Below are 57,671 nucleotides of genomic sequence, written 5' to 3'. Positions count from 1 at the left end.
CAACATCATCCCCAATTCTTCTTGTCTATCTTCCTGCGCTTGCTCTTGCAAAGTTTTTAATATCTGGCGTTCTACTTTCAGGCGTTGCCGCAATTTCTCATAAATAGCCAGTTCATTTTCATCAACTGCGGCGATTTGCTCATGTAGTTGAGCTAATTGGTTTTGCAGCTCGGCAATCTCATCGTATTCTGGTCTTAAATGCAAGGTGGCCATGTACTGCCCAAAGCTGCGTTCTATCAGTTCCCTGGTTTGCTCTAGGGTGTGTGTTTGCAGCAAGTTGAGTACCATGCCATAACTGGGCGTAAACTGGCTTACAAGGGGGTCTGGCTTGGATGTTCCCAAATACCCCGCTTCTTTGGCTCCTTCAAAAGGAGTTTGGACTGTCACCACATGACCTTGTTTATCCATCCCTCGGCGGCCTGCGCGTCCCGCCATTTGCAAGAATTCGGAAGCGTTCAACAGGCGGTGTCCAGTATCGGTACGCTTGGAAAGGGTAGAAATTACCGTTGTCCGGGCGGGCATATTAATTCCTGCCGCCAGTGTCTCAGTAGCGAATACTACTTTAATCAGCCCCTGCTGAAATAGTTCTTCTACCAGTGCTTTCCAAGCAGGTAAAATTCCGGCGTGGTGGGCAGCAATTCCTCGGTACAAGGGTGCAATTTGTCCAGAACGCCCTGCTTCGGGATTGCGGGCTAAAAAGTCATCAATCTGTTGCCGCAAAATCTGGGACTCTTCATTATTTACCAGCCATAAATCCCCCACTTCCGCCACAGCTTTATCACATCCCCGGCGGCTGAAGATGAAGTAAATCGCTGGTAGCATATCCCGTTGCTCTAACTGGCTCAAAGTATAAATGATTCCAGGAGCTTCAGGTCTACCACTTCTTCCCCTCTCCCTTTCTCCCCCTCTCGCCTTCTTCTTCTGAATAAGGCGGGGGTTAATTTTGGTTTTGCTATCATTCAGCAGGGGAAATAACCCTTTGGGATTGCAAAAGTGAAATTCCAAGGGAACTGGGCGAAAATCGGAGTAAATCAGGTCAGTTGGCCCGTGAACGCGATTTAGCCAATCGGTGAGTTGATCGCTGTTGGCAACCGTTGCTGAGAGGGCTGCCAGTTGCACTTCACGGGGACAATAGATGATTGATTCTTCCCAGACAGTACCGCGCTGGCGATCGTTCATGTAGTGGCACTCATCAAGTATCACCGCTTCAACGTCTACTAATGAGATGCCGATTTGCCCAATGGGTGTGCCATAGAGCATATTTCGGAAAATTTCTGTGGTCATCACCAAAATCGGTGCATCTCTGTTAATGGAGGCATCTCCAGTTAACAGTCCGACTTGATCAAACCCGAATTTTTCTCGAAAGTCACGCAATTTTTGATTCGACAGCGCCTTTAGGGGAGTAGTATAAAATACACGTTTTCCTCGCGCTAGAGCGCGATAAATAGCGTATTCCCCAACTAATGTTTTGCCCGAACCTGTGGGGGCGCATACGACTACGGAGCGTCCGGCGTTTAGGGACGCGATCGCTTCTTTTTGAAACTGATCCAGATCAAAGGGAAATATAGACCCTAAGTCAAGTTCTGGAGACGGCGCAGGATAATTCACTCAATCACATTTGCAACCAGATTGTTTACAAGAAAGACTGGGAAGTTTAAAAGCCCCTAAAGAAGAGGTACGTAGTACCGTATTCTGTCCTTTAGGTAGGGGATGAAAAACGACTCAGGTGGTTTTAAGCAGCGTCAATATTCTATGAACATTTGAGGTTATAGTAGGATTATGCCACAGGTAGAATAACCGCTAGCACAAATGGATAACCAACCCCAAAACGACTGGCTAGGAAATAATAATGGATAGTGGGCGGCGAACACCACAATAAACATAGCCTTAGTAGCCAACGCGCACCATACCAGAAAACAACACTATTTATTGATTAATTATAAAGTACCGTAGGGCATACGGGAACTAGAGAAACGATTCTCTAACGCTTAGGGAGATAAGCCCACTGGGGTTGTTTAAATTAGACTCGGCACTTTGTTCGATTGAACGCGTATCAGGTTTAAATATTGCCGCAAGGATAGACAATTTTAAGGCATGTTATTGAACTAAGAATCCTCGTCTCTTTAGAGCAGGGAGTGTCAATATACTAACGAGTCTTTTGTCAACTTCGTTATTAGTCATTGGTCATTGGTCTTTTGCAAATGACCAATGACTAATGACTCTTTATTATTTTCCCAGCTCTTGCGATCGCTCTGTGGCAGCTTTGACTGCTTCTATTAAAGCTGAACGAAATCCTGCCTGTTCCAGTTTGGCAATCCCCGCAATGGTTGTACCACCGGGACTGGTAACGCGATCTTTAAGTTCTGCTGGGTGCATTTTGGTTTCATGTAACAGTTTCGCTGTTCCTAGTACGGTTTGCAATGCTAGTTGATTGGCAATTGCTCTAGGTAAACCTGCGGATACTCCGCCATCTGCAAGTGCTTCTACTAGTAGTGCCACGTAAGCGGGGCCGCTCCCAGATAGCCCTGTGACTGCATCCATCAGCCCTTCTGAGACTTCCACGACTTCTCCCACAGCAGAAAAAACTTGCTGTGCTATTTGGTGGTGCTTGGCATTGGTGTATGCACCTGAACAAATGGCGGTAATTCCTGCTCCCACTGTTGCTGGGGTGTTGGGCATTGCTCTAATAACTGGCAATTGCACAAATGCAGCTTCTAGCTGACTCAAAGGCACACCCGCTAATATGGAAATGATTAGGGGTGAGTGTTCTTTATTAAGAATATCAATATCTGTTAATTCTTGAGCGATCGCGCTAAACACCTGCGGTTTTACTGCCAAAAAGACAACTTCTTTGACTTGGGCGAAAACCTCGCTATTATCTGTAGTCACAGCAACATTATATTGCTGTTTTAAAAAATCTAGGCGTGAAGATAGCGGCTCGCTAACTATGACTTCTGATGATTGATAAATTCCACGCGCAATAAGGCGGGATAAGAGCGCTTCTCCCATTACCCCACCACCAATTAAGCCAAATTTTATAGTCATCGATCGTTTGTCATCTGTCATTAGTCGGTTGTCCTTTGTCATTTGTCACTATTATCAAAACCCAGGACTAATCACAAAGGACAAAGGACTAACAACTAATTTAACTTTATTGTGCCATCCGGTTCGTTTCGTTGCCCCAGGTTTGAGTTGGAGAACCTGTAGGACGAGAAGGACGTGCTGGCGGTTGCGGTACTTCATGAAGAACGCCACCTTGGGTGCTAACTTGGACACAGCTTGGCGTAAACAAGAAGATGCTTTCACCGATGCGCTCTTGATGTCCATCTAGTGCGTAAGTACCACCTGCAACAAAATCTACTGCTCGTTGAGCTTGATCTGGGTCCATGATTGTCAGATTTAATACCACTGACTTGCGTTCTCGCAGCGCTTGAATTGCCTGGGGCATTTCTTCAAAGGTGCGTGGTTCGAGTACTAAAACTTCCGAAATTCCGTTAATTGCTCCTGGCATACCAATCACATTCCCCATTGGCTTTGAACCTGCTGCGATATCATCTCCCATTGTAGGCACTGGTTCCCGCCAGCGTCGATTTTGAGCGGCTGGGCTTTCCTGTGGTGCTGGTGGTTGGGGATTTTCTTGCTGATACAGATTTTGGTAATTATTATCTCTATCTGGTTCTTCTTCGTAATACTCGTATTCAACTTGCTCATTTAGACCCACAAAGTCTCTGAGTTTGGAAAAGATATTGTTCATTGTCTGTGTACTCTCCTGGTGCGAATAGCCTATATTGACTTGGCTTAGGATTGATTGAGTAGGAGGAATCGCTACATCGGTGGATACTACAGCAAGTATACTGCTACTTGTAACCCATACTACTAGTTTTGGCGATGAACTGACACTTCTTGCAAAGGTCTGTGCATCGCCTAAACATAATAATGAGTCAAGATTATATCCTAAGGTTTGTCCGAAGGAAAGCTCTTTTTACCCCATTTTTCCTTAGCGATTGCTCTTGTCAATACTATATCCTTTGTTTCTAATTGCACCAGTTTGTTACAAAATTCTTGTCATCAAATCCTGATCTCTATTAATACTTAAGAGCAAGGCTGATAATCAAAGGCTAAGAGCGATCGCCAAACAATATTGTTCCTAATCGTACCATCGTTGCACCTGCTTGCACTGCCAGTTCGTAGTCGCCTGACATACCCATAGACAAGTGCTGCATTTTAATGTGTGACCAGTTCTGCTCCTGGATTTTCTTTGCTAGCTCACGATTGAGATTAAATGCATTCAAAATTTCCGGATCATTTAATCCTGAAGGTGGAATTGTCATCAAACCTTGAATTTGTAAATTTTTGTATTGATTGAGTGTGGGTAAATCAGCCAAAAGTTCTGGCACACTCCAACCAGATTTGTTGGGATCGGGGAGAATTTTCACTTGCAGGCAAACCTGGGGACTCACTCCTAGCTGTTGTGCCAATTGATCTAAACGCTGTGCCAGCTTCAAATTATCGACGGAGTGAATCCAAGGGAATTGTTCAATAGCTTTTTTGGCTTTATTGCTTTGCAAATGTCCAATAAAGTGCCAGGTAATATCCGGTAAGTCTTGCAACTCGGCTTGTTTGCTGGCGGCTTCTTGGATACGACTCTCTGCAAAATCACGAATTCCTGCGGCATAGGCAGACCGAATGGCCTGGGCAGGAACTTGCTTGCTAACAGCAATCAATTTGACTGAAGTTGGCAGGGAGGAACGAATGGAAACAATACGTTCGGAAATCGAACTGCTCATTGGAAGGTGCGTTGGAAAACACTCTGAAGCTGATCGTACTCCTGAGATTGTCCACTGCGCCGCAGGGTACGTAAGCGATTTTCCAACATCATTCTCGCCTCAGTACGTCCTAGAGACTGGAATTTAACACCTTTAACGTCATTTGCAACCAAAAAAAACAAGCGCTGGGCATAAAGTGTAGTGAACAAATCCTGGTTTTCATCAACCATACAGATTTTGTAAAGTAAACCCCAAGTTGGATGGTTTATGTAAGTTTCTGCGTTTTCTGGATTCATTTAAGAGTCAAGGTGTAGTCAAGGTGGAGTATGTATATCTTTTCGCAGTGAATTCCAAACATTCAGACGATAATACCAACATTCGTCAGAATATTTCCTTAAAATGCAAAACTGCGGTTGCGAAGACCTTGATCTAGTTTCTAATGGGCAGATGAAGCTAGTACCGCAAGGCGGAAGTCAAAAGTCAAGAGTCAAAAGTCAAAAGGTTTTAATTTTGCGCTTTCCGGTTCTAATTTAATGGTAAGTTGATTTCCGCCGACCTGTACTAGTGGTAGTGAAGCGAAATGGTACAACATGACACGCGAAGCGTAGACTCGAAGAGTAGAGGCTTGTCGATAGATATAACCGTATGCTTTGGTGACTCAAATACACCAACCTGGCGGCACAAGGCATAAAACAGTCCTGACCCTCCTGTTGAAAGTTTAGCGTGGTAAGGGAAAACACCCTTTGAAATTCCCAACGGCAACAGCTAACTTTTCAACTTCTTTCCATACTGCCACAACTATGGCTGAATGGCACAAAATTGGGAGTGGGGAGAAATCAATTAAAAATTAAAAATTAAAAATTAGAGAACTTTCGCCTGCTCTTTCCCTATTCCCTATCTAACATTTTCAGTGCTGCCAGTTGTGCCTGGGCTTTGTGCAGAGATTCATACCATTCTTTCTCAGGATCACTGTCTGCGACAATTCCCGCGCCAACTTGTCCCCAGACAATGTTGAGTGCTGAGTGGTGAGGGATGTGTCTTGAGTGGCGAAATAAAGAAAAATTTACTCCTCCTGCCTCCCCTGCCTCCCCTGCTCCCCCTGCTTCTTGAGACACTGGGGCTAGTAGCAGGGTGCGGATTAAGATATTTAAATCTAAATGACCACGCCAATCTAAATAGCCGCAGGAACCGTAGAACAAGCTGCGCCGCACGGGTTCTAGTTCTTCGATAATTTCCATGCAACGGACTTTGGGACAACCTGTGATTGTGCCACCTGGAAACGTGGCGCGAATCAAATCAATGGGAGTGTATTCGCCTTTTAAAGTACCTTTGATGTTGCTGACAAGATGCATCACATGGCTATATCGCTCAATTGTTAGCAATTCGTCAACTGTAACCGTTCCCCATTCACAAACTCGCCCTAAATCATTGCGTTCCAAGTCCACCAGCATGATGTGTTCTGCACGTTCTTTGGTGTTGCTGAGTAAATCTTGTGCCAGTTGCATATCTTGTTCTGGAGTGACACCACGCGATCGCGTCCCGGCGATCGGTCTGGTTTCGGCTTGCCGATTTTGCAACATTACTAACCGTTCCGGCGAACAACTGATCACTTCTCCCCAAGGCGTTTGCCAATAGCTGGCAAAAGGCGAAGGATTGATTTTTTGCAAGGCTTGGTAAATTTCCCAACCAGAAGCCGATGTAGACGCTTGAAATCGCAATGAAAGATTTGTCTGAAAGATGTCTCCAGCTTGAATATATTTTTTCGCCTGGTTTACAGATGTTTCATAATCTGCTTGCGATGTCAAAAACAGAGGAGGTGAAGAAGACACGGGGACGTGGGGACGGGGAGACACCGAGAATTCTTTCTCTGCATCTTTCTTTACTAACTTCTTTTGTAATTCATCAAGTCCACTTGCATCACTGGCGGCTAGCCAAAGAATTTGTTGCGCGTGATCTAAAACGGCAAAACAGTCTGGTTCATACCAAAAAACTATGGGAAATGGTAGGGGATCAATTTTATGACGTGGTAGCTGTTCAATTTCCCATGCCACATCATAGCCTACCCAACCCAACCAACCGCCTGTGAAGGGGAGATGGGGAGACGGGGAAGCAGGGGGAGCAGGGGAAGAAAATACTACCTCATCCTTCTCATCCACCTCATCTCTCCCTACCCCTTGCTGTAACAACTTTTCTAAGAAGGGAAAAACTTCTCCTACTTTTGGTGTCCACATCTGGGGGATGCCATCAACTAGGCGAGGAGCGCCTGCACAGATAGAATATCGGCTGAGTTGGGGATGATCTATTGGCGTTGGGTAGGGACTTTCCAGTAGGGTAGCAATTCCCGGTGCGGAGGTGGAGTGAAAAAGAGCAGCAAAAACTTTCGAACCTGTGCGCTTTTCTAAGGGTAGCGATCGCCAATACCAAGCCTTGATCATACTGTTTATAAGCGTTGCAAAATTAGACCTGAGTTCCTATAGCTAGCCGTATTCCCCAGAATAAAATTAAAGTTGCGATCGCAAGCCAGTCACGCCCTTTAAATCGTAAGTCATGCCACTGCACTCTATGCTCATTGGGACTGGTAAAACCCCGTACCATCATTGCATTCGCCATTTGATCAGCTCGTAAGAGCAGATTTTCTAACAGTCTCTCTGCGACTGTCATCCAAACTTTGAATCCTCCTTTCAATCCTAGCTTTTTCCAATTAATTGCCCTTGTCATCACGGAGCGAAATAAGTTTTGCACTTCTTCTAAAACCAGGGGAATAAAGCGCAAGGATAAGGTTAAAGTTAAAGCAATTTCGGTAACAGGCAACTTGAAGCGTCTCAAGGGTTGCATTAGACTTTCTATGCCAGATGTGATTTCTTCTGGCGCGGTTGTCAGCAGATAAAGGTTGGTGCTGTAAATTACGGTAAATATAATTGTACTCAAACGTACAGCCAAATCCAAGGAGCGGCGAGTTACTTTGACTGGGCCTTTGTGAAATAGCACATAGCTGTATTTGCTATTACTTGCTGGCTCTTGAACAATATTTTTGGAATTTACTGGCTGGGTTAATATTTGTTCATTAGTTGGAAGGCGTGGCTGATAATCTACACCCATTGCATCAGGACTGATGGCTCCGATCGCTAAGACAAAAAACGATAGCATTAATAGCCAACCCATTTGCTGCTGCCATACTCGGCGAGGAATTCTGGCAATTAAGGTGGCAAGAATCAATATTACTACCAGCAGCACCCGCCAAAAGTTGTTAGCTAAAACATAGCTTGTTAAAAAGCTCATCAACCAGGCGAACTTGACTCGCGGATCGATTTTATGCAGCCAAGTTTGGGGTTGTTCTAAATAAAGTCCAAGTGGCAGCGATCGTAATAAATCCATTTGAAAGTTAGGAGTTAGGAGTTAGGAGTTTTGACTTCTGGGTTAACCTATTATGTTGACATAGGCTTAAAAATAGCAATTTTGGCTTTAACTCATAACTCCTATAAAAAAGACGCGATCAATCGCGTCTCTCTTGTCTCCTAACTTATTTTGACGCGAGTTGCTCTATTAACATTACCAATTTCGGCATCACGGACTTTTTTGCTCCGCCACAGTAAGATAATTGGTGTGCCTTTAAATCCTAGCTGTTGCCGGAATTGGCGTTCAATGTAGCGGCGGTAGTTGTCGTTGAACCGTTTGGAATCATTTACAAATAGAGCGATCGTTGGTGGTTGGCTACTTACTTGTGTACCATAATAAATCTTGCCCTGACGCCCACCACGGGATGCTGGCGGTGAATGCCAGCTAACAGCATCTGTTAAGACTTCGTTAATAACTGATGTACTGACACGGCGTTTGTGTGATTCAGCCGCAGTTTTCACCAATTCGAGAATTTTCTCTACCCGTTGTCCTGACAAGGCACTCACAAAAATTGTTTCTGCCCATTCGGTAAAATGTAACCGTGATTGCAGAGTTTTTTCGTAATCGTAGATTGTGTAAGAGTCTTTTTCGACAGCATCCCACTTATTAACGACGATGATGCAAGCTCGACCTTCTTCGATAATCCGCCCAGCTAATTTTTGGTCTTGCTCAGTGACTCCATCAACGGCGTCTATTACTAATAAAACCACGTCAGCACGGCGAATCGCTTTGAAAGCACGGTTAATACTAAAGAATTCTGTGCCGTATTCGATGTGTTTCTTTTTGCGAATGCCTGCGGTGTCAATCAAACGGTAGGTTTGCCCCTCTCGTTCAATGACGGTATCAATAGCATCGCGGGTTGTGCCAGAAATTGGGCTGACAATTGCCCTTTCTTCCCCGACAAAAGAATTCAGTAAGCTCGATTTGCCTACATTCGGGCGTCCCACAATTGCTACTTTGATTTCATTCGTGTCTGGGATGTCTTCAATAGCAGGTATGTGGTTAACTAACTCGTCGAGTAATTCTCCTGTGCCACTTCCATGAATCGCGGAGATGGGGTAAGGTTCGCCCAATCCCAATTCCCAAAACTCGGCAGCTTGCATTAAGCCTTGGTCTGGAGATTCACATTTATTTACAGCTAGTAGCACAGGTAGGGGTTGTTGGCGCATCCATTCGGCTATTTCTAAATCTGCCGAGGTGGGGCCTGTTTGACCATCTACGACAAAAATAGCGCCACACGCTTCTGCAAGGGCTGTCATTGCCTGTTGGCGAATCAGTGGTAAAAATTCGGTGTCATCGTTAAAAACTAAACCACCAGTGTCTACCACCAAAAATTCACGACCATTCCAGAAAGCTGGTAGATAGGTGCGATCGCGTGTCACTCCCGGTTCATCATGGACAATCGCCGTTTGTTCCCCGGCGAGTCGATTAACCAGGGTGGATTTGCCCACATTTGGGCGTCCGATAATTGCAACAATTGGCAGTGCCATAAAACCAGGGTAAGTGAGAGACGTAGTATATCACGTACTTACATTTTACTCTTTTTAAACTGGAAGTTTTAATAACTTTCTAATCATCTGAAGCGATGTCAAAGAAACCTCTCCCTGGTTTTACTACGTAAAACCGTCCCTCTCCGAGTCCGAGAGGGAAAGACTTGAAGGCAGGGAGAGGTTTATCGAATTCACGTTAATTTAAAAAATAAAAAAGGTAGGAAATCCTACCTTTTACCCAAAAAAAGCATTTTGTAACCAAATACCAAATTAAATATCACACAAGCTTTTGACGAATCTATTGCAAAACTATGACAAGGGTATGACATTTAATCTGTAATTGACTTCGCTAGTGCTGCTAGTTGCAACCCAGGCGAATAACTTCCTTCTTCCTTGATCCGTTTAATTTCAGCATCTGCTACCCGCAAATTTAATTTTTGTCCCAACGCCCTTACAATATCTCCCCGGTCAATTACACCAGCGACAGCACCAGCCGGAGACAACACGGTAATTCGAGGTAACTGCTCATTTTCCAGCTTGTTAATTACCTCAGCTATCGTTGTTGCTTCAGCAACAGTGGGTATTTCTGTCAAGGGATGCACAATGCTATGTAAGGTTTGGGTTTCCCATTCACTCCTTTGGGTTAAACGAAAATCGTCAATGGAAACTAGACCCCGGTAACGTCCATCAGAAGCAGCAAAATAAACCTGTGAGGGATTGGTTTCTAACAGGTATGAATCGGCAAACGATCGCAATGTCTGATCGGCATCAATTACCCGAAAGTCACGAGTCATCGCATCAGCCGCCACGACTTTGAGTAGGCTTTCTTGCAATGTAGTCATGTTGTCATAGCTATTAGCGTTGCGGACAGCAAACCAACCTAACAGCGCAATCCACAAACCAAGTACTAATTCTCTGGTTACAAAATCTACAACAAATCCTAAAGCGATCGCACTGTAACCCAAAATTTGCCCAGCCCTTGCAGCCCAGTGTACGGCTTGAAAACGATTACCTGTTATTTGCCATAGTGCTGCTTTTAATACTTGCCCTCCATCTAGAGGTAAGCCGGGAATCAGGTTAAATAGAGCTACCACCAAGTTTATTCTCGCTAAATCTCCGACCATGACACTGAGTGGACTAGTATCAGGTATCACAATAGTTACTAGCTGGAGCAGTAAAAATAGTCCGATACTCACCAAAGGCCCAGCGATCGCTACTTGAAAAGCTTTGAAAGGAGTTTTAGATTCTTCTTCAATAGCAGCAATCCCGCCAAACAGAAATAAGGTAATTGAATTAACTCTAATGCCTTGCGATCGGGCTACTAAGCTGTGACCCAACTCATGTAGCAACACCGAACCAAATAGCAACAGTGCCATAACTATTCCAGCACTCCAAGCTATAACAGGCCCCCATTCCTGATAAGCTACCCCAAAGTTAAGAGTTGCCAACCCTAAAATCACAAACCATAACGGGTCTAAAAACAGGGGAATTCCAAATAAAGACCCAATTTTCCAATTTGTTTGCATTACATTGTCCTAAAACTAGATATCGCCAGTAGTTCCTATACCGCAATGTTGACGTATATACTTACACATAATTTCTGAGCATTAATTCAGTAGTGCCGAGTTATGAAATGCTCTTATTTCTAGAATAGACAATTAATGCCTGTGAGCAAAACTCTGAAGTGGGGAATTGTGCATTTAAAAGAGGCAGAGGGGAAAACTCTTTTCCCTTGCTCCCTGCCCCTTCTCTTGAGTGTGTTAGATGGAAAACGTAAAATTTAGATAATGCCGAGATTACTCAATCCTAAAACGGTACCAGTGCCGATCAGGTGACCAGCGCTCATTGCGGCGAGGAATGTAGCGGCACTGGGATTATTGAACAGCGACGGAAAGGGCAACGGCATCTTAGGGCCAACGTGAGGATAGCGAATTGTCCGAGGAATAATCAAAAGACATAACAGACAAATGCCAGTAATAATTGCCGCTTCAGTCAAGTTCCATGCGGTGCCAGTTTTGGGTAAAGTAGCTTGGGCTGCTAATAACATTGATGACATCATGGTTCTTTCTCCTGCATGAATTAACTTACATAACCCTTAGAGAGGGGATTAACCCGTTTCTAAAGTTATATAAATCCTCCGTTGATTAAGTAGCTGGAATCGTCCCTCAAGGGGAAGGTTAATACCTACCCCCTCAGTTAGAGTGACCACACGGAGGCTGACTGGCTAATGCTTATAAGTTATTTTGCTGGAGAAAGAACCAAAATCGTTTTTAGGAGTTTTGTATTGATCGCGGCGTTGCTTATAACGCCGCGATCATCGCAAAACTACAGACGACCGATGTTAGTCAGTCCTAAAACGATGCCAACGCCAACAATATGACCAAAAGCCATCGCTGCAACGAATGTTGGAATACTAATCGGCAGGATAGGGAACTTGGGGCCAACTAAGGGTCTTTCAATCCTAGTACTTAGTAAAACAATTACTAAGCAAGTGATGCTGATGATGATGCCTACTGTAGGATTCCACGCAGGTGTTGTGGGAACAGTTGGCTGGGCTGCTAGTAAAATAGATGAAATCAAGCTTTTGTCTCCTAAAATGTAGACCTACAAAATTATAAAATTACCAAGGTACAAAAGTTTTTCGGATAGTTTTGACTTTCTTGACGATTATTGTAAATTTATTAAATATTCATGCGCGTTAAAATTTGCGGCATCACTCAACCACAGCAGTCTATAGCGATCGCCTCTCTGGGCGCAACGGCACTAGGATTTATTTGTGTGCCAACCTCACCTCGCTACGTGACTACATCCCAAATTCGGGCAGCAGTAGCAGAACTCCCGGCTAATATTGACACAATTGGTGTTTTTGCCAACGCTAGTATCCCCGAAATCAGTCAGATAGTTGTTGATTCTGGTTTGACTGGTGTCCAGTTACACGGTGATGAATTACCAGATTTTTGCTACCAATTACGTCAAGCTTTACCCAATGTTGAAATTCTTAAAGCACTTAGAGTTAGGAGCCTTGAGCATCTTGACACAGTAGCTAATTACATAGATTATGTAGATACTTTGCTACTTGATGCTTACCATCCCGAACAACTTGGTGGTACAGGCAAAACCTTAGATTGGACAATGCTAGAGCAATTTAGCCCCAATTGCCCTTGGTTTTTAGCCGGGGGACTAACAGCAGATAATATTGTGGAAGCCCTAAGTCAGGTTAATCCCAGTGGCGTTGATTTATCTAGTGGTGTAGAACGCGCACCTGGAGATAAAGATTTAGATAAAGTAGCCGAGTTGTTTGGGAAATTGGGGAGTAGGGAGTAGGGAGTGGGGGATGAGGGAGCAGGGGGAGCAGGGGAAGCAGGGGAAGAATAAAAATTAATTATGTATTTCCCCTCTGCTCAATGCCCCACTTCCCACTTCCCATTCCTTAAAAGAATGCTGGTTGATGGCGAATTAAGCTAAAAAATTCTTCGCGGGTTTTGTGTTCCTCTTGGAAAACACCAACCATTGCGCTAGTGACAGTCCAAGAGCCTGGTTTTTGAACACCCCGCATCACCATACACATGTGGCTAGCTTCCATCACAACGGCTACCCCTTGAGGTTCCAGAATGGTCTGGATTGCTTCGGCAATTTGGCGGGTTAGTCTCTCTTGTACTTGTAAGCGACGGGAATACATCTCAACAATGCGGGCCAGCTTACTCAGTCCTACAACTTTTTGGTTGGGGATATAAGCAACGTGTGCTCTACCCATAAATGGCAGCATGTGGTGTTCGCACAGACTAAAAAAACTAATATCTCTAACTAGTACCATCTCGTTATGCCCTTCATCAAAGATGGCATCGTTAACGAGTTCTTCAAGGGATTGGGTGTAGCCACTGGTAAGAAATCGCATTGCCTCGGCCACTCGCTTGGGTGTTTTGAGGAGTCCTTCGCGTTCGGGATCTTCGCCAACTCCCAATATTATTGTTCGCACGGCGTCCTTCATTTCCTCCAGATGTTCCTCTTTTGGCGGGGACACATCCGCTTGCCGCCCATTGTGGGTGTTGCGATCGGGTCTAGGAGTTATGGCTTCTGACAAATCGGGAATCAGAGGCGATTGAGAGGAATTAGAACCGTTGGAACTAGCAATAGTCATGATTAAGTTTTGGTTATGGTTTGAATTTAGTTATGAGTTATGAGTTATGAGTTATGAGTTATGAGTTATGAGTTAAAAATTTTAATTCCTAACTCCTAACTTCTAACTCCTAACTTTGCAATTAGAGTGCGCCAGCGCTGGGCATCAGGGTCAATTCATCAATAACTGCCTCTTGTGGTAAGAGAACTGTGTAGAGAATTGATTGAGCCACAATTTCTGGGGTTAACATTTTGGAACGGTCTAAGTTGACATGGACTGTTTCTGTATCCCACAGTTCGGTATTGACTGCGCCGGGACAGATAGCAGTGACACGAATGCCGTGGGTGCGTTCTTCTTGTGCCAGGGTTTGAGAGAGGGCTATCAAACCAGCTTTGCTGACGCTGTATACTCCCCAACCGGGAAACGGCTGCTTGGCGGCAATTGAGGCGACGTTGATAATTGTGCCTGTGCCCCGATCGCGCATCGAAGGCAAAATTCCCACAATGCACTGAAACACGCTGGTAAGATTTAAGTCAATTACTTGCTGCCAGCCCTCTAGGGGGGTTTCGCTCAAAGTAGCTGTATAGGCAAGACCCGCATTGTTTACCAAAATGTCTATATCACCAAAGTCAAGAGCGATCGCTTGGATCTTTTCTTTTACTTCGGAGAGTCGCGCTAGATCTACAGGGTAAGCTTTCGCTTCCACCCCAGTATGCTCGACTGCTTCTCTTACCGCCTCCAACTTATCCGAAGAACGGCTGACTAAGGCGACATCTATTCCCGCTTTTGCAAAAGCTAAAGCCGTTGCTTTCCCAATTCCACTACTTGCCCCAGTAATCAAGGCGCGTCGTTTTTGCTCAACACTCATTCATGGTGTCTCCCAATTTTTTGGTAGTTCCCAAACTCTATTACCACCCAATTATTCACACTTCTCGGTTTAGATAGATTAAAGGAATCTAAAAATCTGATTATTTCCATTAAGTAACTGCTATGATCCAGTGGAATACTAAGTATATTGTGGGTTTTACCAGTAAAGACAACAAATTGTCGCCTGGAAAACCACGCCGTATACTCAAATTAGATTACTTAATAATACAAAAGCTACTCAATCTGATTGAGTAGATTTAGTTAACATGCAAATGCCTATGGCTAGATTGTTAAAAATCTTTAAGCACATAGGCAATTATAGCATTGCTGCTTTGCTAATCAATCATTATGCAGCCCTGTTAGTGGGCAACTTCTGTAAAAACGCCAATTTTACGGAATTTTTCATAGCGCAGTTGACGGCGTTCTGGAGCGGTTAAACGATTGAGTTCGTCCAAATTTTCCAACAGCACTTGCTTGAGAATGGTAGCGGCTTTTAAAGGATCGGAATGAGCGCCACCAGTGGGTTCAGGCAGTATTTGGTCGATAATTCCTAACTTTTTCAGATCGTGGGAAATAATTTTTAGAGCAACAGCTGCTTGCGGAGCCTTAGCAGCATCTTTCCAGAGAATGGCGGCGCAGGCTTCGGGAGTGGCGACTGTATAAACTGAGTGTTCAAACATGAGTAAGCGATCGCCTACACCAATTCCGAGTGCGCCACCGGAACCGCCTTCACCAATAACTGTGCAGATAATTGGTACATCTAAGCAAAACATTTCTCGCAAGTTGTAGGCGATCGCTTCGCCTTGACCTTGGTGTTCTGCTTCTACTCCAGACCAAGCTCCTGGTGTGTCGATAAAAGTTAGTATTGGCATACTAAACTTGTTGGCGTGTTCCATTAACCGCATTGCTTTGCGGTAGCCGCCAGGGTAAGGCATTCCAAAGTTACGGGCAATATTGTCTTTGGTATCACGACCTTTTTGATGACCTAACATCACCACAGGTTGCCCGCTCAGACGACCGACACCACCAACTAAAGCCGGATCGTCACCACCACAGCGATCGCCATGCAATTCCATCCATTCATCACTAATAGCCTGAATGTAATCGAGAGTACTGGGGCGACGCGGATGACGAGCGACTTGCAGTCGCTGAGACGGAGATAGACTACTGAAAATTTCCTCACGCAGCTGCATGGCGCGTGCTTCTAGTTGACGAATTTGACCAGAAACATCGACGCCATTTTCCTCTGCAAGTTGCCGAATTTGATCGATTCGGGTTGCTAGTTCTGCTAGGGGCTTTTCAAAATCTAACAGTAGCGGTTTACGCTCGGTAGTTGCCATCGTAGGGGTTATCAATTACGAGTTATAAGTTATCTATCCTTTGTCTTTTATCTTTTGTCCTTTGTCCTTTGTCCTTTGTCCTTTGCAAATAACAAATGACTAATGACCAAGGACAAATGACTAATGACTAAACCAGCAGTGGTCTAAATCCATGTTTTACTGATACCCGACCAATCTGCTCCATTTTATCTACGGTAATCTGATTCCGTCCCCACGAAAAGTTCGTGTATAACTTCTCAAATTCCAGCAGCATTGATTCGGCAAAACAAGCAAACAACTGGCGGGCTGGCACGTCCATATTGACGATTTTCATAATTTTCCAGTCAATATCCAGGGAATGCTCTACAATTCCACCATTTAACACATGTACACCAGGATACTGAACTTTCGTCGCTAAGTTTTTAGGATAACCACCATCAATCAACAAACAGGGTTGTTTCAAAGTGGTAGGGTCAATTTCCACGCCTCTGGGCATACTAGCAACCCAAACTACAACATCAGCTAGGGGCAGTGCTTCTGTCAAACCCATAATTTTTCCCCGCCCTAGTTCGCCTTGCAAATCTTTGAGACGTTCTTGATCGCGGGCTATCAGCAGAAGTTCTTGAACATCTGTTTTCGCATCTAGCCAGCGTGTAACTGCACTACCAATATCCCCAGTTGCTCCACATATAGCAACAGTTGCTTTTGATAAATCAATTCCCAGTTGTTTGGACGCTTCTTCCACCTGCTTACAAATAATGTAGGCAGTATGAGTGTTTCCTGTGGTGAACCGTTCAAACTCTAGTTTAATGTTGCGGACTTGGCTAAATTGCTCTAACTTAAAGTTTTCAAAAATAATTGAGGAAAATCCGCCTAAAGCTGTGATATTAATGCCGTGCTTCTGTGCATGGGCCATAGCGTTAAGGATTTTGCGCGTTGCGGCTTTGATGCGGCGACTAGCTAGCATCTCTGGCAAAAAGCAAGATTCTACATACCGTCCTTCAATTTGTTGCCCAGTTATACTGGTGACAATAATGCTATCAACAATTTGCGGTGGGGCGCTACACCAAAAGTCTAGCCCTTGATCGGCATATTCTGGGTATCCCAATTCTTGGGCTACCGATTGAGCGTGTTCCAAACTAGTCAGATGTCCAATTAGACCAAACATGTAGTGATTATTAGGCTTATGCTGTCTCGAAAGGGTGGAATTTAGTAGAGTTGGGAGTTGGGAGTTGGGGGTTAGGAGTACAACTCATATCTCAGTGATCATTTCTCACCGGAGGCAAAGCGTCTCCGGCTTTGCTCCTAACTTTTTTTAAGCAGCTATGAGTCCGTAGGCTGACAAGCGCATAATATCGCGAGTTGTAAAACCTATGTTACTTAATGCTTCACCGTACTGAATCATAAAGTCTTCTACTAAAGCATCTTTTTCCATTGCCATTGTGTGGGCATCACCCTCTACTTGGTTGAGCATTTTCCAAACTATGGGTAGGTTTTGGCGATTTGCAAGTTCAAGTTCAGCTTTGGCTTCTGTAAAATGTTCTTTCAACCAAACTTCTCCAAAGTTAAGGTGGCTATATTCTTCTTTTACTACTCCCTCAGTGATTTTGCGGGCGAAATCATCGGCAACGGGGATGTAAATGTTATATGCTGCGATCGCAAAACATTCAATAATCAAAGACTGAATCAACAAGCAAGTAACAACCTTTCCTTCTGCGGCTGCTGTTTGGAAATTTTGGTGTAGTCCAGAGAAAAATTCCTTGGCAAATTGCAAATCTGGGGTTACTTGTAAATTGCGCCCACAAGCTTCAAATCCTTTCTTGTGCCGACTTTCCATCTTGGATAGGCGAACCAATTCATCATGAGATTCTGGCAGCAGTTGAGCTAGTGTGATGTAATTCTCATGGGCTTCTTGTTCCCCTTCAATCACGATCGCATTAATCCGGCTATAAGCATCTTTGTATGTTTCGCTCTTGAAATCTAATTCTTTAGATTGGTCTGTAAGCTGCTGCATGGTATCTTTACTCCTGTAAACCTGATTATTTGACACCAGGATTCAATTTACCCCATGAACTGAGGGTAATAATCACTGTGGTTTAATTTAACTTAACAAGTAGACTATCTTTATAGATTAACTGTTGCCGGGGGAGATGTAGTACTAGCGAAACAAATGCTTTGCAGCTCAAGTTATGTTTAAACCAAACCCGAATCTGAAATCTGGCGATTTTTTGAGCCTAGTAGTGTTACTGCTAGGGGCATTTATCGTTCTACTACCTCTGTTTGTGGTCTTTCTCACCTCCTTTGCAACGACGGCCACCAGCCCGGAAAATTTGTCTAAAAATAGCTGGTCTTTAGCTAATTACCGCGTTGCATGGCAACAGGGAAAATTTTTACTGGCGTTTGCTAATTCTACCTTGGTAGCGATCGCTGTGACGGCGTTTCAGATTGTCACTTCCGCTTTAGCGGGTTACGCCCTAGCAAGGCTGAAGTTTCGGGGACGCCAAGCACTGCTTTTGGTAGTTTTAGCAACTTTAGTGATTCCCTTTCAGTTATTGGTGATTCCCATCTTTTTGGTTTTGAAGTGGGGACACCTAATAAATACTTATGGGGCGCTGATTTTACCCACTGCGGTCAACGGGTTTGGGATTTTTTTGTTACGTCAGTATTTCCAGACAATTCCGGTGGAGTTAGAGGAAGCCGCAGCCATAGATGGGGCGAACCGACTGCAAATTTTGTGGCGGGTGATGTTACCTTTAGCGCGTCCGGCGTTGGTGACGCTGTTTTTGTTCACCTTCATCGGTGAATGGAATGATTTGTTTAAGCCTTTGGTGTTTACGACACGACCAGAATTAAGGACGGTGCAACTGGCGTTGGCTGAGTTTCAAGAGCAATTTACGAATAATTGGCCGTTGATGATGGCGGCGGTGACTATAGCGACAGTTCCAGTGATGGTATTATTTCTCATCGGTCAGCGTCAGTTTATTCAAGGTATTGCTGCGACGGGAATTAAGAATTGAGTGGGGGAGGCTGTCCGGCGAGTGGAAGCCTGTCTTTTATAGCGATTCTCATTTGAATGGGTACTGGCGCTCTAGGGACACTGCATTGCCGTGTCCCTACGAGTATCTTCATCTATGGTTAATTATTTTTTCTGTACCTTATCCATGCGGGAACCCCTATACACCGTTTCACTTTCAAACTGATACATATTCGCAAGCAGAGGAGCCGGAGGAGAGAAAAGGCTTAACTTAAGCGTATTACCACCTGATGCATCGACCTGCATTGTTGAAGTTGTCGGTGCATTGGCCTAACTTACCGTACCTTTTATCTTAAGCAAGCAGCATATAGCGCAATACGCTTGGGTTAAGGCTAAAAGTCTTCGTGAAAGTCAATTTTTTAACGTAGACGCATTCGCGAGTGCGTCTGGTAGAGTTGCGGCAAGCCGCAGGCTAGCGCAGAGGCGCAGAGAAGCCAGTGCGTTGGGCGGGCAATGCCCGACTTGTTCGCTCTTAGCGTTCCCGCAGGGTAGCAACTGGCGCAACACAGAGAGAAGGAAGAAATGCTTAACTGAACTGTATTGTCTTATAGTTCATCAATGCTTAAAGTAAATCCAGCAGCAAGACATAAAGTTTTGTGACGCTAGCCGTAATTATTACTAGTAAAGCTGAAATTATACACATCCTGTAACAAACGGTAACAGTTATGAACCCTGAAACATTACAGCAGTTAAAAGACGAGATTCAACAGAAACTGCTTGAAAGCGTTAATAATGCTGGCTTATATAGCGTGCTTGAAAAGTACGGGGTATTAGATGATAGAGCTTTAATAGTTCAGTGGCAGTGCAATCTTGACCCAAATAAAATAAAATCTGGTAATGCAGTTGATGAACAGGAAATTGTGGTAATGCAAAACTCATGGTGTATTCCTTGCCCGTCAACTGGCGACCCTTTCGGCTGTAACTGCTAAATAATTTAGTTTTTGTACTCTAAAGAGTTTATTCTAGTGAGTATAAAAATACTGAACTTTGCATTTACTAATTAGGCTACAGAGATAATCTCAACTATCACCATACCTAATTAGCAAAGAGCAGTATTTCAATATACTCTTAATTTTTTGGGTGCAAGTTTGTAATGTTTCGATACCGAAGCAGTTGGTGCTGGAAGATAGGGATAGTGAGTACTTTCGCAATTGCTGGAGTGTTCACTTTCTTTCAAAGTTTTGCCATAGCCCAAATACAAAAGGATGGCACACTTGGATCTGAAAGTTCAATCATTACACCAAATCTTATCAATGGTCAGCCTATAGACCAAATTGATGGTGGGGCAGTTCGTGGTACAAACTTGTTCCACAGCTTTGAACAGTTTTCTGTCTCTGCGGGAAGGACAGCCTACTTTAACAATCCAATAGATATTCAAAATATCATCAGTCGGGTGAGTGGCAATTCGATTTCTAATATAGATGGCATTCTGAAAGCTAACGGCACAGCCAACCTGTTTCTGATTAATCCTAACGGCATTGTTTTTGGGCCCAATGCTTCTTTAAATATCGGCGGTTCATTTGTGGCAAGTACGGCGAGTAGCTTGAACTTTGCTGATGGTACAAAGTTTAGTGCTACATCTCCTCAAACTACACCTTTACTAACATTAAGTGTTCCCATTGGTTTACAATTTGGAGCAACTGCGGCTCCCATCCGCAATCAATCTCAAGCAAAACCAGATGGCGCAGTTAATATCTGGAGACAAGGCGTTGGTCTACAGGTGCGGCAAGGCAAAACCTTGGCACTTATAGGCGGTGATATAACCCTAGAGGGGGGAAATATCACCGCAAAGGATGGAAGAGTTGAGTTAGGAAGCGTTGCTAATAATAGTTTGGTTAGTTTAAGCCCAACGAACCAAGGTTGGGCGTTGGGATATGAAAATGTTCAAAATTTCCAGAACATCGAACTAATCCAGTTAAATAAAATTCGATCTATTGTAGACGCTCATGGAGAGGGCGGCAATATCCACGTGCAAGGCAGGCTGGTACGGGTAGCTGGCAGTTTGCTAACTGTAGTTGATCCCTCTGGAGGAGAATCAGGAGGAGATTTAACAGTGAACGCCTCAGAGTCTGTAGTAGTTGAACAAAATGCCCAACTGTTGACTCAGAGTTTCTCCAACGGAAACTCTGGAAACATAAATGTTACTACTAAAAACTTGGTGGTCAGAGATGGAGCACAATTGCACGGGCAATTGACCATAAACGCCTCAGATTCTGTAGAACTAATCGGCGGCACCTCCATTCCTCTCTTCCGAGATGGTAGTGATTTAATATCCAGTGGATTATTTAGTGCAACTTATAGCGATAAAAACGCTGGCAGCATCACAATTAATACTGGAAAGTTGCGTATCCAAGGAGGGGCAAGAATATCAACAAGCTCTGAAGGCATATATAGGTATATTTCTAACGAACTTACACCAGCAAATACAGGAAAAGCAGGAAACTTGACAGTGAACGCCTCTGAGTCGGTAGAACTAATAGGAACCTCACCAAATGGTTCTAGGCTCAGTGGCTTGTTTTCTGGAACTGAAGGGCCTGGAGATGGCGGAAACTTGACCCTAACTACAGGGCGATTGATTATCAAGGATGGGGCTGTAATAACTGTGAGCAGCCAAGCTCGAAAAAATGTAATCTATATCGGAGATCCCACTAATTTAGGGAAAGCTGGCGATTTAAATATAACCGCTCGCTCCATACTTCTGGACAACAAGGGGAAACTGACATCCAATAGTGAGTCAGGTCGAGGCGGGAATATTACGCTACAGGTGCAGAACTTATTATTGATGCGCCGCGAAAGTAAAATAACCACTAACGCAGGTACGACAGGGCTTGGTGGAGATGGCGGTAATATCACCATCAAAGCACCCAATGGCTTCATTGTCGCGCCTCCCTTTGAAAATAGCGATATCACTGCCAATGCCTTCTCTGGCTCAGGTGGTAAAATCACAATCACCGCTAAGAACATCTTTGGTTTTGTGCCCCGCACCCATGCAGACGTAGAAAAACTTGACCCAGAAGAAATAAACCCGGATAACTTGCAAACAAATGACATCACGGCCTTTTCTCAGCATAACCCTTCGTTAAGTGGCACAGTCCAAATCAACTCACCAGATGCTGACTCCAGTAAAGGATTAGTAGAACTGCCCGTAAATTTGGTTGATGCTTCCCAGCAAATTACTGCTGGTTGTAATTCTGGTGTAAAAATAGCCAAAAGTTCATTTATTACTACTGGACGTGGAGGGCTAGCCCCCGATCCCACGGAGCTATTGATGGCTGATGCAGTGCTGGCAGATTGGATCACACTCTCTCCCGATAGTCAGAATCGTGCTGGCGTTATTCAGAAAAGAGCGGTTGTTCAGGCGCAGCGAAACACAGGAGAGAAATCACAGAAAGTTAATTCTGTCAATGAACCTACTCAAATTGTGGAAGCCCAAGGGTGGGTAAGGGATGCCAATGGTAATGTGGTTCTGGTTGCTCAAGTACCCACTGCGTCGCCCCATAATTCCTTGCTCACCGCTACATCTTGCGCTGCTCATTAGAATTTGAGATATGGCGAGATTCTCTTTGCGAATCAGCTCTTAGAAAAAATTAAGTTTTGTAAGTAGAGGTTATTGCAAGTAGAGTAGCCTCATATCAAGGCATGAATTTAGAATTTGAGTGGGATAACCAAAAAGCTAGTTTGAATCTCAACAAGCACTGCATCAGCTTTGAAGCGGCTAAGACAGTCTTCAACGACTCTCTAGCTTACATATTCAACGATGAATGGCACTCTCTTGGTGAACGTCGGGAAATCATCATCGGACATGACCAAGACAATCGCCTGTTATTGGTCTGTTTTACACAAAGAGCAAACGTTATCCGTATCATTAGCGCACGTCTAGCAACCAAGAAAGAACGAAGAGATTATGAAGAATTCACAGGCTTCTGAATTCCACAACAACGCAGACGATGACTTGCTTCCAGAGTATAACTTTGATTATCGCAAAGCCTTGCCCAACCGTTTCGCCAGTCAGCAAGAAAAAGCTCCTTTGACAGTTACCCTAGATGCTGATGTCGCTGAGATATTCAAAACATCAGAAGCTGTTAACAACGCTCTCCGTGCCTTACTCTCAGCAATTCCAAAGGCTGAAAGATAAATTGCTCCGGCGTAGCCAGTCTTCTCTACGTTCCCTGCGGGACGCTGACGCGAACGAGCAGCGTGTCGCAGACAGACGCTTTGCAAACGGCATCGCTATTGCCTATTCTTTAACTCGTCTCTTGAATTTGCAGACGTATAGTGTGTTCAGTCGCACCACTAAGTTGCAATTCCATGATTTCACCACCTAGAGGTTCCAAGCAAGTGAGGAGCGATCGCAAGTTGGGTGTACTTGCACCTGTATCTACATATAATCGATCTGCTAAATTACCGATCCGTTTCCAAGTCATGTACAATTTAGCGATCGTTTGTTCAATTTGCGATGCTTGATTGACCAAATCAGCAGCAATGCTCAAACAGCCGACTCTTTGCGCTTCTTCTAAGGCTGTTTCAATATCAACATCTTCCTTCGTCAGTGCCTGAACTTGAGCCGCCCCTTTCAGATATTTGGCTAAGTTACGCGCTTCTGTAGTTACCTGTTTGAGGGTATCCACATCAGGATTAGCAGCAATTTCCTTTTGGATAAACTTTTGGTGCGCTTCTGGCAGTTTTTCCATTTCCTTCACCAGTGGGGCAATGTAGCGTGGGGGAAGGGTATTATCTGCTGCTTTTTCTTTAACTGCTTCGGGTAATAAATCTGAGGACATGGCTGTCCATTCATCGCTGAGTTGACGCACTTCCCGCCTGGTGATGCGATCGCCTTTTTGGGCAGCTTCACTCACCATCTGTTGCACTTCTGGGACTGCTTTGGAGGTTTCAACAAATGCCCTTTTGCTGAAGTTGTTTACAGTTCCGGGATCAAGTTTACCGTCTTCGATGAGAGTATCGGCACTATTCGCCAGTTGAATCCAGGAATATGCTTGACTTTTGCTGATTTCCCGCTCTTTTAGCCAGCGCAGAAAGCCAGTACCGCGTCCGTCACCACCAACTTTCTCTCTGTCGCGGATAGCGCGTAAAATTCGCCCCCGCCAGATTTCAGTTTGCAAATCAAAGCGATCGCATACCTGCCACGCTACTTCTAGCTGCTGTTGAAAATCTGATTCTAGAATCTGTTCATCTTCTGGATCGGGCAGTTCAAAGCTGATATCTGCTGGCTGTAGTAGAGCAGCAGCAAGGTCGTTGATGGAGTCGGTGTCTTGCACGATTGATGACTAACTAGTGGATGCGATCGGCTTATTATGCCACAATCTGTGGACTCTCACTTAAGGGGAAGTATGGTATCTTGAGTTACAACAAATATAGTACGAAGGCGTAAACCAACTTTGTAAAGTCTTTAATTAATCAGAGACAATAAAAATAAAACGATGAATCAGGTAGACTACCTCCGGATAAGCTTAATCGATCGCTGCAATTTTCGTTGTCAATACTGTATGCCAGAGGGAGTAGAACTGGATTATATTCTCAAGCAACAGATGTTGACTGATGAAGAACTACTCACCTTAATTGAAGAGGTATTTATTCCAGTAGGCTTTAAGCAGTTTCGGTTGACTGGGGGTGAACCCTTGTTGCGTCCGCGCGTGGTAGATTTAGTAAGGGCGATCGCAAGTCTCCCCGAAACTCAAGACCTCTCAATGACCACCAACGGTTTTTTGCTGGCTCCGATGGCACAAAACCTCTACAACGCAGGTCTGCGACGAATTAATATTAGTCTGGACTCGCTTGATCCCGACATTTTTGATCAAATTATTGGTAATCACGGGCGTTCTCGTTGGCAACAAGTTTGGCAGGGCATTCAAGCTGCCCATCAGGTCGGATTCGACCCCCTGAAGCTGAATGTGGTGGTGATTCCTGGTGTTAATGACCACGAAGTTCTAGATTTAGCCGCCCTGACAATTGATAAACAGTGGCACGTTCGTTTTATTGAATTTATGCCCATTGGTAATGTGCATTTGTTTGGCGATCGCGGTTGGGTATCTTCAGCCGATTTACGAGAACGTATTCGCGATCGCTGGGGCTTGACAGAATCACAAGTTCGTGGTGCTGGGCCTGCTGATGTATTTCAAATTCCCGGCGCGAAGGGGACACTGGGATTTATTAGTCAAATGTCGGAATGTTTTTGCGATCGTTGTAACCGGATGCGCCTGAGTGCTGATGGCTGGCTGCGTCCTTGTTTATTAAATGAAACTGGTCAAATAGATTTAAAAACTGCTCTGCGTTTTGGCACTAGCACCGCTCAATTACAAGAGCAGGTGAGGCATTTACTTGGAATCAAGCCAGAAATTAACTTTAAAGGGCGCGATTCTGGCATTTCAGGTACATATACCCGCACCATGTCGCAAATTGGTGGATGAAAATAGTTAGGAGTTAAAAGTGAGGAGTTAGGAATTATCGTCTTGCAACTCCTAACTCATAACTCCTAACTCTTAACTGTTTAAGCTTGTCGTGAGTAGTATTCCACCACAAGTAGTTCGTTAACTTGTAGTGCCACCCATTCGCGTTCAATAACGCTGTTGACTCTACCAACCAACTTATTTTTGTCAAACTCCAAATGACTGGGGAGGTTTGCCAAACCGGGATATTGTAAGTTAGCTTCCACCAACTTCCGTGATTGTGCCCGATCCCTGACCGCAATTACTTCACCAGGACGGCATTGATAGCTGGCAATATTAACCACACGACCGTTAACAGTTACGTGTCCGTGATTTACTAGTTGACGAGCTGCTGGGATAGTCGGGGCTATACCCAAACGGAAAACGGTATTATCCAAGCGCATTTCTAGCAATTGTAGCAACACTTGTCCGGTAGAACCAGTAACACGTCTGGCTTTCCGCACATAGCGCAGCAATTGCTTTTCAGTCAAACCGTAGTTGAAGCGGAGCTTTTGCTTTTCTTCTAGACGGATAGCATACTCAGAGCGCTTCTTGCGGTTCTGACCATGCATACCAGGCGGGTAAGCGCGTCTGGCGCTTTTACGAGTTAATCCTGGTAAATCGCCCAAGCGGCGTACAATTCTGAGGCGTGGCCCTCTATATCGGGACATGAGTTTCCTTAATCTAATCCTGTTTAAACTTTACCCAAACATTCTATGTTGACATACCACTGATTAAAAATCAGGGGATTCTTGGTTTTTTGAGGGTGCTTGCCTTGGTATGACGTATCCTACCAAAGTAGAGGCATCAACTTTTACGCTAGTTGCTTTAAGTCGGTACCGACACACTAGCTTCCAAGCCTGAATTCCGACCTGTCACGCCGGACTCCTGCCAATAACTTTTTTGTGTTTATTTAGTTTCGTAGACTACTCAATCATCAGATTGGTTTACGCAGTATTCTTACTCTGAAATACTTTTTACGTTGTCTACTTATCTTTCAAACAGTTATATTAACATAATTTCCGACATAATTAATTATGTCTATACCTTGCTAATGCTGAAATTCTTTAATTGCAGAGGATTTTTAAGATATTTGAGTTAGCATAACCTTGGGTGTTTGGAGAATGGCAACGTCAATGAGCAATAAAGCGGTTAATAGAGGTAAGAACAAACAAGCCAGTTCCACCTCCAGGATTTTAACAGTACCAGTTTTGGCTATAGCTGGATGCTTGGCAACGATCTTACCCAATACAGCGATCGCTGCTTCCTACAACAATGATTATAGTGTCTGTGCAGGTCGCCTTTTGAGCGTGGGTGTAACGGCAGAAGCGGCATCACAAGGTTGTGCAGCAGCACTGCGTCCAAAAGATTTGGCTGCTTGCGTGGTTAAAATTGAGAAGCAAACCCAAATTGCCGCGACAGATGCGCTTTCTACTTGTGGGAGGGCCCGGCGTCCTGAGGAGTTAGCTACCTGTGTAGTTGGCGTCAGCTTAAGTACCAAGGAAGAAGCTAATCTGGCAGTTCTAGATTACTGTGGACGTAGTTTGTTACCCGTGCGCTTTGGACAGTGTGTGGTTGGCTTGCGTAGTCAAATCGACTTTCCTGCTACACAGGCGTTAGATAGTTGTATCAGTGCTGATGATAGTGTTATCGGTGCTTCATCTTCCTCTCCACCGTCAACTATAATACCTGCGGGTTCAAATCCAAGTTTAGAGACTGTCCCATTTCCAACACAACCGAGTGTTCCAACGCAACCAAGTGTTCCAACACAACCGGTTATTCCAACGCAACCGATTGTGCCAACGCAACCCGGCACGACGAATTAATTACAATCCTTTGTAATTGACTTTAATTAGTAGGGTGGATATTCTAATATCCACCCTACTAGTTTGTCACGTTTAAATTGATAGGTAATGTTCCACATTTAAATTGCATATACTGGGCCAACAGGACTTCGGCGTATAATTGTCCTCTGCTTGCAAATTATGCAAACTAAACACTTACAACACAAAAGTCACAAAATCGCTTGTGACTTTTGTACTACTACTAGTACAGTGTTACAATGTAAATAGACCAACCATATCCCTACTATTAAGCAACGGACAAAATCAGTGGAAAGCTTATAAAGTAAGCTTTTTAAATTTTGTGTAGCTCTACTAGTAGAGTCCGGCAAAAATAAATTACCATTTCATTACAGCCAGAAAGCCCACAATTAAAGCCTTTTGACTTTTGACTTCCGCCCTGCGGTGCTAGTTTTCTCTTTCGCCAAAAACTGTCTGTAAAATTACTGGAATACCCCCGTCTTGGTGATATTTATCTGCCCAGGCACGGATAACTTCATCTAATTCTTCCATAGCCTGCTCCATTTTTTCTGGGAGGATATCAAGTTCTTCCAGTAAGCGCATGGCATTTCGTTGCCGTTCTGCCCAATTTTTCATCATGCGGAAATACCGAGCGGTATCTTCTACCATGATGTAAGTGCGTTCTTGATCGTCTGCGGGGGCATAAAAAGGACGGGTAAGAGCATAGAAGGGCATTCCCCAAGGAGAATCAATGCGTGTTACCGTTCCTGAGTAGAGCAGACGGCGCTTGATATGCTCACCCAACGCTTCACTCAAAGGCATTTGGTGTTCAGGTGGCAAGTCTTCTTGCGATCGCCTGTGCAAAAACTCAATCAAATCGAGAAACTCAAAAGAGCTAACTAACTGAGCGTCAGGTAGATTACTGGGCAGTTTTTGCTCAATTTGTCTTTTTTCTTCACTTGTCAGACTAGTGCCAGGAACGCGCGATCGCCCCGGTTGCCAAGGATACTTTTCTAGCCAGACATAAGGCAATTGAATTAAATAGCGCGGTTCCTGAGAACCCAGCATCTTTAATAGTTTGCCTTCTGTTAGAGCCTGTCTGACTTCTTCTACAATAATTTTTACCCGTTTCGGCTCCAGGTGGTGCAAATGCCCTGTCATCCGCAGGTTTTGTCCCTGCTCCAGATAGGTCATGTAAATTGCACATTTTGCTGCTGTTGCGGCTGCGTCTAAAAATGCCCCATGCCTGTGCCCACTCGTCCGCATGGCACTAAAAGCCAGATAAAGCATGATCTGATCCATCGCACTGGGGTCAAGACGTTTGATCAGATCTATGTCGTTACTCATATTACAGACAATTGAATAGCACGTTTACAGAATTTTTAATGGATTGAAAATAGGTAGTATACACCTGGCTGAAGGCAATGTTTTGACTTCAGACTATATTAGTATGCGATAACTATGAAATCGGTGGTAGCCCAAACTACCATTTTCGTATATTTTCTGGTATTAAGGCAGATTTAGTTGTGGTTACTATAACTGTCTTTGCATCTGACCAGAAAATTACAGACATCAGCAAGTTCAGTTTGATGACCGTTTCCGTCCCAAAAGTCAACTGTGTTGCAAGTAATCTATAAAGCCTTTAAGTTCTCTGAGTTTTTTATCTTTCTAGAGCAACAACGTCAAGCTATTTACACCTTAATTATGGGACTATGCCGACTCGGAGTAAAAACTAGTTTGCGCGGTTTATCTGGGATATCTGTTACTCAAAAAAGATGGTTTTTATTCAGCTTTAGCGAATTATTTTTAGCACACAAATGACTAGAGATAATTGGAAATGGTCTAGAAAGAAATCGCTTCCCAAATGTAGAAACATTCAGAGGTTGAGCCACATGGCTCATTGCGAACTATCATCTTGTTCACAACCTCCAATGATGTCTCACCCGTATAAGCTGTTGGCTTGAGGAAAGATAGTAGACATCAAGTAGAGCAATTAATTCCAATTTCCAAAATACCTGTCGTTTTTTCAATTCTCGTTCTTCATTATATCATTGTTTTTTCCTTTGGGAACAAATTTATGTATTTTAAACTTTATAAATAATGTCTATTTAAATAATTTATATTTTTGCTAAATCAAGGTTTGATGATATTGTTTTCTTCCTATTAAATGCGATTCGTAATTATCTTTTTGTGTTGATAATTTTACACAGAAAGCCTTGATTTACTCTGAATTAATTGCATAGTTATTACACTTTGTTGATTATGCTAAATAGCCGAATAATTAGTTATTAGTTAAATCCAAATAAATAAAACATAATGGATTTTATGATTATTTAGATATTTTTTTCATGAAAGAATTTTAAATTTTCATGCTTTAACTAATTCATTGGCTACTTTTAAGTATCTTTTTACCTCGCTGTTTTATATATTTGAGAAGGTTGAATTGCGTAAATCAAAAGAAGAGAATCCGCAGCAAGCTACGATATAAGCTTCTTTCTCTCAACGTCTAGGCGATACCTGCGGCGGGCTACGCCTACGCAGACCAAATTGACTAGTGCAGACCGACGTAAATAAATATACCATCTCACCAAACCCAATAAGTAAGTGGGCATGAATAATCAAAGGTTTGTAGTAAGCGGCTCTAATCCTATTTTAAGCCCTGAAGGTCTAATAAAAGCCAATTTAATTAAATTTACATTGTTTAACATAGTTCATTTTATTCTTACCCGCTTACTGAGTCTGCCATGCTTAAAAACCGGGTTACTCTAAGATACTTCTGCTACTTCTTCATCTCCTAGTTCCAAAACGTGCTGTAATGGTCTTAACTCCTTGCCAATCTTCTTTGTGAGCAAGTACTCGTGCTAAATTGCTTGAGTTAGTACTACTCGTACTGCTTACATATACGTGTTTACCTATCTGTATCAGGCTAAATCCCTAAAAATATATTACAAGTCAAGTTATTCTAATTACTGTTGACTCATCTATTAAGTGCTATCTCCACCTATAAGTAGGATGGCGTAAATAATGTGGTGTTTGTGTAGCGTGTTGTAGTGAGCGGCTCCAGCCGCTCACTACAAACTAATTTCAATATTGGCGTTGCTGATTCCATGTATGAAAATGATTTTGCATAATACCAAAATCCTTGTAGAGACGTAGCACTGCTACGTCTCTACATCCAGATTCATACTTCAATTCAGCAACGCCTCAATATTTTTTACATTACATCAGTTAATGTAGTTTGAGTTATTCTCACCCACTTACTTACAGCAGTCGTAAATTATTCGTAAAAATTGAGATCCCCGGCTTCTCACAGAAGCCGGGGATGTTGTTTGTTCAGATGAGTTAGAGAAGTTGCAACTAGGCGTATTCGCGTCAAGATTGGTGCCCAGAGTGATGGGAGCTATACCTCCCACCACACCTAAACGGATTGAACTCGTCATTTAATTGGTGGGATTAGAGGGTTTAACCTGATTTCGCATTGTTTCAAAGCTGAAAGCAGCCGCGCCAAAGGTTACTAACAACACTCCCAGAATTTGCACGATATCCAAATTTTCTTGAATGATTAGCCCAGCGAAAATCACGGTTAAAACTGGGATCGTACCACCAATGAGCGCCGATCGCGAGCCACCTAGTCTACTAATACCAACATTATTCAGCAAATAGCCGGCAAGAGTCAACACACCCAAAATAAATGCACTTAAAACCAGTTCCAGCATCTTAGAGGTATCAACTACCAAGTTCCAACTGCTTGGTAAAGGTAGCATCAAGCAGATAAAGCTCAACAGCAACATGGTGGCGAAGTTAATCAAAGTAAAAGTCACGGGATGCAGTTTGCTAGCACAAACCCGCGTCAGAATTATGTAGGCTGCAAAAGCCACACCGGAAAGAATGGCGGCGCTGCTTCCCATTGAAGTATTACCCATACCTGGGTTGGGAGAACCTCCTAAAACCAACAATTCACCGCAGCAAATTGCGGCGATCGCACTGATGCGAAATATGGTAGGGCGATCGCGAAACAGAAACCACGACAATAAACCACTAACCATCGGATAGATAAAGAACAGTGCGATCGCCATTCCAGTTGTGACTTGAGCGATCGCAATATATATGAGAAGCTGAGATAAAAACAAAAAACAGCCACTCACAACTGACAACAGCAAAATCTGCTTGGTAGCTGTATTAGCAGCTGTGGAATTTCCTCTAACTGAGTTAGCCAAGTTTTCTAAGTCTTGCCACAGTGTTGGATGCAGTATCGGCGACAACAACACCATTAGTGGTACTACTACCATAAATCGTAGGGTCAAAATTAATAGAGTATTGCCCAAAGTCGGCGGCAGCAAGCGCTCTACCTCTAATACTCCAAAAATCTGTGAACCTTCGTGGAAAATCACTCTAATGGCTACGTTATAAAGCGACGATAGGACTGCCGATAAGACAATCAATAATAAACCGATTTGGATCGACGATAAACCAGAGGAATTGCGCGATCGCGATTGTGGCGGTTTTGCTGGCGGCGGCGGCTCTAGCGGAGCGATCGGTGAGGATTGAGCTTTGCTCTGCGATACGTTCTTGCGGAGGAGAGAAATTGATTCAGCAGCGTTTCTCCTTCGTGAAGGTTGTATTGCTTCCGGCTGTGGCACAGATACAGTAGGAGGCTCTGATGTCGTTTCGTTTTCTGGCAAGTCCTTATTAAGGACAGAAATTGGTTCAGCAGCGTTTTCTTTTGGTGGCGGAACTACAACAGCATTCGACTCTGATTTAGTTTCCCTTTGGGACAAGTCTTGGCTGGGGACAGAAATTGAGTTTGCGGCATTTTCTCTAACAACAATCGGCTCTGATGTTGTTTCCTTTTGGGACAAGTCTTTGTTGGGGACAGAAATTAGGTTAGCGACGTTTTCTCTAAGAACCGGTGGCTGTGATGTTGTTTCCCTTTGGGATAAGTCTTTGCTGGGGACAGAAATTAGGTTAGCGACGTTTTCTCTAAGAACCGGCGGCTGTGATGTTGTTTCCCTTTGGGATAAGTCTTTGTTGGGGGCAGAAATTGGGTTTGCGCCGTTTTCTCTAATAACGGTTGGCTCTGATGTCGTTTCCCTTGGTGAAAATTTATTAGCGATCGGGGAAATTGGCTCAGAGGAATTTCTTACTACTTCGCCAACCTGTGGCGAGGATGTCTCAAAAGAACTGTTTTTTTCTGGCTCGGTAAACTGCAAAACAGTAGGTATACCTGCTGTTGCTGGCTTGCGTGAAGCTTCTTCTATAGTTTTGTCTAGTTCTCCATGCAGGCGATTAACAAACTCCGCCAAAATCGTTTCCCCTTGCTGCTGCTGGCTGTACATCCGTGACAACTGTTGGGAAAGATTACTTTGATAGTTCTTCAACTCCTGTTGCAGCGAGTTAAAGGTAATAGTAACGGTGTCATCCAAGCTGTCAAACATGTGTTCGACTTTTTCATTAATTTCACCTACTACATTGCTGCTTACTTCAGCCGACTTAAGCGCAGCTTGATCGTAAGAGTTGCCCTCTATGGTTTGGTTAGCTAAAGTTGCCAGAGAGGATTGCAGTTGTGAAGATATATGCTTTGCCAGAACTTCTGCCAGTTGCCGAATTAGCACTTGCTGCTCAGTAATTTGGCGCACTTGTTGTAAATGCTCTTTTTCCTCTACTAAGCTTTGAATATCATCAGATAATCGGTTTTTTTCTGACTGAAGTCGCTTTACGTCTTCCTGCAATCCTCTGAGGACATTTTGCTGAAGATTTTCTAAATCTTCAACTACAGCCCAAAGAGCATTTTCTGCTGCTCTGGATAGCTCGCCTCTGACTCTCGGGTTTTCTGGTTGCTTCTCGAATCGCCCCATTAGCTTCTAACCTCTAACACCTTGACGATAAAGCTGCTTCCGGTACACTTTATTGGCGCTCATACTAATTCCTGTATTTTGTCAGATAAATTAAAAATTTTAACAGCACTTCCGCATTTCAACGTAATTCTGTCATACTGAACACAAGTTGGCAAAGCATCAAATTTACCTTACTGCTTAATACACAGTGTTTTCTTCAGGATTGACAAGTATTTTGTCATTCGATTTTGGACTTTGGATTATCCGTATGGCTGTAAATCGCTTCAACTCAAACCTTTTTTGTTTTGGTCAATTTAATTTACATCAACTATTTGCTAATGAGATTTTTACTTTTAAATAAATCTCACTCCAAATAAACATTTATTGTTTTGCTACCAATAGTAATTGTCAAAGACTTGCAGATGGGTGCATTATTGCCACAAAATTGTCTGACTGAAGAGGCAGGGGGGCAGGGGGCAGGGGGCAGGGGAGAAAAATACTGGAATTCCCCTGCAAAAAGGGTTTCAGAGCAAGTAAATTTATTTATGCTTTTGGGCATAAATAAATTTACTTCGATAGTCAGACGCTCCTACGTCGCTAACGCAACGCTTACGAGCGTCGCTGAGAGTGCAACAAGAAATAATACGTCCAAACTTTAGCAGCCCTAAATTTATGTATGGGGATTTACCCTCCTGCTCCCTGCCCCTTTTCCTCTTCTTGACTTGCGAAATTAACTGTAAATTCGTGTGGAATGTAACTTGTGTGACAGTTTATATCTCTTAATGGAGATTAAAGTATCTTTCTGTGGAAATTCAAAGTTACGCTATCCCCTGCACAACATTCTAATGAATCAGCAGCAGTTCTGCAAAAACACGCTTTTTTGGCGTTGTTGCAGTTTAGCTTCTACTTTGAGTAGATACAGTAGATGAAAAACTTAGGAAAATATTAATAATTCTTAGAAGAACAAAATCCGGGCAATGCTAAAGATGGCAGCACTAAGGACAGCACTCACGGGGATTGTAATTAGCCATGCGGCGGCAATGCCTTTTAGTGTTTGAAACTTAATCGACTTGATATTTTGCACTAGTCCAATACCAACTACACCGCCGACGAGAGCGTGGGAAGTGGAGACTGGTAAACCTAGGCGGGAGGCGATGAGGATGGTGGTAGCAGTAGCAAGTTCGGCACAAAATCCACTACTAGGTTGTAAGGCAATAATGTTTTCGCCAATAGTGGCGATGACTTTTTTACCCCAGACAGCTAAACCACCAACAATACCAGCACCACCAAGGATTAAAATCCAAATGGGGATGGTGATACCATCTGTTGGTACGCTACCAGTGCGATTGATGTAGACGATCGCAGCTAAAGGAGCGATCGCATTTCCCACATCATTAGAACCATGAGCAAAGGCGACAAAGCAAGCACTTAGTAGTTGAAATTGACCGAATAATCTTTCTACGGGATTAGGAATTGGGGATTGGATAGACTCTTCTGTTTTCCCTAAATCTCCCAATTGTCGCCAACTAATGATTGTCAGTCCAACTGCTGCTACTGCACCGGTTAACAGTGGGATATCGTAAGGTGGGATGTTGAAACCAAGCTCAATTACAAAATTGGTTAGCGGTTGAGTTAGTGATGGTAATACAATTACTCCGAATACACTTAGCAGCACAGTACTCAACCAGGGAATCCATTCTTGTAACTGGACTACTTGATTGGGTTGATCTAAAATCCAGTGCTTTATTTGACTGTAAAATAAAGCAGCGATCGCACCACTAATTAATGGCGTTAAAATCCAGGCAATGGTGATCGAGCCAATTGATGACCAATCAATTGCACCTACTCCTAAAGCTACCCAACTAAATCCAGCGATCGCACCTACAACCGCATGAGAAGAGGATACAGGTAAACCGCGTGATGTGGCAATTTGCAACCACACACCACAGGATATTAGTACCGTTACCATCCCAGTAAGGAATATTTGGGGTGTACCTGCGAATAAAGCAGGATTCGCAATTTTCGTTGCGAGAGTTTCCGTTACTTCATGTCCAAACAACACAGCACCCGTAAATTCTAATATCCCAGCAATTATTATTGCTTGTTTGAGGGTAACAGCTTTGGAACCTACAGAGGTTCCCATCGCGTTAGCAACATCATTTGCTCCGAGATTCCAGGCGACGTAGAAAGCTAGTAGAGCAACTGCAACTAGGGTAATAAGCATTTTTTTGAGGCTAGCAGGGGGAGCAGGGGGAGAAAAATTGCTTCCTCATCCCCCTCATCTGTCTTTTACGGATAAATTAAGATTTTATAAGTATCCGGTGTAGGTGCGATCGCTTGCTCAACAGCTGCTGATAAATCTTTTAATGGATAGCGATCGCTAATCAACGCTTTTACATCAATTCGCTGATTAAATACAATATCAGCTGATAAACTCTGAAGCCGATAAGATGAGCTATAACTTCCTATCAAGTCAATTTCTCGACGGTAGAGAATATTGGGATTAATTGGAATTTCCACCTCATCAGGGAATTCGGCGAAAAATAATATTTTGCCACCTTTGCGAGTACTATCAAGTGCTTGAAAGAAAGCTTTTTCGCTAGGAACAGCCAGCAGAGTAATATCAACACCCAGTCCACCAGTTAGCGCATGGATTTTTGCTGTTAAATCGGGATCGCGAGCATCAAAAGCCGCCTCTGCACCGACACTCAAGGCTTTTTCAATTCTAGAGGGTAGTAAATCGGTAGCGATCGCTTTTGCTCCAAAATACTTCACCAACATAATGAACATTAACCCAATAGGCCCAGCACCAGTAACTAATACAGTTTGTCCTGGAGCAATTTGAGCTTTTCTCACAGCTTTCAAGCAGCAGTTAGTTGGTTCTACAAAACTTGCTTCTTCAAAACTGATATTATCAGGGATGGGAATTAGCCCACCATTTTCCACAATATGTCCAGGAACCTTGACATAATCAGCAAAACCGCCGCCACTAGCGTTAAAGCCTGCGGTTGTGGAGATGTTTTTGTAGACATCACACATAGAGAAATTATCATTTAGGCAGTAGGCGCAACGCATACAGGGGATGTGGTGCATCACTGCTACCCGTTGTCCAACTTGCCAACCTTTAACATTATTGCCTATTGCTGCGATCGTGCCGGCAGTTTCATGTCCAAAAATGCGCGGCGGTTCATACAATGGATAACGAATTTTTTTTATATCTGACTGACACAACCCCACAACCCGCACCTGTACCAGCACTTCATCTGGTTCTAGGGTTGGAACTGGGATATCTTCGTAAGACAGCTGATTGACGCCTCTAAATACCTGTGCTTTCACGTTGGTTTTCCCGCTCAAGGATACTAGATGTAACATTAGCAGTCAACGTTAAGTTATCAGATGTTAGTTGTCGGTAAAAGAACTCGAGGAACGGCAAATCCTGTCCAAGCGGTGTGACGGGGAGCCAAAACTATTTTGGTGAGATAGTGTTACGGCTTCCGTAAGGCTGTATTATTTTTGAATATTTTCTCAAGATTTTTTCCGAGACGGTAGCAATGACTATTCGCCATGCGACTGAAACTGACTTGCCTGCAATTGTGGCAATTTATAATGCTGCAATTCCTAGCCGCATGGCAACTGCTGATTTAGAGCCAGTATCTGTGGAAAGTCGCCTTTCTTGGTTTAAGGCGCGATCGCCTTCACAACGACCACTTTGGGTAATCGAAGTAGAGGAAGTCATTGTTGGATGGCTGAGTTTCCAATCTTTTTATGGACGACCCGCCTATAGTAAGACTGCCGAAATTAGTATTTACATAGCTCCTGGCTTCCATCGATGTGGTTTAGGACGACAACTATTAGCACAAGCAATTAGTGAAAGTCCTAGTTTGGGTTTAAAGACTCTACTATGCTTTATTTTTGCCCACAATCAACCCAGTTTAAAACTTTTTGAAACATTTGGTTTTCAACCTTGGGGAAATTTACCCAAAGTTGCCGAAATTGACAGCCTTGAACGGGATTTAATAATCATGGGACTCCGAATTACTAAACCTGTTGTTTAATTGGATGGTAATAATATTAACAACGCTGCAACTGCGTTAACAACACAACAATTTCATCAATTGCCTGCCGCACTACTGTTGCAGGTTGTTCTGATTGATTCACGATAATACTAAAAACCAACGGCTCATATTTAGGTGCATTCAGATATCCAGATAGAGAAATTGCACCCGTTAAGGTACCTGTTTTTGCTTGCACAATGCCCTCAGCAGGCGTATCTTGAAAGCGTCCCTTCAAGGTTCCACTTTTACCCGCCACGGGTAAAGATGCGCGATATATATATGCTGTTGGTGTTCTTGCGATTCCTCGCAAAGTTTGTACAAAAGCTTCTGGTGTCACTAAGTTACGACGTGATAAACCCGAACCATCTACTAAAATATAATTTGCTGGATCAACTCCCAATTGAGTTAAACTTGCTTTGACAACTTCCAAGCCTACATCAGCACTAGTTTGATTTTTCAGTTTGGGTTTTTTTACAGCTAATGCTCTTAGAAGTGCTTCAGCATAAAGATTATTACTATTTAGATTTGTCTCTGCTAATAATTCAGATAAAGGTGGCGACTCTACAAATGCTATTTCCTCTTGATTAACACCACGATTTGCTACTAATATTTGTCCCAAGGAGATTTTTTCTGTTGCCAAAGCAGTACGGAAGCGCCGTAAGAAGTAATAATTAGGGTCAACTACAGGCAAATCTATTAAAGACGGTTCAGAATTCGTTGTCAGTTGTCCTTGAATTCGTAATACTGTTCCTGATAATTCGCGGGTAACGTTAACGTAGCTTGGTTGATTTTGGGCAACGGTTACTGACTGATTAATTGTCCGCCATTGTGTCGCTTCGCCAGGATCAATCCACACGACTTGTAAAGATTTACCTACAGCTTGCGGTACAAGTTTTAAGCTAAAAATATTTTGATTTAAAATAAAGCTGCTGACTGGTGCGCCATAGTCTGACTGCACATCTTCCCATTGCCAGGTGGAGTTAACAATATCACCTTGAATATAACTATCATCAGCTATCAATCGCTGAATTTGAGTAATACCTTTCTGTTTTAGCTGCTGTGCTAATGTTTGCAGTTGAGTATCACTTAAGCTCGGATCTCCCCTACCGACAATCCGTAAAACACCATTGCCATTCTGATAAATAGAGGTGCGAATCCGAAAATTAGCACCCAATTGCTGCAATGCAGCTGCTGTTGTTAGCAATTTGAGGTTAGACGCGGGAGTAAAATACTTCTGAGCATCCCGACTGTAAAGAATTGGCCCTGTTGACAAGGGTTGCACTAAAATTCCCCAGCGCACCCGACTAAATAAGGGACGATTGATTACAGCATCTATAGCTGTTCCCAGTTTGGTAGAGCAAATTGATTTTGTAGTGGTTGTTGGCGCGACTTGGGTTTGTGCTTTCGCAATAGAACTAAATCCTATTTGGCTAGCCAAAAATATTAACAAAACACCCAGTGGTTGATTGAAAGCCTTAAGTCTTACCAATTTTCCTTATCCTAAAGAGAGATATTTTTACTTTGCCAAAAACTTCTTTCCGGAGGAGAAGGATTGGCTCAGTAAAGTTACTTAACTAGTATAAGGAAGATGTTCACATGTTTCATAGGTGGGCGATGTCTACGACGGGTTGCGCCTACGCACAAACATAATTTATGGGACTACAAAATAGAAACATAAGTCAACCTGCATATACAGAAATACGAAATCGAGGCAATGGTGTGAGTACATTTTTATCTGGTGTAGCTGTATTACTCTCTACTTTGGCTTTGGGATGTAGCGGCTATGTAGCTTATGAAGTTTTCACGTTGCGGCAGACACTAAACGCTACTAATACAGCCAGCAACACTATTCCCACTCAAGTGCCAAGTCCTACAACTTCTCCACAAACAACGAACTCACCATCCCCAGCCACTGCTACAACTTCAGCAATTAATCCAGGTCAATTTGTGCAGCCTGCTTTTGGCAAAAAGGCAGAGGTTGAGTTACTTTCAGCAAAACGAATTAAAGATCCAGAAACTGGAAACCGTGATGTGGTAAATCTGCAAATGCGTATTCGTCGCCTTGCCACAGACGGAGTTGTTGGTGGTAATATTATATCGGTTGCTAGTACAACAGCCCGCAATCCTGAGACTAGCGTAACCTACAAAGGAGTTGCTCTTAATCGTTCAACAGGAAGCGTTTCTTTGTTCCAAGTACGTCCACAAGCTTCCGCAGATGCTTATATCTGGCTAAGAGTTCCCGATGGTGTTAATAACTTGGACATTTTTGTGCCAGATACAGCCGCATTTAAAAATGTACCAATTTCTAATTAGTGGTCTATGGAATTAATTTTGATAACGTGCAAGATTCCCAACTTCTTTATGAAGTCAGGAATCTGAACAACTCAACTTAAACAAAATTATTTCTTACTTTAAATTAGCAACCCCAAATTAACGATGCTAGATGGTTGAGGCTGTAATTGAAAAAAGATTACTCCTCTTCCTCTCCGTCTTCTTCCTCTTCGTCTTCTTCCTCTCCGAATACTCCGTCAATAAGTTCTTGTGCGCGTTCGTCTGAAATTTTTAAGGCTTCTTGAAGCTCAGAGATATAATCTTGTTCGTGTTCGGGTACTTCTTCGTCAATCCCCACGACTAAGATAGCTGTGATGTATGCAGCTTCGCGATAACCTCTATTAGGTAAGGATTCGATGGACTGGGCAATTAAATCTTCTGGTTCTTCTTCTTCAATCAAGCTGACGACTTTTTCGGTCAATTCTTCAAAGTCTTCTTCAGAGTAATCTTCAAATAAGTCAACCCGACCGAGAAATTCACTTAAAGCATATTCTTCTGTTGAAGAAATACCTTCACCATCAGCCGCAGCTGAAAATAGTCCAAGGATGGCGATCGCAACTTCTGGTTCTAAAGCAACTGAACTAACACTACAGCCTTTGGGCAACTTGCGTTTAGACATAATTATCCTTTAAAAGTTACGTGATATTTCAGGAAGTAATACCTTATGGTGTATAATCCTTCCTCGATTTATGATTCCCAAAAGAATGCAGAAATATACATTGGGATGAATCTTTTTTTCATAAAAAATACGCAGGGAATATATTACTCTGCGTATAAAAACGGTTAATTTGCCTTGAGCGAGCGAGGTTTTTAATAGGGGCGCAAGGACTTGCGCCCCTACAAATCTAGAAATAATTTGGGATAATTTATTTTTTGCAAGTTCCTAAAGGGATAGCTATAATCCCGTCTTTACAAGAGTTCTATCATTTCTCTACTTATTTCTTATCTCTAGGATGATATTGGCGCTGAGTTATCAGCCAACCTATGCCAATAAAAAAGAGTGTAGCGAAGACACTCAACAACAAAGATGCGTAAAAGGGATGGGGTGGGTTGTTGGGAGATATTACGGTTAGGGGTTGGTTGATTTTGTCGATGTGTTGGACGATTATACCAGAGGCGATCGCACCACCACCAAAGCCTATACCTAGTACTTGGATTGTGTTTTCTAGGGAGCGATCGCGCTCACTTTGTTCTGTTTCTACTATACCTCGTATAGTATCAACCAATTGTCCAAACAATTCTTGACCTGGAGTCAAATAGTTAATATCTGTTTGGATTTGTTCTCGCCATTTTTTACATTCTTTGTTGAAAAAATCTTGCCAGAATTTGGGTCTATTTCCGTTACCAATAGTTTTAATTTGATCTAAGCAAATTTTATAGTTAATAATATTAGTTGTAATTGATGTGTGGTGTGTTTGTAAATCTTGCAAAGATCTGGTGTAATCAAAGCTTTTTTTGGGGATTTCTCCCATTAGGCTTTTTAAGCTAGATAATTGTGTTTGATTTTCAGATATCAGGCTGTTAAATTCTTGAATTTTATTTTCTAAATTACTATAAATTGTTCTCGCATCTCGGTAGCGTTGACGCGCTAGTTGATAAATGTAAAGTATTTTATGGTAGCTACATAGTAAATTTAGCAACCAGTCATAAGCTTCTGCTGCAAGTCTTGCTGTTGGTGCTTGACTATTATTAATGACTATTAAAATATGGCATTGTTTGGCAGGGTTATCTGGTTCATTTGGGTCAAGTGCTTGGTATTCAAATAAAAGACTACCAAACAGTTCTCCCTTTTGTGTTCTTACAGGATTTAAATTTGTGCCAGCTACTAAGGCTATGGCTAATTTTTTAGCTAGTGTACCACAATCTTCAGTTGGATCTACTTCTCCATAAATCGATAATGTTTGTCCTAAAGATGCTTGAATATGAGATGGTAGTAGGGAACTTGGTTTAAAATGTTGCAGTTGTGGTATGTCTATGGAAATGTTTGATGGCTCTGGAACTAGAGTTAAATCAAATGCGTAGGTATCATTAAGCAAGAAAGGCTGAAGATTAGCATTAATTTTAAAGCCTTCTGTTGTGGGGAGACTGCCCAAATCTAAATCTTGAGCATCAATTAACCGTTCTGGTATTCTTCCTATTTCCCGCTTGGGTTCGTATTTACTATTTTGATAACAAATTAACTTTGAGCGTAAATCTTTCAACCCAACAAAAGTTAGCGAACCTTCACCCACTTTCACCAGATTTTCCCACAAGAGATTAGCATCTGTCACAACTTCACCGGGAAGTTCAGTTAGGGTGTGGCGGAGATGAAAAGCATAGAGGCTAAGGCTGAAATTCTTCACTATTTTTTGTCGGCTTTTGTGTTTTCAGACAAAGGAGAGTTGTTTTTTATGGCGTTATCTACAAGTTCCTTTGATGATTCACTAGGTTGATTGAGAGAGAGTGACTAAGCGACAGTTTTCTAGTTTGAAGTAAGTAATGATATCTGCTAAAGTCAAGTTTACATCAGCTAACTGTAAACCAGAATCTTGAGGAGAAGCAAAGTTAAAGTATCCATGACAGAAGAAAAAAGCACAGTTAGCTTTCAGCAATTTTTCATGTAGTGTGACATTGTGAATATTTTCATTAATGCCGAGCAGGATTGCTGACCTTTTGGCTTGTTTTTGCTTGAAAATATTAGCATCAGTAAACTGTTTTTTGATGGCTGCAACTGCTCCTAAATCTTTGTCGTAGCCTTGATATAAATCTACTGTGGGATTTTGGATAGCACAGAAAGATTGAAAATCAGGACGTTGACGCAGTTGGACTTGTTGCAGAAGTTGACAACTGGGTACATAGCCTACGCCGTTGGGGAATAAATCAATTAGGTATGATTCATTGACAGGTAAAGCATGGAGAGGAAACAGGTGTAAGTAGCAATGAGGAATAAGGATTAATCTGTCGCATTGTTTGGGTACTAGGTCTAGGATTTGCTCAATATGCAAAATTTCTGCTAACTTTTTCAGGCGTTCTTTTAGCTGATTCTGCCATTGGGTTTTATTTTGGTCTTGCGAGTTGTAGTATTCAATCAAATATTCCTTTGTCCAATCTAGTAAGGCATCTAAATCTTGTTGACTAGAATGCCAGATGGCTGGCTTGTTGTCGCGGGTGATAATGAAAGCGCGAAAACAATCACTAAAAAGATACCATTCGATGATTGCAGTTTTGTTATCTAAGAGCTTTTGAATTTCTCCAAACTGGATGCTGCTACCAACTAAAGGCAAATTTTCTGGACTTGTTAATGTTGCTTTGGTTAACAGTTCTACTAAAATGCGGGTTTTACTACGCTCAATATATTCTATTGCCTCGGCATCTCTTGCCAATGCTAGGCAAACTTCCACCATACATCTATAAAGTTGATTCCATTCTTCTGCTTGTTTACGCTTGGCTTCTTCGGTAGAATCAATTTTAACCCGCAAAGCTTCCACTGTCTCTATTGCTTTAACAAAGGTATTGTAAGCTGAGTCAAATTGTTTTTCCTCTTGGTATAACCTACCGAGATTTGACAAAGTTTCTGCATTTTTTTGGGGAAAGGCGCTGCGGGTTCTAACGGACAGTGCAGCAGAATAAGCAGCGATCGCACTTTCAATATTCTCGGCTCGTTCTCCTACTATTCTGTTACGGTAAGCAGTTCCCAAATTATTTTGCGTCGTTGCCCAATTTTCAGGAAAGGCATTGCGGGTTCTAACTTCGAGAGCAGCAGAAAAAGCAGCAATTGCCATTTCAATATTCTCGGCTCCTTCTCCGAATATTCTCTCACCGTAAGCATTCCCCAAATTATTTTGCGTCGTTGCCCAATTTTCAGGAAAGGCATTGCGGGTTCTAACTTCGAGAGCAGCAATTGCCATTTCAATATTCTCGGCTCCTTCTCCGAATATTCTCTCACCGTAAGCATTCCCCAAATTATTTTGCGTCGTTGCCCAATCAACAGGAAAGGCGTTGCGAGTATAAACAGTGAGGGCGATTTCGTAGCCAGTGATCGCAATTTCCATGTCGTTGGCTTTGCTACCCAAGGGGAACTGCTGAATCAGATTACTAAAATTACCAATTACTGCGGCGATGGATGTTGCTGTATCTGTTTCCGCTTCTGCTAAGATATTTGTTGCCCAACGGCGTAATAATTCCGCAAAAATATCATTGAGTTTATCGGTATTAGCTGCCAGTAAGGGGTAAATTACTTGAGGATCGCCGTTGCTGTCTGCTGTTGTTCGTACTATTTCTATTAAAAATTGCCCGTAAGTGTCTATATCTTCTTGAGTGATGGGGGTAGTTTCTGGGGTAGTGAGATATGTTGCTAAGTTTCTCAACCACTCGGCAGTATTTTCCTCTCCCTGCTGGGCAAAATGCTCTGCTGTTGCTACAACAACCTGCACAAAGTCAGCATCTAGCAATTCTGTATTCGCTGCTAATATCTCTGGTTCTTCTCCGCTAGGGCAACTTAGCAGGGTTTGAATTAGCTGATTATAAGCGTGTAAACGCTGTTTGTTCATGAGCAGGTGTGAGTTAGACGCATCTTGATGAAGCTTCAACAATATTATGCTCAATTTAGGAAAAATGAGGGGTAAAAGTTTTAGATTGTCCTTAAAAAGGTTACGGTGTACACGCAAGTTATTGAATTACCCCACCCTAACCCTCCCCTTTACAAGGGGAGGGAACTAGATAGATTTTCCAATTTCCCCCCTTTACAAGGGGGGATTAAGGGGGGTAGTCCTGGGAATAATAAGCGCAGTCCAGGAATATGAAAACGCTGATGACAAAGCTGTATAACCAAACCTCAGAAAAGCAAAAACGGCAAGCTCTCAGAAACAATATGCCCCCATCTGAAAAAATAGTTTGGGCAAAACTTAGAAATCAACAAATTGAAAGCTGTAAATTTCGCAGACAATACAGTATTGACAGATTTGTAGTGGATTTTTATTCTTCGGAATTGAGACTTGCCATAGAAATTGATGGTGATAGTCACTATCAAGATGGAGTTCCAGAATATGACCGCGATCGCCAAGCATTTTTGGAATCAAAAGGTACGAGGTTTTTGAGATTTACGAATCAAGAAGTTTATCAAGATATTGATGGTGTGGTAGATAAGATTAGGGAAGTTATTTGTAGGTTGAGGGAAGTTACCCCACCCTAACCCTCCCCTTATAAAGGGGAGGGAACTAGATAGATTCTCTTGTTTCCCTTATGCAAGAATCTGTGATTTACCAAGACATTCTGCAAAAAGGATTGCAACAAGGACAAGAACGAGGAAAGAAACAGGAGGCGTTACAACTGATTATGCGTCTTTTAACACGTCGGTTTGCTGCAATTGAGCCAGAGATAGAACAGCACATTGGCACATTACCCATTACTCAACTAGAAGACTTAGCTGAGGCGCTGTTAGATTTCTCCAGTCAAAGCGATTTAGTAAATTACTTAGGAAATATCTTTTTACCTCAACCTAATCAGGAAGATTAAGTGACATCTACGCAAGAGTAAAGGGAGCAGAAGTAGGGGAATTCCTGTATGTTTCTCCCCTTCTCCTTGCTCCCCTACCTCCCTAGTCTGAATTATCAAAAAGCGTTACAGCTTCGTCCCACACTCAGCACAAAAGTTATGGTTAGGAGCATTTTTTGCATTGCAGTTGCTACAATACAATGCCTCTGCTGCCGCTTTTGGCGGTTGCTTTTGCAAGCCGACCATTTGAGCGTTGCTCTTACCAGGAGCTACCATTGGATAGCAGTTTTCCTCTCTGGTGACGTGGACATTCACAATCACCGGGCCTTTGTGTGCTAGCATTTCGGCGATCGCATCTTTTAATTGACTGCGATCACTAATTACCATACCCTTTATGCCATAAGCTTTTGCCAATAACTCTACGTCTGGCATCCCTACTTCCATATCTGAGGATGAGTAACGCTCACCATAGAAGGCTTGCTGCCACTGGCGCACCATCCCTAGCCAGCCGTTATTAATAATTAGTGTTTTGACATTTATCCCATACTGTGCAAGCGTACCAAGTTCCTGCAAACACATTTGGAAACTAGCATCACCGCTAATACAGATGACTTCTTCATTAGGAAACGCGACTTTCGCGCCCATTGCCGCAGGTAAGCCAAAACCCATCGTTCCCAAACCAGCGCTAGAAATCCAGCGCCTTGGGCCATTCTTCAGGAATTGTGCTGCCCACATTTGATGTTGTCCGACATCTGTAGTGTAGAAAGCTTGGGGCGCTTGGCGACTGACTTCTACAATCACTTCTTGGGGTGAAATGCTGTCGGGATGGTGCGGCACTATTAGAGGATACTCATCGCGCCAACGGTTAACTAAATTTAACCACTCTTGGTTTTGATTAGGGGTAGCCTTAACACCTGTTTCTTTGCATCGACGCAACAAGTCTACTAACACATTCCGCACATCGCCGACGATGGGCACTTCAGGAATGCGGTTTTTGCCGACTTCTGCGGGATCGATGTCGATGTGAATTACTTTGGCGCGGGAGGCGAATTCGTCTAATTTGCCTGTAACGCGATCGTCAAATCTAGCGCCAACGCAAATCAGCAAGTCACAATCACTAACGGCAAAGTTAGCGTAAGCAGTGCCGTGCATCCCCAACATTCCCAAAGCTAAGGGATGATGTTCGTCAAATGCACCGATCCCCATTAAGGTTGTGGTGACAGGGATATTGAATAATTCAGCTAGTTCTTTGATTTCTTCATGGGCACTAGCTGCGATCGCACCACCACCCACATACAGGAGAGGACGGCGACTTTCAGTAATCAACTGGATCGCGGCATTAATTTGTCGGGGATTTCCCTTCACCGTGGGACGATAACCGCGTAACTTCACTGAACCTGGTTTTACAGGCACATAGTCAAATTCTTCTAAAGCTACATCTTTGGGGACATCAATCAAAACTGGCCCCGGACGCCCACTGCTAGCGATGTGGAAGGCTTCGGCGACAATTCGCGCCATATCTTTAGGGTCACGCACTACATAGGAGTGCTTGACAATCGGTAGCGTAATCCCGTAAATATCGGTTTCCTGAAACGCATCTGTACCAATCGACGGACGTGCTACCTGTCCTGTAACCACAACCATCGGAATTGAATCCATGTAGGCGGTGGCGATCCCTGTCACCAAGTTAGTTGCTCCTGGGCCAGAAGTACCAAAGCATACTCCTACTTTACCCGTGGCACGCGCGTAACCATCGGCGGCGTGGGCTGCGCCTTGTTCGTGTCTCACGAGAATGTGCTTCATAGCACCAGTTGCTTCCACCTTATACAGGTCGTCGTAAATTGGTAGAATTGCCCCACCAGGATAACCAAAAATATAATCAACGCCGTGGCGATGAAGGCTGTCAAGCAGAGCAAAACCACCAGATGCACGTTTGGGCACGACTGGGGGGCTAGAAACACGAGACTGTTTGTGATTCTCGGTTTGTGGGAGACTGATTTGGGAAAGCGATTCTCCTGCGGAGACACTTTGTAAACGCACGGTCAAACCTCAGACTATACCTAAAAGTTAATGCTGGATTCTGTATTTAAGATTTCATTTTAATTGAAAACTTCAATCAAAATTTTATTAATTTTTATATGAAATATAAACCTAGACTATTAGCGTACATTAATTAAATGACGTTTTGCAAGACTTTGCGGGTATTTTTCCAAGCCCAAACACCTACAACTACGACAATTATACTCATTGCTACCAGTACAGTTCGCAAGCCCAGAGCATCAGTTAATGGCCCAGTAATGGCCAAAGGTAACGCCAGAGCAATATTAACGGCATGATTTTGAAAGCCAAATACTTTACCGAGCATGGTAGATGGTGTTTGCTGTTGAATTAAAGTTTGCATGGGTACGCCAATTAGGGAAGCACCTACACCCAAAAATCCACAGAGTGTTAGCGCCAATAATAAGTTGTGCGTAAAAGTGAACACCCCTAAAACTAGTGCAATTATCAAAAATCCAATTAAAGGTAGGGGTTTGTGATGCAATTTATCACCCCAGTGGCCTAAAATCGCCGCACCAAATACCATACCCACGCCTGCTGCTGCCAAGAAAAAGCCAAACTGTTTTTCTTTTAAACCAAATTCCTCGGCTAATTGAATTGTCAGCACCGTTAAGGCTGCAAACACACAATATAAAGTTGTAAGTTGCAGCATGGCGTTCAAGATCAAAGGGTTTTTCTTGAGATAGCGCAGGCTTTCGGTGAATTCAGCCCAAAGGTGATTTGATGCCTGATGCTCTTTTGAGAGTTTGGGTTCTTTAAACTTAATTGGCTGCATGATCGCAGCCGATAATATGTATAATCCACCAACTACAATCTCTTGACCGTATTGTTCTCCCATCAAGCTTTTCGCCAAACTCAAAATCGGCTCTCCTATAGCAAAGCCAACAATTAAAGCTCCCATCATTGTGCTGCTAAACAGCGCATTGGCTGCCAACAAATTTTCTCGCTTCACCAATAAGGGAATGGCTGCTTGTTCAGCTGGTGCAAAAAACTGCGTCACTGTGGAAATGGCAAAAGTAAGAATTAACAAAATCAGGAATTCTCGTGGCAAAAGGGGAAGACACAGTGTTAACAGTCCACGCACAATGTCTGAGCCGATCATAATCAGCTTTTTTGGGAAGCGGTCAACAAAGAGGCCACCGACAGAGCCGAACAAAATTGCTGGTATTGTAAACGACAACATCAAGGTTGAATACATCGAGTTTTGTGCCAACCCAGGAAGCGGTGAGTAGTTCTCCAGCAGAGCAATCATTAAAACGAAGAAGACCTTATCTGCTAACTGGGACACTAATTGCCCAATCCACAGGAGCATAAAAGCACGGTTCTTTAGCAGTGCGCTAAACCCGTTATTAACAGCAGCTGGTTCAGTTGGAAACATTAGATACTTTCTTTAGGTAGATAGGGAGTGGGGAGTCGGGGAACTAATGACCAATGATCAATGACTAATGACTAATGACTAACTCCTGTTTACTTACTCCATTGTCCGGATTAATTTGCTTCATAGTGCTTTAACAGCATAAGCAAAAATTCCGTTGCTGTCAGACGACCTTTGGGTGGAGAAATTTCAATGGATGAATTTACCCAGCAGCCTTGTACAATTTGGGGCGATCGCCAGATGGACAAATGATCAACTGCTGGCTCTGCATAAAAGTTATTTTGCCCACAACCTAGCAAACAAGAACTCCAATGGGTGAAATAATCATGACTCATCCGATGAATAGGGAAATTACCCTGTAGTGGTACTCCCCATCCATCTATAGCAATAAACGCTCTGACACGACCACCCATGAGTTGCCACAAATGCGCTGCCCCTATTGCCCCAACTACGCCAGCACTAAAGCTAATAAATATAATTGGTGATTTTAAAGATCCGGTCAAGTGATACCTGCGGTGAGCTACGCTAACGCGCAAAAACTCCAAAATATGCAATGCTGATAAAACTACAAAATCTTTACCCGGATAAACCAGTATATTTGGGGGATTGTGTGCGATCGCGCTATTACGAACTACATCTAACAATCTTACTCTAAAGCTTTCAGTTAACTCTGGTTCATGGATTCCAGGGCAAATAATAATTATACTCATGTTTAACACTACCTTTGATTTTTTGACTCTTCCGATATACAGAGCTTTTTCCAAAATCAAGTATTTTTTTATATATTACCTTGTTTTTACTGAGTAAATTCTAGCCTCTTCATATATTTTTCCGAAAGAATACTATTCTTAAAAAAGATTAATTTGGCTTATAAATAATATTAAATTAATATCGTAAATAAAATGTTTGTTTTTATAATCACCTTGTTAATTATATTATTAATTAACTTTATATTTTTATACAATAGTTTGATTCAGAAAAAGAATCAAGTTAATAATGCATTTTCTACTATTGATGTGATTCTACAAAAAAGAAGTTATTTGATACCTAGACTTGTTACCTTAGCTCAAATATATACAGCATCTACGGCTGTTATGAGGTACAGTAGCAGCAACTAGCAAACCAGTTTCTTAAATGTTGAGGATTTATTAATTCGAGTGCATTGTATGCACGGGTGTTGCTTTTAGACGCATACCTCTATAATGGTCACTTTGATAAAGCACTTAACTTATGCCAAGAGTTAAGCAACAGTAAACATCAAACGACTCAGATATTAGCACACTACTATCTTGCCGAAATATTTCCAGAAGCTAATTCTACAGAACAAAAATCATCACTAAATTCAACTAAAAGTTCACTCACTCCTGCACAAGCGACTGAACTTATAAACACTGGATATGAAGCTATTACTAAAAAACGCTATAAAAAAGCAATCCAAGCACTAAATGTTTTTTGCAAAGCTGCTTCTCCAGCTACGAAACACTATTTTTTAGCACATAAATGGCTGATAAAAGCATATCAAGAGAATGGCTCCTGTTTGACTTTTGACTTCCCCAAAGGGGCTGGGGCTGACCGCTTTTGGTATCCAGCAACACAACAGATGGGGCATTGGTTAAATTTTTCATACCCAATGCCCCACGTAAGTTTTGTATGTCTTTTGATGTATTATTTTGATTTTCCTAGCTTTCCTATCCCCCTGGATGGGATAATAAGTTACTAGTAGGGAAAATGTGTAAACTATTCTCTAACTCCAAATCTCTCTGCACTTTGGTTATATTGAGGAACTCATTGTGGTTGCCACGCCGGAAAAAGTACAACACACCCACGAGCATCTATCAGGTAAAGAACGTGTAGCCGTACTGCTTATGGGCTACGGCGAAGTCGAAAGCTATGAAGATTTCGCCAACTATAACGAACAGGCTTTAAATCTACTGACAGCAAAATTTGCACCAGTACCAACCTGGATTTATCCTCCTCTGGCAAAGCTTTTGGCGCTATTTGACCGCCACGAGTGGGGACACACACACCACGATTTTATCTCCCCACACAATGCCATCTTTGAACAGCAGCGTGTTGGGATTGAGAAGAATTTACAAGAAAAATGGGGTGATAAGGTTCAAGTTTTCAAAGCTTTTAACTTCTGCGCCCCTTTTCTACCTAATCAAGTTTTAGCAGAAATCAAAAACCAAGGCTTTGAGAAGCTGCTGATTTACCCACTGCTGGTTGTTGATTCTATTTTTACCAGTGGGATTGCGATCGAGCAAGTTAACAATGCTCTCGTTGAGTTGGCTGATGGTGAAGAACACTGGGTTAAAGCACAGCGCTACATTCCTTCTTTCTTCAACGAACCAGCTTACATCGATTTAATGGCTCATCTGGTTGAGGAGAAAATTGCTGAGTTAGGCGCAGCTTATCTACCTTCTCAAATCGGTATTGTGTTAATGAATCACGGCTGTCCCCACAAAGCTAAAGGCTTTACTTCTGGGATTGCCGAAAGTGAAGCAATGTACGATTTGGTTAGGGATAAGTTGATTAATCGTTATCCTTTAATCTCGGTGGGTTGGCTCAACCATGATACGCCCTTAATTGATTGGACACAGCCAAATGCAGAGCAAGCGGCAAATAACCTGATTCAACTGGGTGCAAAAGTGGTAATTTTTATGCCTATTGGCTTTGCCACAGAAAACCACGAAACTTTATTGGATGTACACCATATCATCCATGCTTTGGAAAAACAGCATCCTGGTACGAACTACGTGCAAATGGCTTGCGTTAACGATCATCCAGAATTTTTGGCAATGGTGGCCCAATGGGCTGATGCTCATATTGCAGAGTTGTTGTCAGAGCAAACTTTGGCAGTTAATCCCCAACTAGCTGGGGATCATCACCACCATCACCACCATCATTAAGTTGAGTAGGGTGGGCAAACCTTTGCTCAATAATTAATTACTAATTCGTAATTAAGAGGGCTAGAGCAAGCACTGATTACAACTACGAATTATCTTGAAAATCCCACGCCTTGAAGCGTGGGATTTTTTATAGATAGTGTGTAAAAGCCCAACTCAAGAATGGTGGGGATGTAATACCAATTCTGTATGAACATGCGCTAAATCATATTTAATCAAAAGTTAAAATTAAGAACCCCGTAAATTTAGGTTTGCTGTATCCCTTTTTTGAATGCATGAATGTGTGATTCGAGCGATCGCGCAGCGTCTCGTACACAAGCGATACTCCGCATGTTTACGGAAACAAAGAATGCTAAGAGAGAAGGTCGGCTTTATAAAGCTGATTATTCTAAGGTGAACTACCCACACTGACTTGGAGTACCAAATTCAGTGGGAGACTTACGGCGTAATAGTTAAAAACCATGGAAAATGGGAATTTTCCTAAACAAGAAAAGTATATCTATTCGCCTTTAGCATTATTTGCAGTACCACCATCTAGTAGCCCATCTCGGTCTTTAGTACAGGATAATGCCTTACAAGTTCTTGCTACCTTCCCAAATTCCACAAAGTATCAATATCTAGTAAGCTGTTACGCATTTAAGTTGCACATCAACTGGTGAGGTTATGCTTTGTCAATTGTCCTTTGTCCCTAGTAAACACTTCTGGACTAATGACTAATGACTAATGACGGTCTACACGAAAAATAGTGCAATATGTAAACGCGTTAGCTTAGTATGTCAAGCTCGTTTTGAGGGTTTGTAGTGAGTTAGCGCGGTCTTCTCCCAAGGGGAGACGCCAAGGGCGATGAGGGTTTCCCCCATAAGCGACTACCGATAGCGCAGCGTTAGCGAGGTACGAGCGTCACCCGAAGGGTAAGCACTTTAGTGATTAGAAAACGAAAATAAGGACTAAAGTCCTTACTACGAACTTACGTACTCTAGAATTAATCTACACCCCGCAGCTTGCGAGTGTTATCAACTAAACTCTGAGCAAATTGATCAAATCTTTGAGATAGTTTTTCATCTAGCAACTTGCCTTCAGGACTGAATGCACCCCAAGCTTGTCCGATCGCAATTTGTTCTGGAATCACCCAACCATGCACCCATCGGACAATTAGCCGTAGGTCATTTAAAGCATTACTATTAGACTGACCCCCCAATACGCTGATTAGTCCTGTCACTTTATCAGACAGTTGCTCAAAGCTCATCAAATCTAGGGCATTTTTCAGGACACCACTAACGCTACCATGATACTCAGGTGTCGCTAAAATTAATCCATCGGCGCGGCTGACTATATCTTGCAAGCGCTGAACATCTGGGTACTCTGGATACTCCTTTGCGCCAGTGCAAAACGGTAACTGCAACTGTCTTAAATCAATAATTTCTACCTCTGCTCCAAGGGCTTCTACCCTTTGCACTGCTAAAAGTAAAGCAACCTGGGTATAGGAGTTGGGTCTTAAACTACCACCAATGCCAACAATTCTCACCATAATTAATTAACTCACAAACTATTAACTAGCTACTATTACCAGATTTATGAAAAAACGGAATCGTTATGACTATGCTTATTTTAGCGATTTGTGTCAGAATGTGTCAAATTAATATCTACTGGGAACTGGGGAACATGAGGAGCAGGGGGAGCAGGGGGAGCAGGGGGAGATAAGGGAGTGAGGGACAAGAATTAATAAGCAATGCCCAATGCCCAATGCCCAATGCCCAGTCTGAACAGCTACATAAATCTAGATAATCATCTTGGTTGCTCAACTTCATGTAATAACCGGAAGAAACTTGGGAATGGTTTTGTGTGGAAGTTAGACTAGATAAGAAAAGTGTAATTTCCAGTTATTACAATTTTTGGTAGAAGAATAGGCATAAAACCATAGCTCAACTTGTGCCAGCAGACAAAGGGTAATTATTATGACAAATTTGGGAAAAAAACCATTGATAAAAAGACAGCCGCCAAAGCGTGGTGCTTGGGTTGGTGCGATTGCAGCTAGTTTGATTATGTTACCAGGAATTTTAGGGAGTACTCCCGTCTTGGCACAAAAGACAGAAAGCACCTCTTTAAATTATGGCGACTTGATCAAGAAAGCGAAGGCAGGAGAAATCCAAAAAGTAGAGCTTGACGAAACTGAACAGCTAGCAAAGGTTTATCTCAAAGGGCAAAAGGCTGATACACCACCGCAACAGGTGAGACTTCTGGCACAAAACACAGAGTTAATTAACATCCTCAAAGATAAGAATGTTGATTTTGGCGAAGTTTCTTCAGCTAATAGTCGAGCTGCTGTTGGACTGTTGATCAATCTCATGTGGATTTTGCCACTGGTAGCTCTAATGCTATTGTTCCTGCGTCGCTCTACTAATGCTTCTAGCCAAGCGATGAATTTCGGGAAATCCAAAGCTCGCTTCCAAATGGAAGCAAAAACTGGAGTAAAATTTGAAGATGTAGCCGGGGTTGAAGAAGCTAAAGAAGACCTCGAAGAAGTTGTTACTTTCCTGAAACAGCCTGAAAGATTTACTGCAGTAGGCGCACGTATTCCCAAAGGAGTGTTGTTAATTGGCCCTCCGGGTACTGGTAAAACTTTACTAGCAAAAGCGATCGCAGGTGAAGCAGGTGTACCATTTTTCAGCATTTCCGGTTCAGAATTCGTGGAAATGTTTGTTGGTGTGGGTGCATCTCGCGTGCGCGACCTCTTCAAGAAAGCCAAAGAGAATGCCCCTTGTCTAATATTTATCGATGAAATTGACGCAGTAGGTAGACAACGGGGTGCTGGTATCGGTGGCGGTAACGACGAGCGCGAACAAACCCTCAATCAACTGCTCACTGAAATGGATGGTTTTGAAGGTAACACAGGCATTATTATTATTGCTGCTACTAACCGTCCAGATGTTCTAGATGCAGCGCTGCTCAGACCAGGACGCTTTGACAGACAAGTGATGGTGGATGCACCGGATCTCAAAGGGCGACTGGAAATTTTGAAAGTCCACGCGCGGAATAAGAAAATTGATCCTAGCGTATCATTAGAAGCGATCGCTCGTCGCACTCCTGGTTTTACTGGCGCAGACTTAGCCAACTTACTCAACGAAGCTGCCATTCTCACTGCTAGGAGGCGCAAAGAAGCTGTCACCCTTTTAGAAATTGATTCTGCTGTGGATAGAGTCGTTGCAGGTATGGAAGGTACCGCCTTAGTAGACAGCAAGAGCAAGCGGTTGATTGCCTATCATGAAGTTGGACATGCTTTAGTTGGCACATTCCTCGAAGGGCATGATCCTGTACAAAAAGTTACGCTGATTCCACGGGGACAAGCACTGGGATTAACTTGGTTTACTCCCAACGAAGAACAGGGGTTAATTTCCCGTTCCCAACTCAAAGCCAGGATTACTGCTACTTTGGGTGGTCGCGCCGCCGAGGAAATTGTTTTTGGGAAGCCAGAAGTGACCACAGGTGCAGGCAATGACCTGCAACAAGTTACAGGAATGGCGCGGCAAATGGTGACACGCTTCGGGATGTCAGAATTAGGCCCATTGTCACTAGAAAATCAGAGTGGAGAGGTATTTTTGGGACGTGACTGGATGAATAAATCAGAATATTCTGAGGAAATTGCCGCCAAAATTGATTCACAGGTGCGCGAAATCGTCAACAAGTCCTACATCAGAGCAATAGAACTGTTGCAAGAAAATCGCATAGTTTTGGAGCGTTTAGTAGATTTGTTAATAGAACAGGAAACAATTGAGGGCGATTTATTCCGCAAAATTGTTGCTGACAATACCCAGGTAGCCGATGCACAAGTAGCTGTACCTCATTAGCGTATTGCGCTGTTGTACCGTCCAGAAATAAATTAACAATTATTACTTAAAAACCCGGTTTTGATAAAGAAGCCGGGTTTTTTACCCTTCTATTTAAGATTAAGCGAGCGCTAATACCTACCCAAACTTATAGAAAGCGGAGACTGATGCAGCAATACAGTTCAGTCGCTTGACATCACTCTTTGTTGTGCGATCGCAAACCGTCTCCATGAGAATCCCTTGGTGTGGACAGCATCAATTTTTGCTAATTACTGCTGTAAGTCAAGCTGGTAGAGAAACAGGAAGTGCGATCGCAAACTGTCTCCATGAGAATCGCTTGGCGTGTACAGCATCAATTTTTACTAATTGCTGCTCTAAGCCAACCTTGTAGAGAAACAGGAAGTACGATCATGACCAAAGGCGATGAGTGCGATCATCTGATTTAACGTTGAAAGCAGCATTTTTTAACCGGCAAGTAGGTCAAAAAACTAACAATACAAAAATACTATTAAAAATGAATGAGTTGGAAGATATACAGAATTATACTGTTTATTTACCTAAAGCAGGCTTTGACGCAGACAGTTGGCTGTCAATCGACTTAAGATGAGCAAATCTTCAGTGGGATGTCTGTGTATCTTCTGCAATTAGGGCGGTAAGCAGTGAGGATATCTCTGATAAATTCTTATAGATACAAGTATATGACAAAAGCAACCCAAGCGATCCGTAGTTTTTGACAAATGATAAAGACGATCAAACTGAAATTTGGAAGAGGCTCAGGATTACCCTCAGAGGAAGTAGTCACAACGCCCATAACTGTATTTGTAGGCCCAAACAACTCTGGGAAAAGCAAAGTTCTCTCTGAAATTCACTATTACTGCACAAGCGGTCAACTGAATGTAACAGATGTAATTTTAGAAAAGATTGAATTTGATACATTCTCAATTGAAGCAGCTGAAGAAAAGATTAAAAAGTCAACTCTTCAACCACATATAGGTGAAGCGCTCTTGCCGGATCATATAATTGTTGGGAAAAAGGGAACAAGGCATCAAGTTCCTAGACAGAATCTTTTGAATGTGTTACAAAATCCTAATGGTCAGGTAAACTTGTTTTGCCCGTGGTATCTCTCATTTAACACTCTCCTGCTAGACGGTAAAAGTCGTATTAGTTTGATTGGGCAACAAAGCGCTGGTGATCTCCAGCAACCCCCTCAAACAAGCTTTCAAGTGTTGTTTCGTGACGATGCCAAAAGAGATGAAGTTAGACGAATTATTTATGACGCTTTTGAGACGTACTTCGTTATAGATCCTACTTTTCTCGGTCAACTTAGACTACGCTTATCGCCTCGTCCTCCTAAGACAGATATGGAAGAGCGTGGGATTCACAATGAAGCTGTACAATTTCACTCAAAAGCATTCCCTGTTGAGCAAGCCAGCGACGGTGTAAAAGCATTCACTGGAATTATTACAGAGATTATAGCTGGTGATCCTGCCGTTATTCTAATTGATGAACCTGAAGCTTTTTTATATCCACCCTTAGCTTTCAAACTAGGAAAAGAAATTGCTATTTCTAGCTTAAACTCTCAAAAAAGATTGTTTGTATCAACACATAGTCCAAACTTTGTAATGGGTTGTATCCAATCAGGCGCACCAGTCAATATTGTGAGACTGACTTATCGCAGTGAGGTAGCTACTGCAAGAGTTTTATCTAACACAGATATTCTTCGATTGATGCGAAATCCTTTGTTGCGCTCAATCGGGGTGATCGAAGCACTATTCTATGAATTTGTTATCGTGACAGAATCGGATGCAGATCGCGCATTTTATCAGGAGATTAATGAGCGACTGCTACGTTATAAGCCAGAGTTGGGAATTCCTAACTGTTTGTTTCTCAATGCTCAAAACAAGCAAACTGTCCAAATAATTATCAAGCCTTTGAGAGAACTGGGTATACCAGCAGTTGGCATTGTTGACGTTGATATCCTGAAAGATGGTGGTCAGGATTGGACGAAGTTTGTTAAAAGTGGCTTTATACCAGAACTTGAGCATCACCCACTTGGTGCAGGGCTATTTCATTCTAAAGGAAGGTGCAATATGGTATAATCCAGCGCAAATTCTAGCTTCTTGCTCCTACTACTGTGTCTGAAATCGAAATTATAAAAGCTTTTGCAGATATAAAAGACCCGCGTCGCCGTGCCGGACAGCGACATAATCTCCCATTATGCCTAGCGCTGTTCACATTGGCGTAGGCGTAGCCCGCCGTAGGCATCGCCGCAGGAAATAAAGGATTTTTAGCAATTGGAGATTGGATTTCAAGCTACCGCGAGGAGTTGATTGACCTTTTTAAACCTACAAAAAATAGGTTACCTTCTTACAGTACAGTGCGTCGTACTTTATTACACATAAATTACGAGCAATATTCCCTATGCCTTGCGAATTTCTTTGACATAAAACCAGGGCTTGGGGAAACTGTAGCTATGGATGGTAAGGTCCTCAAGCACTCATATCAAGTTGAAAATGATAATCCGCATTCTGATTCTCACAAGCGCAATTATGTTGGTCAGCGCTTACCTTGTAGAGCGGGGA

General features: G+C 42.8%; 47 protein-coding genes (1 of these 47 running past the window's edge). 17 read left to right on the top strand and 30 right to left on the bottom strand.

Features of this window, described 5'->3' with window-relative positions:
- From LC608_RS27005 to psaK (LC608_RS26955), 11 genes are all read right to left on the bottom strand, one after another.
- Nucleotides 1-1,608 carry the 5' portion of an RNA helicase gene (locus tag LC608_RS27005; RefSeq protein WP_229556514.1) on the bottom strand. 1,071 nt of this gene lie to the left of the window's left edge, so only the first 1,608 of its 2,679 coding nucleotides appear in the window; it begins with the start codon at nucleotides 1,606-1,608; its stop codon lies off the left edge, out of view.
- A gap of 618 nt (nucleotides 1,609-2,226) precedes the next feature.
- A complete protein-coding gene (proC, locus tag LC608_RS27000; RefSeq protein ID WP_229556543.1) occupies nucleotides 2,227-3,045 on the bottom strand; it encodes a pyrroline-5-carboxylate reductase in 819 nt (272 codons plus the stop codon).
- Nucleotides 3,046-3,151: 106 nt separating this feature from the next.
- Nucleotides 3,152-3,754 (bottom strand): cell division protein SepF, encoded by a 603-nt coding sequence (locus LC608_RS26995; protein WP_229556513.1) that lies wholly within the window; start codon nucleotides 3,752-3,754, stop codon nucleotides 3,152-3,154.
- 364 nt (nucleotides 3,755-4,118) lie between these two features.
- Entirely contained in the window at nucleotides 4,119-4,787 is a 669-nt protein-coding gene (locus tag LC608_RS26990) for a YggS family pyridoxal phosphate-dependent enzyme (RefSeq protein ID WP_229556512.1), read from the bottom strand.
- Nucleotides 4,784-5,062, bottom strand: coding sequence for a transcriptional coactivator PipX (pipX, locus tag LC608_RS26985; protein WP_109010971.1), 279 nt, complete (start codon nucleotides 5,060-5,062; stop codon nucleotides 4,784-4,786). Before pipX ends, LC608_RS26990 begins: the two co-directional genes overlap by 4 nt.
- A gap of 591 nt (nucleotides 5,063-5,653) precedes the next feature.
- A complete protein-coding gene (locus tag LC608_RS26980) occupies nucleotides 5,654-7,201 on the bottom strand; it encodes an anthranilate synthase component I (RefSeq protein ID WP_229556511.1) in 1,548 nt (515 codons plus the stop codon).
- Between the two features lie 22 nt (nucleotides 7,202-7,223).
- A complete protein-coding gene (locus LC608_RS26975; RefSeq protein ID WP_229556510.1) occupies nucleotides 7,224-8,141 on the bottom strand; it encodes an energy-coupling factor transporter transmembrane protein EcfT in 918 nt (305 codons plus the stop codon).
- A gap of 140 nt (nucleotides 8,142-8,281) precedes the next feature.
- Nucleotides 8,282-9,652, bottom strand: coding sequence for a ribosome biogenesis GTPase Der (der, locus tag LC608_RS26970; protein WP_229556509.1), 1,371 nt, complete (start codon nucleotides 9,650-9,652; stop codon nucleotides 8,282-8,284).
- A 329-nt stretch (nucleotides 9,653-9,981) separates the two neighbouring features.
- Nucleotides 9,982-11,178, bottom strand: a complete 1,197-nt coding sequence (locus LC608_RS26965; RefSeq protein WP_229556508.1) for a site-2 protease family protein — start codon at nucleotides 11,176-11,178, stop codon at nucleotides 9,982-9,984.
- 254 nt (nucleotides 11,179-11,432) lie between these two features.
- Nucleotides 11,433-11,711 carry a photosystem I reaction center subunit PsaK gene (gene psaK, locus LC608_RS26960; protein ID WP_229556507.1) on the bottom strand — a complete coding sequence of 93 codons (279 nt, stop codon included), beginning with the start codon at nucleotides 11,709-11,711 and terminating at the stop codon, nucleotides 11,433-11,435.
- Between the two features lie 266 nt (nucleotides 11,712-11,977).
- The gene (psaK, locus tag LC608_RS26955) at nucleotides 11,978-12,232 is read right to left on the bottom strand and encodes a photosystem I reaction center subunit PsaK (RefSeq protein ID WP_229556506.1); all 255 of its coding nucleotides are present in this window, start codon (nucleotides 12,230-12,232) and stop codon (nucleotides 11,978-11,980) included.
- A 111-nt stretch (nucleotides 12,233-12,343) separates the two neighbouring features.
- Between psaK (LC608_RS26955) and LC608_RS26950 the strand changes: the two genes are divergently transcribed.
- Complete coding sequence (locus tag LC608_RS26950; protein WP_229556505.1) at nucleotides 12,344-12,976, top strand: phosphoribosylanthranilate isomerase; 633 nt, start codon at nucleotides 12,344-12,346, stop codon at nucleotides 12,974-12,976.
- A gap of 106 nt (nucleotides 12,977-13,082) precedes the next feature.
- On the opposite strand, the gene folE is transcribed toward LC608_RS26950, so the two are convergent.
- From folE to LC608_RS26925, 5 genes are all read right to left on the bottom strand, one after another.
- Nucleotides 13,083-13,790, bottom strand: coding sequence for a GTP cyclohydrolase I FolE (gene folE / locus LC608_RS26945; RefSeq protein ID WP_229556504.1), 708 nt, complete (start codon nucleotides 13,788-13,790; stop codon nucleotides 13,083-13,085).
- A gap of 121 nt (nucleotides 13,791-13,911) precedes the next feature.
- The gene (locus LC608_RS26940; RefSeq protein WP_229556503.1) at nucleotides 13,912-14,637 is read right to left on the bottom strand and encodes an SDR family oxidoreductase; all 726 of its coding nucleotides are present in this window, start codon (nucleotides 14,635-14,637) and stop codon (nucleotides 13,912-13,914) included.
- A 358-nt stretch (nucleotides 14,638-14,995) separates the two neighbouring features.
- Entirely contained in the window at nucleotides 14,996-15,976 is a 981-nt protein-coding gene (locus LC608_RS26935) for an acetyl-CoA carboxylase carboxyltransferase subunit alpha (RefSeq protein ID WP_100898945.1), read from the bottom strand.
- 127 nt (nucleotides 15,977-16,103) lie between these two features.
- Nucleotides 16,104-17,123 (bottom strand): long-chain acyl-[acyl-carrier-protein] reductase, encoded by a 1,020-nt coding sequence (locus LC608_RS26930; protein ID WP_229556502.1) that lies wholly within the window; start codon nucleotides 17,121-17,123, stop codon nucleotides 16,104-16,106.
- A 147-nt stretch (nucleotides 17,124-17,270) separates the two neighbouring features.
- On the bottom strand, nucleotides 17,271-17,969 hold the full coding sequence (locus tag LC608_RS26925; RefSeq protein ID WP_229556501.1) for an aldehyde oxygenase (deformylating): 699 nt from the start codon (nucleotides 17,967-17,969) through the stop codon (nucleotides 17,271-17,273).
- 175 nt (nucleotides 17,970-18,144) lie between these two features.
- Between LC608_RS26925 and LC608_RS26920 the strand changes: the two genes are divergently transcribed.
- The 5 genes from LC608_RS26920 to LC608_RS26900 all read left to right on the top strand — a co-directional run bounded on the left by LC608_RS26920 (nucleotide 18,145) and on the right by LC608_RS26900 (nucleotide 23,124).
- The gene (locus LC608_RS26920) at nucleotides 18,145-18,972 is read left to right on the top strand and encodes a carbohydrate ABC transporter permease (RefSeq protein WP_229556500.1); all 828 of its coding nucleotides are present in this window, start codon (nucleotides 18,145-18,147) and stop codon (nucleotides 18,970-18,972) included.
- A gap of 682 nt (nucleotides 18,973-19,654) precedes the next feature.
- Nucleotides 19,655-19,918, top strand: a complete 264-nt coding sequence (locus tag LC608_RS26915; protein ID WP_229556499.1) for a hypothetical protein — start codon at nucleotides 19,655-19,657, stop codon at nucleotides 19,916-19,918.
- A 164-nt stretch (nucleotides 19,919-20,082) separates the two neighbouring features.
- Entirely contained in the window at nucleotides 20,083-22,527 is a 2,445-nt protein-coding gene (locus tag LC608_RS26910; protein WP_267871227.1) for an S-layer family protein, read from the top strand.
- Nucleotides 22,528-22,628: 101 nt separating this feature from the next.
- A complete protein-coding gene (locus LC608_RS26905) occupies nucleotides 22,629-22,916 on the top strand; it encodes a BrnT family toxin (protein WP_229556497.1) in 288 nt (95 codons plus the stop codon).
- Nucleotides 22,894-23,124, top strand: coding sequence for a hypothetical protein (locus LC608_RS26900; RefSeq protein ID WP_229556496.1), 231 nt, complete (start codon nucleotides 22,894-22,896; stop codon nucleotides 23,122-23,124). Before LC608_RS26905 ends, LC608_RS26900 begins: the two co-directional genes overlap by 23 nt.
- A gap of 109 nt (nucleotides 23,125-23,233) precedes the next feature.
- Here the strand turns inward: LC608_RS26900 and LC608_RS26895 are convergent, their stop codons facing one another.
- Nucleotides 23,234-24,265: a hypothetical protein gene (locus LC608_RS26895; RefSeq protein ID WP_229556495.1), complete on the bottom strand. Its 1,032-nt coding sequence runs from the start codon at nucleotides 24,263-24,265 to the stop codon at nucleotides 23,234-23,236.
- Between the two features lie 162 nt (nucleotides 24,266-24,427).
- Here LC608_RS26895 and moaA point away from each other — a divergent pair, with 162 nt between their 5' ends.
- On the top strand, nucleotides 24,428-25,414 hold the full coding sequence (gene moaA, locus LC608_RS26890) for a GTP 3',8-cyclase MoaA (protein ID WP_229556494.1): 987 nt from the start codon (nucleotides 24,428-24,430) through the stop codon (nucleotides 25,412-25,414).
- Nucleotides 25,415-25,494: 80 nt separating this feature from the next.
- On the opposite strand, the gene rpsD is transcribed toward moaA, so the two are convergent.
- Nucleotides 25,495-26,103 (bottom strand): 30S ribosomal protein S4, encoded by a 609-nt coding sequence (gene rpsD / locus LC608_RS26885; RefSeq protein WP_152589456.1) that lies wholly within the window; start codon nucleotides 26,101-26,103, stop codon nucleotides 25,495-25,497.
- 465 nt (nucleotides 26,104-26,568) lie between these two features.
- On the opposite strand from rpsD, the gene LC608_RS26880 reads away from it, so the two are divergent.
- Complete coding sequence (locus LC608_RS26880) at nucleotides 26,569-27,258, top strand: hypothetical protein (RefSeq protein ID WP_229556493.1); 690 nt, start codon at nucleotides 26,569-26,571, stop codon at nucleotides 27,256-27,258.
- A gap of 423 nt (nucleotides 27,259-27,681) precedes the next feature.
- On the opposite strand, the gene hetR is transcribed toward LC608_RS26880, so the two are convergent.
- The 4 genes from hetR to LC608_RS26860 form a co-directional block, all read right to left on the bottom strand.
- Nucleotides 27,682-28,581 carry a heterocyst differentiation master regulator HetR gene (gene hetR / locus LC608_RS26875; RefSeq protein WP_229556492.1) on the bottom strand — a complete coding sequence of 300 codons (900 nt, stop codon included), beginning with the start codon at nucleotides 28,579-28,581 and terminating at the stop codon, nucleotides 27,682-27,684.
- Nucleotides 28,582-30,674: 2,093 nt separating this feature from the next.
- On the bottom strand, nucleotides 30,675-33,089 hold the full coding sequence (locus LC608_RS26870) for an EamA family transporter (protein WP_229556491.1): 2,415 nt from the start codon (nucleotides 33,087-33,089) through the stop codon (nucleotides 30,675-30,677).
- Between the two features lie 934 nt (nucleotides 33,090-34,023).
- The gene (locus tag LC608_RS26865) at nucleotides 34,024-35,292 is read right to left on the bottom strand and encodes an inorganic phosphate transporter (protein WP_229556490.1); all 1,269 of its coding nucleotides are present in this window, start codon (nucleotides 35,290-35,292) and stop codon (nucleotides 34,024-34,026) included.
- A 65-nt stretch (nucleotides 35,293-35,357) separates the two neighbouring features.
- Nucleotides 35,358-36,404 (bottom strand): zinc-dependent dehydrogenase, encoded by a 1,047-nt coding sequence (locus tag LC608_RS26860; protein WP_229556489.1) that lies wholly within the window; start codon nucleotides 36,402-36,404, stop codon nucleotides 35,358-35,360.
- A gap of 215 nt (nucleotides 36,405-36,619) precedes the next feature.
- On the opposite strand from LC608_RS26860, the gene LC608_RS26855 reads away from it, so the two are divergent.
- The gene (locus LC608_RS26855; protein ID WP_229556488.1) at nucleotides 36,620-37,123 is read left to right on the top strand and encodes a GNAT family N-acetyltransferase; all 504 of its coding nucleotides are present in this window, start codon (nucleotides 36,620-36,622) and stop codon (nucleotides 37,121-37,123) included.
- A gap of 16 nt (nucleotides 37,124-37,139) precedes the next feature.
- Here LC608_RS26855 and dacB read toward each other — a convergent pair whose 3' ends face one another.
- Complete coding sequence (dacB, locus tag LC608_RS26850; protein ID WP_229556487.1) at nucleotides 37,140-38,612, bottom strand: D-alanyl-D-alanine carboxypeptidase/D-alanyl-D-alanine-endopeptidase; 1,473 nt, start codon at nucleotides 38,610-38,612, stop codon at nucleotides 37,140-37,142.
- 230 nt (nucleotides 38,613-38,842) lie between these two features.
- On the opposite strand from dacB, the gene LC608_RS26845 reads away from it, so the two are divergent.
- The gene (locus LC608_RS26845; protein ID WP_229556542.1) at nucleotides 38,843-39,436 is read left to right on the top strand and encodes a hypothetical protein; all 594 of its coding nucleotides are present in this window, start codon (nucleotides 38,843-38,845) and stop codon (nucleotides 39,434-39,436) included.
- Between the two features lie 157 nt (nucleotides 39,437-39,593).
- Here the strand turns inward: LC608_RS26845 and LC608_RS26840 are convergent, their stop codons facing one another.
- The 3 genes from LC608_RS26840 to LC608_RS26830 form a co-directional block, all read right to left on the bottom strand.
- Nucleotides 39,594-40,073 (bottom strand): tellurite resistance TerB family protein, encoded by a 480-nt coding sequence (locus LC608_RS26840; protein WP_229556486.1) that lies wholly within the window; start codon nucleotides 40,071-40,073, stop codon nucleotides 39,594-39,596.
- A gap of 316 nt (nucleotides 40,074-40,389) precedes the next feature.
- Complete coding sequence (locus LC608_RS26835; protein ID WP_229556485.1) at nucleotides 40,390-41,796, bottom strand: hypothetical protein; 1,407 nt, start codon at nucleotides 41,794-41,796, stop codon at nucleotides 40,390-40,392.
- Nucleotides 41,797-41,877: 81 nt separating this feature from the next.
- Nucleotides 41,878-43,983, bottom strand: coding sequence for a CHAT domain-containing protein (locus LC608_RS26830; protein ID WP_229556484.1), 2,106 nt, complete (start codon nucleotides 43,981-43,983; stop codon nucleotides 41,878-41,880).
- A 260-nt stretch (nucleotides 43,984-44,243) separates the two neighbouring features.
- On the opposite strand from LC608_RS26830, the gene LC608_RS26825 reads away from it, so the two are divergent.
- Together LC608_RS26825 and LC608_RS26820 are read left to right on the top strand one after the other, a co-directional pair.
- Nucleotides 44,244-44,624: an endonuclease domain-containing protein gene (locus LC608_RS26825; RefSeq protein WP_229556483.1), complete on the top strand. Its 381-nt coding sequence runs from the start codon at nucleotides 44,244-44,246 to the stop codon at nucleotides 44,622-44,624.
- A 62-nt stretch (nucleotides 44,625-44,686) separates the two neighbouring features.
- Nucleotides 44,687-44,947 carry a DUF4351 domain-containing protein gene (locus LC608_RS26820; RefSeq protein ID WP_229556482.1) on the top strand — a complete coding sequence of 87 codons (261 nt, stop codon included), beginning with the start codon at nucleotides 44,687-44,689 and terminating at the stop codon, nucleotides 44,945-44,947.
- A gap of 105 nt (nucleotides 44,948-45,052) precedes the next feature.
- On the opposite strand, the gene ilvB is transcribed toward LC608_RS26820, so the two are convergent.
- The 3 genes from ilvB to LC608_RS26805 form a co-directional block, all read right to left on the bottom strand.
- Nucleotides 45,053-46,966, bottom strand: a complete 1,914-nt coding sequence (gene ilvB, locus LC608_RS26815) for a biosynthetic-type acetolactate synthase large subunit (protein WP_229556481.1) — start codon at nucleotides 46,964-46,966, stop codon at nucleotides 45,053-45,055.
- Between the two features lie 133 nt (nucleotides 46,967-47,099).
- On the bottom strand, nucleotides 47,100-48,362 hold the full coding sequence (locus LC608_RS26810; RefSeq protein ID WP_229556480.1) for an MFS transporter: 1,263 nt from the start codon (nucleotides 48,360-48,362) through the stop codon (nucleotides 47,100-47,102).
- A 110-nt stretch (nucleotides 48,363-48,472) separates the two neighbouring features.
- Nucleotides 48,473-49,069 carry a hypothetical protein gene (locus LC608_RS26805; RefSeq protein ID WP_229556479.1) on the bottom strand — a complete coding sequence of 199 codons (597 nt, stop codon included), beginning with the start codon at nucleotides 49,067-49,069 and terminating at the stop codon, nucleotides 48,473-48,475.
- A 464-nt stretch (nucleotides 49,070-49,533) separates the two neighbouring features.
- Here LC608_RS26805 and LC608_RS26800 point away from each other — a divergent pair, with 464 nt between their 5' ends.
- On the top strand, nucleotides 49,534-50,079 hold the full coding sequence (locus tag LC608_RS26800; protein ID WP_229556478.1) for a hypothetical protein: 546 nt from the start codon (nucleotides 49,534-49,536) through the stop codon (nucleotides 50,077-50,079).
- A 70-nt stretch (nucleotides 50,080-50,149) separates the two neighbouring features.
- Nucleotides 50,150-51,268 (top strand): ferrochelatase, encoded by a 1,119-nt coding sequence (locus tag LC608_RS26795; protein ID WP_229556477.1) that lies wholly within the window; start codon nucleotides 50,150-50,152, stop codon nucleotides 51,266-51,268.
- Between the two features lie 979 nt (nucleotides 51,269-52,247).
- Here the strand turns inward: LC608_RS26795 and LC608_RS26790 are convergent.
- A complete protein-coding gene (locus tag LC608_RS26790; protein ID WP_229556476.1) occupies nucleotides 52,248-52,793 on the bottom strand; it encodes an NADPH-dependent FMN reductase in 546 nt (181 codons plus the stop codon).
- Between the two features lie 427 nt (nucleotides 52,794-53,220).
- On the opposite strand from LC608_RS26790, the gene ftsH reads away from it, so the two are divergent.
- The 3 genes from ftsH (at nucleotide 53,221) to LC608_RS26775 (ending at nucleotide 57,188) form a co-directional block, all read left to right on the top strand.
- The gene (ftsH, locus tag LC608_RS26785) at nucleotides 53,221-55,110 is read left to right on the top strand and encodes an ATP-dependent zinc metalloprotease FtsH (protein ID WP_308189926.1); all 1,890 of its coding nucleotides are present in this window, start codon (nucleotides 53,221-53,223) and stop codon (nucleotides 55,108-55,110) included.
- A gap of 169 nt (nucleotides 55,111-55,279) precedes the next feature.
- Complete coding sequence (locus tag LC608_RS26780) at nucleotides 55,280-55,480, top strand: hypothetical protein (RefSeq protein ID WP_229556475.1); 201 nt, start codon at nucleotides 55,280-55,282, stop codon at nucleotides 55,478-55,480.
- A 346-nt stretch (nucleotides 55,481-55,826) separates the two neighbouring features.
- Nucleotides 55,827-57,188, top strand: coding sequence for an ATP-dependent endonuclease (locus LC608_RS26775; protein ID WP_229556474.1), 1,362 nt, complete (start codon nucleotides 55,827-55,829; stop codon nucleotides 57,186-57,188).
- Nucleotides 57,189-57,671 lie beyond the last annotated feature (483 nt).

The sequence above is a fragment of the Nostoc sp. XA010 genome (assembly GCF_020829625.1).
Taxonomy (GTDB): Bacteria; Cyanobacteriota; Cyanobacteriia; order Cyanobacteriales; family Nostocaceae; genus Nostoc.
Note: the sequence above shows the minus strand (reverse complement) of the source record. Positions and strands in the feature narration are given on the sequence as shown.

Coding starts and splice junctions, on each gene's coding strand:
- LC608_RS26905 (WP_229556497.1), top strand. CDS start 22,629: ATGAATTTAGAATTTGAGTGGGATAACCAAAAAGCTAGTTTGAATCTC.
- der (WP_229556509.1), bottom strand. CDS start 9,652: ATGGCACTGCCAATTGTTGCAATTATCGGACGCCCAAATGTGGGCAAA.
- LC608_RS26880 (WP_229556493.1), top strand. CDS start 26,569: ATGAGCAATAAAGCGGTTAATAGAGGTAAGAACAAACAAGCCAGTTCC.
- LC608_RS26980 (WP_229556511.1), bottom strand. CDS start 7,201: ATGATCAAGGCTTGGTATTGGCGATCGCTACCCTTAGAAAAGCGCACA.
- LC608_RS26915 (WP_229556499.1), top strand. CDS start 19,655: ATGAACCCTGAAACATTACAGCAGTTAAAAGACGAGATTCAACAGAAA.
- moaA (WP_229556494.1), top strand. CDS start 24,428: ATGAATCAGGTAGACTACCTCCGGATAAGCTTAATCGATCGCTGCAAT.
- LC608_RS26865 (WP_229556490.1), bottom strand. CDS start 35,292: ATGCTTATTACCCTAGTTGCAGTTGCTCTACTAGCTTTCTACGTCGCC.
- LC608_RS26995 (WP_229556513.1), bottom strand. CDS start 3,754: ATGAACAATATCTTTTCCAAACTCAGAGACTTTGTGGGTCTAAATGAG.
- psaK (WP_229556507.1), bottom strand. CDS start 11,711: ATGATGTCATCAATGTTATTAGCAGCCCAAGCTACTTTACCCAAAACT.
- LC608_RS26810 (WP_229556480.1), bottom strand. CDS start 48,362: ATGTTTCCAACTGAACCAGCTGCTGTTAATAACGGGTTTAGCGCACTG.
- ftsH (WP_308189926.1), top strand. CDS start 53,221: ATGACAAATTTGGGAAAAAAACCATTGATAAAAAGACAGCCGCCAAAG.
- proC (WP_229556543.1), bottom strand. CDS start 3,045: ATGACTATAAAATTTGGCTTAATTGGTGGTGGGGTAATGGGAGAAGCG.
- LC608_RS26950 (WP_229556505.1), top strand. CDS start 12,344: ATGCGCGTTAAAATTTGCGGCATCACTCAACCACAGCAGTCTATAGCG.
- folE (WP_229556504.1), bottom strand. CDS start 13,790: ATGACTATTGCTAGTTCCAACGGTTCTAATTCCTCTCAATCGCCTCTG.
- LC608_RS26900 (WP_229556496.1), top strand. CDS start 22,894: ATGAAGAATTCACAGGCTTCTGAATTCCACAACAACGCAGACGATGAC.
- LC608_RS26990 (WP_229556512.1), bottom strand. CDS start 4,787: ATGAGCAGTTCGATTTCCGAACGTATTGTTTCCATTCGTTCCTCCCTG.
- LC608_RS26790 (WP_229556476.1), bottom strand. CDS start 52,793: ATGGTGAGAATTGTTGGCATTGGTGGTAGTTTAAGACCCAACTCCTAT.
- LC608_RS26830 (WP_229556484.1), bottom strand. CDS start 43,983: ATGAACAAACAGCGTTTACACGCTTATAATCAGCTAATTCAAACCCTG.
- LC608_RS26920 (WP_229556500.1), top strand. CDS start 18,145: ATGTTTAAACCAAACCCGAATCTGAAATCTGGCGATTTTTTGAGCCTA.
- LC608_RS26870 (WP_229556491.1), bottom strand. CDS start 33,089: ATGGGGCGATTCGAGAAGCAACCAGAAAACCCGAGAGTCAGAGGCGAG.
- LC608_RS26940 (WP_229556503.1), bottom strand. CDS start 14,637: ATGAGTGTTGAGCAAAAACGACGCGCCTTGATTACTGGGGCAAGTAGT.
- LC608_RS26855 (WP_229556488.1), top strand. CDS start 36,620: ATGACTATTCGCCATGCGACTGAAACTGACTTGCCTGCAATTGTGGCA.
- LC608_RS26930 (WP_229556502.1), bottom strand. CDS start 17,123: ATGTTTGGTCTAATTGGACATCTGACTAGTTTGGAACACGCTCAATCG.
- rpsD (WP_152589456.1), bottom strand. CDS start 26,103: ATGTCCCGATATAGAGGGCCACGCCTCAGAATTGTACGCCGCTTGGGC.
- LC608_RS26805 (WP_229556479.1), bottom strand. CDS start 49,069: ATGAGTATAATTATTATTTGCCCTGGAATCCATGAACCAGAGTTAACT.
- LC608_RS26840 (WP_229556486.1), bottom strand. CDS start 40,073: ATGTCTAAACGCAAGTTGCCCAAAGGCTGTAGTGTTAGTTCAGTTGCT.
- LC608_RS26975 (WP_229556510.1), bottom strand. CDS start 8,141: ATGGATTTATTACGATCGCTGCCACTTGGACTTTATTTAGAACAACCC.
- LC608_RS26965 (WP_229556508.1), bottom strand. CDS start 11,178: ATGCAAACAAATTGGAAAATTGGGTCTTTATTTGGAATTCCCCTGTTT.
- LC608_RS26935 (WP_100898945.1), bottom strand. CDS start 15,976: ATGGCAACTACCGAGCGTAAACCGCTACTGTTAGATTTTGAAAAGCCC.
- LC608_RS26925 (WP_229556501.1), bottom strand. CDS start 17,969: ATGCAGCAGCTTACAGACCAATCTAAAGAATTAGATTTCAAGAGCGAA.
- pipX (WP_109010971.1), bottom strand. CDS start 5,062: ATGAATCCAGAAAACGCAGAAACTTACATAAACCATCCAACTTGGGGT.
- LC608_RS26775 (WP_229556474.1), top strand. CDS start 55,827: ATGATAAAGACGATCAAACTGAAATTTGGAAGAGGCTCAGGATTACCC.
- LC608_RS26825 (WP_229556483.1), top strand. CDS start 44,244: ATGACAAAGCTGTATAACCAAACCTCAGAAAAGCAAAAACGGCAAGCT.
- hetR (WP_229556492.1), bottom strand. CDS start 28,581: ATGAGTAACGACATAGATCTGATCAAACGTCTTGACCCCAGTGCGATG.
- LC608_RS26910 (WP_267871227.1), top strand. CDS start 20,083: ATGTTTCGATACCGAAGCAGTTGGTGCTGGAAGATAGGGATAGTGAGT.